The 57,422-nt window shown below is 54.5% G+C and carries 57 protein-coding genes and 1 riboswitch (2 of these 58 running past the window's edge); of the genes, 30 read left to right on the forward strand and 27 right to left on the reverse strand.

The window, feature by feature from the left end:
- Positions 1-719 carry the 5' portion of an MFS transporter gene (locus ACE38U_RS00810; RefSeq protein ID WP_375528972.1) on the reverse strand. Its footprint begins 703 nt before the window's first position, so the window shows 719 of its 1,422 coding nt (coding positions 1-719); its start codon is at positions 717-719; its stop codon lies off the left edge, out of view.
- Between the two features lie 111 nt (positions 720-830).
- Here ACE38U_RS00810 and ACE38U_RS00815 point away from each other — a divergent pair, with 111 nt between their 5' ends.
- The 9 genes from ACE38U_RS00815 (at position 831) to ACE38U_RS00855 (ending at position 13,581) form a co-directional block, all read left to right on the forward strand.
- The gene (locus ACE38U_RS00815; RefSeq protein WP_052049048.1) at positions 831-1,706 is read left to right on the forward strand and encodes a helix-turn-helix transcriptional regulator; all 876 of its coding nucleotides are present in this window, start codon (positions 831-833) and stop codon (positions 1,704-1,706) included.
- A gap of 486 nt (positions 1,707-2,192) precedes the next feature.
- Positions 2,193-2,687: an SH3 domain-containing protein gene (locus ACE38U_RS00820; RefSeq protein WP_038482192.1), complete on the forward strand. Its 495-nt coding sequence runs from the start codon at positions 2,193-2,195 to the stop codon at positions 2,685-2,687.
- A 116-nt stretch (positions 2,688-2,803) separates the two neighbouring features.
- Positions 2,804-3,763 carry a hypothetical protein gene (locus tag ACE38U_RS00825; protein WP_038482189.1) on the forward strand — a complete coding sequence of 320 codons (960 nt, stop codon included), beginning with the start codon at positions 2,804-2,806 and terminating at the stop codon, positions 3,761-3,763.
- A gap of 38 nt (positions 3,764-3,801) precedes the next feature.
- On the forward strand, positions 3,802-5,184 hold the full coding sequence (locus ACE38U_RS00830) for a serine/threonine protein kinase (RefSeq protein ID WP_375528973.1): 1,383 nt from the start codon (positions 3,802-3,804) through the stop codon (positions 5,182-5,184).
- A 64-nt stretch (positions 5,185-5,248) separates the two neighbouring features.
- Positions 5,249-6,409 (forward strand): RLV_5639 family protein, encoded by a 1,161-nt coding sequence (locus ACE38U_RS00835; RefSeq protein WP_235212896.1) that lies wholly within the window; start codon positions 5,249-5,251, stop codon positions 6,407-6,409.
- Between the two features lie 54 nt (positions 6,410-6,463).
- Complete coding sequence (locus tag ACE38U_RS00840; protein ID WP_375528974.1) at positions 6,464-7,843, forward strand: coiled-coil domain-containing protein; 1,380 nt, start codon at positions 6,464-6,466, stop codon at positions 7,841-7,843.
- Positions 7,843-9,243 (forward strand): DUF6384 family protein, encoded by a 1,401-nt coding sequence (locus ACE38U_RS00845; RefSeq protein ID WP_375528975.1) that lies wholly within the window; start codon positions 7,843-7,845, stop codon positions 9,241-9,243. Before ACE38U_RS00840 ends, ACE38U_RS00845 begins: the two co-directional genes overlap by 1 nt.
- Positions 9,244-9,409: 166 nt before the next feature.
- Positions 9,410-11,161 carry an alpha,alpha-trehalase TreA gene (treA, locus tag ACE38U_RS00850; RefSeq protein ID WP_375529127.1) on the forward strand — a complete coding sequence of 584 codons (1,752 nt, stop codon included), beginning with the start codon at positions 9,410-9,412 and terminating at the stop codon, positions 11,159-11,161.
- Between the two features lie 242 nt (positions 11,162-11,403).
- Positions 11,404-13,581 (forward strand): TonB-dependent siderophore receptor, encoded by a 2,178-nt coding sequence (locus ACE38U_RS00855; protein ID WP_375528976.1) that lies wholly within the window; start codon positions 11,404-11,406, stop codon positions 13,579-13,581.
- A 66-nt stretch (positions 13,582-13,647) separates the two neighbouring features.
- On the opposite strand, the gene ACE38U_RS00860 is transcribed toward ACE38U_RS00855, so the two are convergent.
- Positions 13,648-13,899, reverse strand: coding sequence for a GlsB/YeaQ/YmgE family stress response membrane protein (locus ACE38U_RS00860; RefSeq protein ID WP_375528977.1), 252 nt, complete (start codon positions 13,897-13,899; stop codon positions 13,648-13,650).
- A 236-nt stretch (positions 13,900-14,135) separates the two neighbouring features.
- On the opposite strand from ACE38U_RS00860, the gene ycgR reads away from it, so the two are divergent.
- On the forward strand, positions 14,136-14,867 hold the full coding sequence (gene ycgR, locus ACE38U_RS00865; protein ID WP_375528978.1) for a flagellar brake protein YcgR: 732 nt from the start codon (positions 14,136-14,138) through the stop codon (positions 14,865-14,867).
- Here the strand turns inward: ycgR and emtA are convergent, their stop codons facing one another.
- Entirely contained in the window at positions 14,868-15,479 is a 612-nt protein-coding gene (emtA, locus tag ACE38U_RS00870) for a membrane-bound lytic murein transglycosylase EmtA (RefSeq protein ID WP_038482168.1), read from the reverse strand.
- 94 nt (positions 15,480-15,573) lie between these two features.
- Here emtA and ldcA point away from each other — a divergent pair, with 94 nt between their 5' ends.
- A complete protein-coding gene (gene ldcA / locus ACE38U_RS00875) occupies positions 15,574-16,500 on the forward strand; it encodes a muramoyltetrapeptide carboxypeptidase (RefSeq protein ID WP_038482166.1) in 927 nt (308 codons plus the stop codon).
- 74 nt (positions 16,501-16,574) lie between these two features.
- A complete protein-coding gene (locus tag ACE38U_RS00880) occupies positions 16,575-18,305 on the forward strand; it encodes a potassium/proton antiporter (RefSeq protein ID WP_038483486.1) in 1,731 nt (576 codons plus the stop codon).
- 714 nt (positions 18,306-19,019) lie between these two features.
- Here the strand turns inward: ACE38U_RS00880 and dadX are convergent.
- Positions 19,020-20,090, reverse strand: coding sequence for a catabolic alanine racemase DadX (gene dadX, locus ACE38U_RS00885; protein ID WP_375528979.1), 1,071 nt, complete (start codon positions 20,088-20,090; stop codon positions 19,020-19,022).
- Between the two features lie 11 nt (positions 20,091-20,101).
- Positions 20,102-21,400, reverse strand: a complete 1,299-nt coding sequence (locus tag ACE38U_RS00890) for a D-amino acid dehydrogenase (protein ID WP_375528980.1) — start codon at positions 21,398-21,400, stop codon at positions 20,102-20,104.
- 325 nt (positions 21,401-21,725) lie between these two features.
- Between ACE38U_RS00890 and ACE38U_RS00895 the strand changes: the two genes are divergently transcribed.
- The gene (locus ACE38U_RS00895) at positions 21,726-23,258 is read left to right on the forward strand and encodes a SpoVR family protein (RefSeq protein WP_375528981.1); all 1,533 of its coding nucleotides are present in this window, start codon (positions 21,726-21,728) and stop codon (positions 23,256-23,258) included.
- 54 nt (positions 23,259-23,312) lie between these two features.
- Here the strand turns inward: ACE38U_RS00895 and fadR are convergent, their stop codons facing one another.
- Complete coding sequence (gene fadR, locus ACE38U_RS00900; RefSeq protein ID WP_038482156.1) at positions 23,313-24,032, reverse strand: fatty acid metabolism transcriptional regulator FadR; 720 nt, start codon at positions 24,030-24,032, stop codon at positions 23,313-23,315.
- Positions 24,033-24,260: 228 nt separating this feature from the next.
- Between fadR and nhaB the strand changes: the two genes are divergently transcribed.
- Together nhaB and dsbB are read left to right on the forward strand one after the other, a co-directional pair.
- A complete protein-coding gene (gene nhaB / locus ACE38U_RS00905; protein WP_176981428.1) occupies positions 24,261-25,826 on the forward strand; it encodes a sodium/proton antiporter NhaB in 1,566 nt (521 codons plus the stop codon).
- Between the two features lie 145 nt (positions 25,827-25,971).
- Positions 25,972-26,502 carry a disulfide bond formation protein DsbB gene (gene dsbB / locus ACE38U_RS00910; protein ID WP_038482151.1) on the forward strand — a complete coding sequence of 177 codons (531 nt, stop codon included), beginning with the start codon at positions 25,972-25,974 and terminating at the stop codon, positions 26,500-26,502.
- Positions 26,503-26,550: 48 nt separating this feature from the next.
- Here dsbB and ACE38U_RS00915 read toward each other — a convergent pair whose 3' ends face one another.
- From ACE38U_RS00915 to ACE38U_RS00935, 6 genes are all read right to left on the reverse strand, one after another.
- Positions 26,551-26,790: a putative hemolysin gene (locus ACE38U_RS00915; protein ID WP_176981427.1), complete on the reverse strand. Its 240-nt coding sequence runs from the start codon at positions 26,788-26,790 to the stop codon at positions 26,551-26,553.
- A gap of 24 nt (positions 26,791-26,814) precedes the next feature.
- A complete protein-coding gene (gene ymcF / locus ACE38U_RS22415) occupies positions 26,815-27,069 on the reverse strand; it encodes a cold shock small protein YmcF (protein WP_071843000.1) in 255 nt (84 codons plus the stop codon).
- Between the two features lie 53 nt (positions 27,070-27,122).
- The gene (ycgN, locus tag ACE38U_RS00920; RefSeq protein WP_375528982.1) at positions 27,123-27,569 is read right to left on the reverse strand and encodes a cysteine cluster protein YcgN; all 447 of its coding nucleotides are present in this window, start codon (positions 27,567-27,569) and stop codon (positions 27,123-27,125) included.
- 88 nt (positions 27,570-27,657) lie between these two features.
- Complete coding sequence (locus ACE38U_RS00925; RefSeq protein ID WP_038482143.1) at positions 27,658-28,317, reverse strand: fumarylacetoacetate hydrolase family protein; 660 nt, start codon at positions 28,315-28,317, stop codon at positions 27,658-27,660.
- A 90-nt stretch (positions 28,318-28,407) separates the two neighbouring features.
- Positions 28,408-29,469 (reverse strand): lytic murein transglycosylase, encoded by a 1,062-nt coding sequence (locus ACE38U_RS00930; RefSeq protein WP_375528983.1) that lies wholly within the window; start codon positions 29,467-29,469, stop codon positions 28,408-28,410.
- Between the two features lie 75 nt (positions 29,470-29,544).
- Positions 29,545-29,820: a YcgL domain-containing protein gene (locus ACE38U_RS00935; protein WP_375528984.1), complete on the reverse strand. Its 276-nt coding sequence runs from the start codon at positions 29,818-29,820 to the stop codon at positions 29,545-29,547.
- Between the two features lie 126 nt (positions 29,821-29,946).
- On the opposite strand from ACE38U_RS00935, the gene minC reads away from it, so the two are divergent.
- Genes minC through minE form a run of 3 tightly spaced genes read left to right on the forward strand, consistent with a single transcriptional unit; the run spans position 29,947 to position 31,773 of the window.
- The gene (gene minC / locus ACE38U_RS00940; RefSeq protein ID WP_038482134.1) at positions 29,947-30,657 is read left to right on the forward strand and encodes a septum site-determining protein MinC; all 711 of its coding nucleotides are present in this window, start codon (positions 29,947-29,949) and stop codon (positions 30,655-30,657) included.
- 24 nt (positions 30,658-30,681) lie between these two features.
- Complete coding sequence (gene minD / locus ACE38U_RS00945) at positions 30,682-31,494, forward strand: septum site-determining protein MinD (protein ID WP_375528985.1); 813 nt, start codon at positions 30,682-30,684, stop codon at positions 31,492-31,494.
- A 3-nt stretch (positions 31,495-31,497) separates the two neighbouring features.
- The gene (gene minE / locus ACE38U_RS00950) at positions 31,498-31,773 is read left to right on the forward strand and encodes a cell division topological specificity factor MinE (protein ID WP_008454068.1); all 276 of its coding nucleotides are present in this window, start codon (positions 31,498-31,500) and stop codon (positions 31,771-31,773) included.
- Between the two features lie 141 nt (positions 31,774-31,914).
- On the opposite strand, the gene rnd is transcribed toward minE, so the two are convergent.
- From rnd to yoaA, 5 genes are all read right to left on the reverse strand, one after another.
- Positions 31,915-33,036, reverse strand: a complete 1,122-nt coding sequence (rnd, locus tag ACE38U_RS00955; protein ID WP_375528986.1) for a ribonuclease D — start codon at positions 33,034-33,036, stop codon at positions 31,915-31,917.
- Positions 33,037-33,105: 69 nt separating this feature from the next.
- A complete protein-coding gene (fadD, locus tag ACE38U_RS00960) occupies positions 33,106-34,791 on the reverse strand; it encodes a long-chain-fatty-acid--CoA ligase FadD (protein WP_144244073.1) in 1,686 nt (561 codons plus the stop codon).
- 200 nt (positions 34,792-34,991) lie between these two features.
- Entirely contained in the window at positions 34,992-35,582 is a 591-nt protein-coding gene (locus ACE38U_RS00965; RefSeq protein WP_038482119.1) for a Slp family lipoprotein, read from the reverse strand.
- Between the two features lie 42 nt (positions 35,583-35,624).
- Entirely contained in the window at positions 35,625-36,320 is a 696-nt protein-coding gene (gene tsaB, locus ACE38U_RS00970) for a tRNA (adenosine(37)-N6)-threonylcarbamoyltransferase complex dimerization subunit type 1 TsaB (RefSeq protein ID WP_038482116.1), read from the reverse strand.
- A gap of 68 nt (positions 36,321-36,388) precedes the next feature.
- Positions 36,389-38,299, reverse strand: coding sequence for a DNA repair helicase YoaA (gene yoaA, locus ACE38U_RS00975; RefSeq protein WP_038482113.1), 1,911 nt, complete (start codon positions 38,297-38,299; stop codon positions 36,389-36,391).
- Positions 38,300-38,427: 128 nt separating this feature from the next.
- On the opposite strand from yoaA, the gene ACE38U_RS00980 reads away from it, so the two are divergent.
- Entirely contained in the window at positions 38,428-38,772 is a 345-nt protein-coding gene (locus ACE38U_RS00980) for a RidA family protein (RefSeq protein ID WP_375528987.1), read from the forward strand.
- Positions 38,773-38,793: 21 nt separating this feature from the next.
- Here ACE38U_RS00980 and ACE38U_RS00985 read toward each other — a convergent pair whose 3' ends face one another.
- On the reverse strand, positions 38,794-38,994 hold the full coding sequence (locus ACE38U_RS00985) for a YoaH family protein (RefSeq protein WP_038482107.1): 201 nt from the start codon (positions 38,992-38,994) through the stop codon (positions 38,794-38,796).
- A 62-nt stretch (positions 38,995-39,056) separates the two neighbouring features.
- Between ACE38U_RS00985 and pabB the strand changes: the two genes are divergently transcribed.
- From pabB to pdeD, 4 genes are all read left to right on the forward strand, one after another.
- On the forward strand, positions 39,057-40,424 hold the full coding sequence (gene pabB / locus ACE38U_RS00990) for an aminodeoxychorismate synthase component 1 (RefSeq protein ID WP_375528988.1): 1,368 nt from the start codon (positions 39,057-39,059) through the stop codon (positions 40,422-40,424).
- Positions 40,425-40,427: 3 nt separating this feature from the next.
- Positions 40,428-41,024 carry a CoA pyrophosphatase gene (locus tag ACE38U_RS00995; protein ID WP_038482101.1) on the forward strand — a complete coding sequence of 199 codons (597 nt, stop codon included), beginning with the start codon at positions 40,428-40,430 and terminating at the stop codon, positions 41,022-41,024.
- 183 nt (positions 41,025-41,207) lie between these two features.
- Positions 41,208-42,572: an L-serine ammonia-lyase gene (sdaA, locus tag ACE38U_RS01000; protein ID WP_038482098.1), complete on the forward strand. Its 1,365-nt coding sequence runs from the start codon at positions 41,208-41,210 to the stop codon at positions 42,570-42,572.
- A gap of 207 nt (positions 42,573-42,779) precedes the next feature.
- A complete protein-coding gene (gene pdeD, locus ACE38U_RS01005) occupies positions 42,780-44,378 on the forward strand; it encodes a cyclic di-3',5'-guanosine monophosphate phosphodiesterase PdeD (RefSeq protein WP_176981419.1) in 1,599 nt (532 codons plus the stop codon).
- A gap of 1 nt (position 44,379) precedes the next feature.
- On the opposite strand, the gene yoaE is transcribed toward pdeD, so the two are convergent.
- The gene (gene yoaE, locus ACE38U_RS01010; RefSeq protein WP_038482092.1) at positions 44,380-45,942 is read right to left on the reverse strand and encodes a CNNM family cation transport protein YoaE; all 1,563 of its coding nucleotides are present in this window, start codon (positions 45,940-45,942) and stop codon (positions 44,380-44,382) included.
- 475 nt (positions 45,943-46,417) lie between these two features.
- Between yoaE and manX the strand changes: the two genes are divergently transcribed.
- The 5 genes from manX (at position 46,418) to mntP (ending at position 50,593) form a co-directional block, all read left to right on the forward strand.
- Positions 46,418-47,380, forward strand: coding sequence for a PTS mannose transporter subunit IIAB (gene manX / locus ACE38U_RS01015; RefSeq protein WP_375528989.1), 963 nt, complete (start codon positions 46,418-46,420; stop codon positions 47,378-47,380).
- 63 nt (positions 47,381-47,443) lie between these two features.
- Positions 47,444-48,244, forward strand: coding sequence for a PTS mannose/fructose/sorbose transporter subunit IIC (locus ACE38U_RS01020; protein WP_038482086.1), 801 nt, complete (start codon positions 47,444-47,446; stop codon positions 48,242-48,244).
- Between the two features lie 12 nt (positions 48,245-48,256).
- Positions 48,257-49,108 (forward strand): PTS mannose transporter subunit IID, encoded by an 852-nt coding sequence (locus ACE38U_RS01025; RefSeq protein ID WP_038482083.1) that lies wholly within the window; start codon positions 48,257-48,259, stop codon positions 49,106-49,108.
- Positions 49,109-49,168: 60 nt separating this feature from the next.
- Positions 49,169-49,627: a DUF986 family protein gene (locus ACE38U_RS01030; RefSeq protein ID WP_176981417.1), complete on the forward strand. Its 459-nt coding sequence runs from the start codon at positions 49,169-49,171 to the stop codon at positions 49,625-49,627.
- A 198-nt stretch (positions 49,628-49,825) separates the two neighbouring features.
- Positions 49,826-50,014: riboswitch (yybP-ykoY riboswitch) on the forward strand.
- Positions 50,015-50,020: 6 nt separating this feature from the next.
- A complete protein-coding gene (mntP, locus tag ACE38U_RS01035; protein WP_038482077.1) occupies positions 50,021-50,593 on the forward strand; it encodes a manganese efflux pump MntP in 573 nt (190 codons plus the stop codon).
- Here the strand turns inward: mntP and rlmA are convergent, their stop codons facing one another.
- From rlmA to mgrB, 7 genes are all read right to left on the reverse strand, one after another.
- A complete protein-coding gene (gene rlmA / locus ACE38U_RS01040) occupies positions 50,594-51,397 on the reverse strand; it encodes a 23S rRNA (guanine(745)-N(1))-methyltransferase (protein WP_038482074.1) in 804 nt (267 codons plus the stop codon).
- 62 nt (positions 51,398-51,459) lie between these two features.
- Positions 51,460-53,205 carry a peptidoglycan DD-transpeptidase FtsI2/PBP3(PARA) gene (gene ftsI2, locus ACE38U_RS01045; RefSeq protein WP_038482071.1) on the reverse strand — a complete coding sequence of 582 codons (1,746 nt, stop codon included), beginning with the start codon at positions 53,203-53,205 and terminating at the stop codon, positions 51,460-51,462.
- Between the two features lie 232 nt (positions 53,206-53,437).
- The gene (gene cspE, locus ACE38U_RS01050) at positions 53,438-53,647 is read right to left on the reverse strand and encodes a transcription antiterminator/RNA stability regulator CspE (protein ID WP_001062678.1); all 210 of its coding nucleotides are present in this window, start codon (positions 53,645-53,647) and stop codon (positions 53,438-53,440) included.
- 12 nt (positions 53,648-53,659) lie between these two features.
- Positions 53,660-53,803 (reverse strand): DUF2627 domain-containing protein, encoded by a 144-nt coding sequence (locus ACE38U_RS01055; protein WP_008454022.1) that lies wholly within the window; start codon positions 53,801-53,803, stop codon positions 53,660-53,662.
- Between the two features lie 551 nt (positions 53,804-54,354).
- A complete protein-coding gene (locus ACE38U_RS01060; protein ID WP_375528990.1) occupies positions 54,355-55,350 on the reverse strand; it encodes an MBL fold metallo-hydrolase in 996 nt (331 codons plus the stop codon).
- Between the two features lie 16 nt (positions 55,351-55,366).
- Positions 55,367-55,648: a YebO family protein gene (locus ACE38U_RS01065; RefSeq protein WP_176981414.1), complete on the reverse strand. Its 282-nt coding sequence runs from the start codon at positions 55,646-55,648 to the stop codon at positions 55,367-55,369.
- A gap of 54 nt (positions 55,649-55,702) precedes the next feature.
- Complete coding sequence (gene mgrB, locus ACE38U_RS01070; RefSeq protein ID WP_008454016.1) at positions 55,703-55,846, reverse strand: PhoP/PhoQ regulatory lipoprotein MgrB; 144 nt, start codon at positions 55,844-55,846, stop codon at positions 55,703-55,705.
- Between the two features lie 159 nt (positions 55,847-56,005).
- Between mgrB and ACE38U_RS01075 the strand changes: the two genes are divergently transcribed.
- Positions 56,006-56,245 (forward strand): YobH family protein, encoded by a 240-nt coding sequence (locus ACE38U_RS01075; protein WP_038483480.1) that lies wholly within the window; start codon positions 56,006-56,008, stop codon positions 56,243-56,245.
- Positions 56,246-56,285: 40 nt separating this feature from the next.
- Here the strand turns inward: ACE38U_RS01075 and kdgR are convergent, their stop codons facing one another.
- Complete coding sequence (kdgR, locus tag ACE38U_RS01080; RefSeq protein WP_176981413.1) at positions 56,286-57,077, reverse strand: DNA-binding transcriptional regulator KdgR; 792 nt, start codon at positions 57,075-57,077, stop codon at positions 56,286-56,288.
- Between the two features lie 175 nt (positions 57,078-57,252).
- Between kdgR and ACE38U_RS01085 the strand changes: the two genes are divergently transcribed.
- Positions 57,253-57,422, forward strand: the 5' portion of a protein-coding gene (locus tag ACE38U_RS01085; RefSeq protein WP_038482050.1) for an MFS transporter. The gene runs 1,204 nt beyond the window's last position; 170 of the gene's 1,374 nt are visible here — the first part of the coding sequence; it begins with the start codon at positions 57,253-57,255; the stop codon falls past the right edge of the window.

Consider the following 57,422-nt stretch of genomic DNA (forward strand, 5'->3'; position numbering starts at 1 on the left):
AGCGTGGCCACCAGCATCAGCTGCATCGGCCACGGCCAGTGCAGATCGGGGCCAAGCGCCATCGGGAACAGCAGGCAGCACAGCATCAGCGCAAGCGTGACGGTCCCCTGCCAGTCGATGCGTGAATGGCTTTCGCTGCGAGTTTCAGGAATATAAAACCGGCTCAACACCAGCACTAACAGGCAAATAGGCACGTTGATAAAGAACGCATTACGCCAGCCCAGGCCGGCAATATCCGCCGATACCAGCCAGCCGCCGCCCATTTGACCGATAATAAAAGCAATCCCGCCAATGCCGCCGTACAGGCTGATGGCGCGGGCGTGAGCGGTGCCCTTAAGCGTGACGTGCAGCGTAGCCAGGATTTGCGGCACAATCAGCGCAGCCCCAACGCCTTGCAGGGTTCGTGCGGCCAGAAGCTCGGTGACCGAGCCGGAAATCCCGCACAGGAATGAAGCAATGCCGAACAGCGCCACGCCCCACAGCAGAGTTCTGCGGCGGCCGTGGTTATCACCCAGCTTGCTGCCCACCGCCAGGCTTACGGCAAAGGCAACGCCGTAAAGCGCAACGATAAGCTCCAGTTGAGTTGGCGTGGTGCCGAGGGACTGGGTGATTGAGTCCAGCGCCACGTTGGTAATAGAGGTGTCAATCAACGGCAACATCTGGCCCGTCAACAGCAGCACCAGGCCAGCACGACCGGGTGAAACAGGCGAATTATTCATCAGGGACTCCATTGCATAGTTCAGGATACCGACGTAGCATTCCTGATAATTTAACCGGGTACCAGTTCCTGCTTATACTGGTACTGGCACTACTATTCTGGAGTATTTGTGATGCTCATCACTCAGCCCGAGCTACGCCCCGGCCCGCTGGACGACAGCCGTAAAATGCTGGCGCTGTTTTTGCGTACCCGGCGCGAAAGCCTGGACCCACAGCGTCTTGGCCTGCCGCGCAGCGGACGGCGCCGCACGCCAGGCCTTCGCCGTGAAGAGGTGGCGCTGCTCGCCGACATCGGCGTGACCTGGTATACCTGGCTTGAACAGGGGCGAGAAGTGAATCCTTCCTCCAGCGCTATGGCGGCAATTGCCACCGCGCTGCAGTGTTCCCCGGCGGAAACCCGCCACCTGTTTATCCTGGCCGGCCTTCCCCCTTCCGAAGCACCCGCTGCCGCTCAGTGTGAGGGGCTAAGCCCCGCCGCGCGCCGCATGCTTGATGCGTTAATGCCTAATCCGGCCAGTATTCAGAAGCCCAACTTCGATATCCTTGGCTACAACTCGCATTTTTGTCAGCTGATGGGCGTTAATCTCGACAACGAACCGCCCGAACATCGCAACTGCATCTATCAGTATCTGACGAATGAAACCTGGCGCAGCCGGGTAGACTGTAACGAGGACGTATTACCCAAGTTTGTTGGCTGGTTCCGCGCGGGGATCACCGAGCATCGCGGTGACCCGCGCTGGGAAGCTCTTCTGGAATCGTTTTTCGTCGCCTCTCCGGCTTTTAAAACGCTCTGGGAGCAGCGCTACGAAATCCGTAATATCGAGAACCATATTAAGCAGTATACCCACCCGCAAATTGGTACCTTCGGCATGCAGCAGGTCAACTGGTACTCCGCGCCTCGGGATGGTTCAAGGCTGCTGGTCTATCTGCCGATAGATGAACCAGGCGAGCGGGCTTTACGTCTCTTTTCACAGTCCAGCGGAGCCTGATTTCAGGTTGACGAGTGGGCAGCCCATAGACAGGCTGCCCGTTTTTTTCTTTGTTTTAAGAATAACCTCAGGGAAACCTGAGATACCCTTCTGAATTGACCACAAAATAAAAATAAGACTTCGCCGAAAACATTACATTTATCAAATAAATTCAAAAAATTAGCAGCATTTTCATGCTTCTTGCCCGCATTAATTGAACATCAGATTATTTTTACATCAGGCAAATTTTCTTCTGCGCCAGGGCATCATGAAACCTCCGTGTACGTAATAGGTTATTCCGGTGTTATATCGCCATTGAATTGTTAACCAGGCTATGTAAAATCACGCTACTATGCTGAAACCACGCGAATTCCTTGTCGCGGCGATGCAACTTAGCCGCCGCACCGTTTTGCGTGGGCGTATCTCACGTCGTGGAAAATTTTCCTGTGCGGCGCTCCTTGCTCCCGCGGCGGTTGGGTTTTAACCTTTTTCTCAGGGAACGTCTCAATGAAATTGCGAAGCCTGTTAGTCCTCCTTGTTGTCACCACGGTTGTCGGCTGTAAAGCGCCACCGCCAAAGATGACCGACGACACCATTGTGACCAGCACGGTAAACGGCGTCACCCTTACTCACCGCTATATTGTTGAAGTTCCGAAAGAATTCACGCCGGTGAATGCCGACTATCGGGCGCTTTATCCTGGCTCCATCATGAGCAAGCCTGATTTTGGCGGCAAAGTGATAGCCCAGCTTGAAAACGGCCAAAGCTACACCGTGCTGGGCGAGGTAGAGAACCACTGGTTTGCTATCGCCGAACAGGATCAACCAGAACTTCTGGGCTATGTGCCGCTTAGAGCGCTGGTGAAAAGTGAACTTTATAACCAAACGTTAAAAAAAGACCGCCCACGCCCTCGTCGCGCGGCTAAAAAATCCACCTGCGTTGCGGTAGATAATAAAAGCAAAGCTTGCCAGAACGCCGATAACGGAACGTGGATCATTAACTAAACTTCCCCTTCGGGGGCTTTATCATTGACTACCGCAAGAGCGAGGCAGCCGCCGGCCGGGCAATCCGGACTGGCTTAATGTTGCCGCTCTTTACACACAGGCTAACAAGGATTTTTATGAAACTCTGGCTTTCGGGTATGGCGTTGCTGCTGGCATCAACTACCGTCTGGGCAGGGAACTATCGCATCGTTCAGTCGCCTTCCCAGAAGCTGGACGTGTGGATAGACAATATTAAAAGCAATGCCCCGCAAAGCTGGTGTGGAAGCGAACTGCCGGTGCGCATTGTGGCAAACGGTGATAAGAATCCGCTCATCCTCAAGACGTTTATGCCCCGCCTCGGCGCGCTGCTGGAAAACCAGTGCAGCGAAATTGAGCGCGTAAGCTGGCAACTGGAGGATACCGAAGGCGCTTCTCTTGCCCGCGGCTCTGCCTCAAAAGCCAGCGACTGGGAGGTCGCTATTGAATCTCCGCTGTCTTCCGTTGCCACCCGTAACGAACGCCCGGAAGATCTTTCCACCCCACTAGACCGCACCCCATGGCTGGAATTTACCCTGCAGGACGGCTGCCATTTACGAACCTTCTGGCAGGGTGACGCCGGCAGCAGCGCGCTGTTTATTCCCGGCAAAGAAAACGGCAAGTGTGAAAAAGGCGGCTGGCTGAACGGCAGCAGCGAGGTCATTCAGCGCGGCAACGGCGGTGAAAAACGCATCGTAATGACCTTCGTACACGGTTTCCCGGTTAGCGGGCTTAACCCGGCGGCCGATGCCGACAGCCTGCTGATTACCAGCGTTAACAATGAACGCATGGTCGTCAGCAGCGAGCAGGCGCCGCAAAGCTGGTTAATTTTGCCTTATCACCCGGAAATTAACGGCTGGAAAGCCAGCGGCACCGTCGCCGTGGAAGTGCCTCGGGACATGGCGCTTGACGAGCAGCGTCTTCAAACACGGCTGAACGAGGTGCGTAAAGTCTGGTCCGGCTGGCTGGCACCTAATGCGGCGATTACGCTGCTGCTGGTCGAGTCGCTGCACCCGCAGCTGCGCGACCCTGCCGCCGGTGCCTGGCGCGCCCAAAAATAAACTTGTCGCATGTTGCACGACCTCGCGCAGAGAACATCATGATAGATAACGATTTTATACCAAGAGTGCCCAACGCTTTGCCGCCTGGCTACCGCTTTGATGAATTCGAAATTCAGGAAGCTATCGACGCCAGCATGACCAGCATTCTTTACCGGGCCTGGGATCACCAGCTCGAAAGAGTGGTGGCAGTACGCGAATATATGCCGAAAGCCTATGTCATGCGCAATGACGTGCAGGAGCTGGTGCTGCACAGCGAACGCGACCACCTGGTTTACACCACCGGCCTGAACAGCTTTATGCAGGAAGCGCGCCAGCTGGCCCACTTTAATCACCCTAATCTGCCCCAGGTATTACGCATCTGGAGCGATAACAATACCGCCTATGTGGTCACGCTGTTCTACAACGGTATTACGCTTGATGAACTTCAAAAACAGCAGCCGGGACTGATTGATGAAGCGTGGATCCGCCGCATGCTGCCGATGTTGTGTGGCGCGCTGGCCACGCTGCACTCGGCTGAACATCTTCACCGTAATCTGTCCCTCAAAAGCATCCAGATTCAGGATAACGGCCTGCCTATTTTGCTCAATACCGGCGCGCCGCGTGGCGGTCAGGCGTCACTGGATGAAGGCAACACCCTGCTCCACCCTGGCTTCGCGCCGCTGGAGCAGTACACCGGGGACCTGGCCAGCCAGCTTGGCCCATGGACGGACATCTACGCCGTCGGCGCCGTGCTGTATACGCTCATCACCGGCAGCGCGCCACCTGCAAGCGTGGCCCGCAGCATCCAGGACAGCTGTATTACGCTCGCGGAAAGCCAGCCCGAAGGCTATTCCCTGAACCTGTTGAAGGCGGTTGATAAAGCGCTGTCGCTGAAGCCGGAGGATCGCCCTCAGTCGATTGATGCCTTCGCCGCCCTGCTGGACATCCCCGTCGGCGACGTCAGGGAGTTGGTCAGCAACAAGAAAACCGGTACCGCCCTGGTGCCGGTAGAAGAGCCTGAAGACACCGCGACTCTCCCGCTCTGGAAGCGCTATCAATCGGCCCTGCAAATTGGCGCTGGCGCCGTCGCTGGCCTGATTGTCGGCGCGGTGCTGTTTGGCGGCGGTGGCACTTCGGCTCCTGCCCCCGAGACCATCGCCGAGCCGGTTGTTGCCAGCCAAAGCACGCCGCAGGTGGGTGGCGCACCCGCCGCAACCGCTGCAGAGAGTGCCCTTGCTCGCGTCTATGTCCGTATGAACGAAGGCGAACAGCTGGCTGTTAATGGCAAAGCGCAAAAGGTCACGCCTGCCGCCAACGGCTTTGCCTCGCTGCAGCTTCCAGCTGGAAAATATCTGCTCACTCTTAGCGGCGGCGAGCAATCCCGCAAGCAAACCATTGTGGTGGCGAACCCAGGCACGTGGCTGGTAAATCCACAGGGGTAATTACAGGGGCAAAACACCAGGGTATAGTGCTGGCTGAAATATTTTGACATCAACAAAGGAAGCGATGATGACATCTGCCGTAGCCAGCTATACCACCCGTGCCATACAGAAGTTACAGAAACTGGGCATCATGCCCGCGCCAGAGGCCGAGACGCCGGTGCTTGTATTGCTGGATGCTATTGTGGACCTGGACGCCGACCGTGTGACCACTATCGGCAGGACGCTGCAGCAGCAAAGCGCTTTTAACGCCGTCGTTCGCGACAATATTTCAAGCATGGACGTCGCCAACCGGCAGACCAAAATCGTCGCCGCTTTCGACTCTATCCGCCAGGACGCCACGCAAATGGTGGACTGGCTGGACGACGGCAAACTGGATTTGGTGGAGCGAATTAAGTCCGGCTGGATGACCCTCCGCCGCGGCTCCATTCCAGATCGTTTTAACGCCATTAAAAAGACCTGGCTCGAAGTCGCCAAAGCGTCTGATGAGCAAATCTCCCGCGAAAAAGTTATTCTCGACGCCTACCAGGACTTCCGTTTTGGGCTGAAAGAAGCCCACGTGGATGCTATGGCGCTGATGACGCTGGCAGAGCAACGCGTAGAGCACTGCCGCCAGACGCTGCAGAGCGCGCAGGCAGCCGCAGACAGTACGGAGAACCTTGAAGGCTCAGAACGTTCACGCCGTGAATTAGTCAGGGATGAAGCCCTGCGCGCCATGCAAAAAGAAGACGAGCGCTATCAAATCGTCAAAGATCTCTCCGATAACCTGCTTATCGCCTACAACGCGGCGGAGGCAGTGTTCGCCCGATTACAGCAAACTAACGCGATTAAAGAACGGGTATACCGCCAGGGGGTGACTTTCTTTGCGACCAACGAAATCGTCTTTACCGCGCTCTCTGCCTCGATGACCTCACTTCAGGGCCTCGATGAAAGTACCAAAACACTGGAAGCCATGAAGGCCGGCATCAACGAGGGCCTTAACACTATTGCTTCAAACGGGACAAAACAGCTCGAAGCCGGGCTGCAGGCCGGCTACGGCTCAACCATAAAAGCCGAGTCCGTGCGTTCACTGGTTAACGCTATCGTCAGTTTCCAGGAGTCCAGCTATAACATGATTGAAGAGCTGCGCGGCGAAGCCACCAGGAACGCTGAAGAACTTGCTGCGGTTGTTGAGGACGGTAAGCGCCGCTTCACCAGCATCGTCACTAAAGCAGAATTGACGCGCTGATACCCAGAGTTTCAACGCCGATATGCCGGACCGATTTACGGAGAACCCGAGTTAATGGAAGCCTATAAACTGGCAAGGACGTTAGCGCAAAATACCGCGACCCAGCGTCTGCTGCTCTCATCGGTAGAAGCCTCAGTGGCCGAGCTGCGCGGCCAGCAGCTCTCTCTACAGCAGCAAATTGCCTCTCTTTATCAAAAAATGGCGACATTGCTTTTGCAGGAATCTTCATCCGTTGATGTCGATGAGCAAAACATTCAGCCTCTGCTGCAGCAGTTGAACGACGAAATTGCCCTTACCCGCCAGCAGTTGGTTGCCGAAGAACAACGCTTTCAGCAGCATCAAAGCGCGCTGGCCACGCTGGATGAGCAAATAGACCAGCACGAAGCCGAGCGAGACGCTCAGCTTGCCGCAGACTCGCAAGCAGAGCAGGCGCGGCTGGACAAGGAAAACTTCTCGGCCGGGTTAGAGAAACAAACGGCACTTCACGTCGAACTCAAGGCCGAAGTCGCAGAAAAAACGGCTGTTTACGGTCAGCAGAAATTGTTCAGTTACCTGCTGAACAAAGGTTATGCTACCGAGCAATATCGCGCATGGCGTCTTCGCCGCAGCCTGGACGGTTGGATTGCAGGCCTGTGCCGCTTTAACGATAACGTGGCCAATTACCGAATGCTCTTTGCCCTGCAAAAAGCCTCCGAAACTAAGCTACAAACCCTTGAGCAGCAGGCTATAGCGCGTAACGATCGTTTCACTGCTTTTGTCAGCCGCATTGAAAGGAATATCGGCCTGCCCGATCTTTATCAGCGCCTTGAGGCGCTGGAAGCTAATTTGAGCGTAAGCCAGCAAAAGGTCAGCCAGCTGCAGCTTAAAATGCAGGAGTATGCCAGCGGAGAAGGTGAGAATTTTCAGCGAATTATGCGACGCCTGTCGGAACAAATGTCTCGGCTGCCGCAGCAAAAGCTCAGCGAACTGGTGACGCAAACCGCTTCGCCCGAAGACGATATTATGCTCGAAAGAATACGCACGCTTATCCCTCAGGAGACGAGTACCGGTGGCCGTATTGCAGCGGCTCAAACCGACCTTGAGGCGGCACGCAACGATCTTAATCGGGCCGAATCCCTGGAGAGTTCTTTCCATCAGCATGGCTTCAATAATGCCGACCTTGAGTTTAAATGGGGCCTGCTTGATAGCGAAGATAAACAGATCAAGCGCTATATGCACGGCGAGCAAAGCCTGGGCGATATTATGAATAAAATCTCCGCCGCCTCCCGCAAGCGTCCTAAACCGGCAACAACAGGCGGCTATAGCAGCAGTCGTCGAGCTACCTCCAGCACGACATGGTCATCCGGCTCGTCTTCCAGCAGGCGCTCAGGCGGAGGCTTTAGCTCTTCTTCTTCAACCGGTGGCGGCAGTTACCGGACAACGGACAGTTTCTGATGGATAAGGTAAAACTCAGCGATCAGCTTGGGGCGATGGCTATCATCGACGCGCTGCACGCCCGGCAAATTGCCGTTGAAGAGCATTTAGACTTACCGCTTTTACGGCAGAAAATCAGCCAGCGCATACGTGATTACTACCAGAAGTCGGGTACGTCCGTTAACGACGAGCTTATTGAAGAAGGCGTGAAAAACTGGTTCACGCACCGTTTGAGCTACCAGTCACCGCCGTTAACCCTCGGCCAGCGGTTGGGCTCAAGCCTTTATTTGACCAGTTCCAAATGGCTAAAAGGACTGGGCGTTCTGGTGCTGTGTAGCGCACTGTTTATGGGTTACCGGATTTATGATGCCCGTAGCCAGCTGGAAGCGTTGAACAACAGCATTTCGCTACAGATAAAAAGAAACCACGACCTGACGGGCATTGCCCGGTATCTAAAAGGGACGCTGGATGTTGCCAATAAGGCGACACTTGTCTGGGCCATGAAGCCTTTAGCTGAGGTCGAAGATAAGGTAAACGGTATGCTGGAACAGTTTATCCACCAGCAGCCACAAAATCTGGCAATGGAGAATGCCCGTGCGCAGCGCGAGGAGCAGTTCCAGTCGCTGACGGCGCTGAATGACAAACAAAGAGATCTCCTGCAAAACGCCAATAATCTTATCGTCGACGTTACCCGCCTGCTGCGTGCTGACGGCTCGCTGCAGGAGATTACCGCCGATCCACAGTTCTCGACATTCCTCAGCCAGTCTTCTGACGTTGCGGCCAAATTCGACGCAGCAAAACAGGCTATATTGCAAAATAGCACGACGGTAGAGGCTACCGTGGCAGAGGTCAGCACCGCCGTAGAACAGCAAAAAACGCGTGCCGAGCGGATAAAGATTTTTGCAGAAAAGAAAAATAAGCTTCTCGGGCTTCCTCTTTCCAGTCAAGACAGAAAAACGCTTAGCGATTTTATCGGCGGGCTGGAGCGTAGCTTAGCCGAACGCGGCTATACCGAGATAATCCCGCCTCCGGAATGGATTGAAGCAATTAATCGTATGAATGAAATGTACGAGTATGTCGTTGAACCTCTAACTTTCATCGTCGTAGATCGTATCGGGGAAAAATCCGGCGTGGAGCGAACTTACGATGAATCAGGAGGCCGCAGCTGGTACCTGATTACCGAGGCGATAAACAGTCGGGGCGTGCCGCAGTCCGTCTGGGTAAAAGACAGTGAAACCGGACGGGAACGCAAGACGACCACCTTCGGCATTCGAATCTCGCAGGCCGAATTCGAGAAGCTGAAAAAAGACAAGCAGGAGGACGGCCACATCGATAACTACATCGTGGGCAATAAACCAGCCAATCAGCTTACGGTGCGCTACAAACGCCCGGTAATGGACGGTCGAATTCTGAGCTGGTAATGCCATCCCATCACGCCTCGCTATGCGGGGCTTTTTTACGCCGGTAAATTGTCTGGTTTTTGCATTTTTATCGTCAATGACACCCGAAATTCGGAAAATTCAACTAAGGTTTTCAGGGAGTTGATCGCAACGTAGCGTGTTGCGTCCCGTCGAAGGAGAAGGAATGATGATAAAACCCGTTTTGCACCGGCCTCATGCGCTATGTCTTGCGGCCCAGATGGCCGTTGCCGGTGCCGTATTTGGCCTCACGCCGCTTGCTTCATTTGCAGCCCAGGAAACCGAACGCCCTCCCCAGCCTCAAACGCCCGACGAGCTTTTTGGGCCTTTGTTTATTGATGTCCAGACAGCGAAGCTATTCCCCGACCAGAAAACTTTTGCTGATGCGGTGCCTAAAGGCGATCCGCTGATGATCCTTGCCGATTACCGCATGCAGCGCAGGCTATCCGGGTTTGATTTGCGCCACTTTGTTGACGTGAACTTTATCCTGCCGAAGAACGAGGATAACTATAAGCCGCAGGAAGGAGAAAGCCTGCGGGAGCACATTAACGGGCTGTGGCCGGTGCTGACCCGCTCCGCCGACAGCACCAACAAATGGAACCCGCTGCTCCCGCTGCCAAAACCTTACGTTGTGCCAGGCGGCCGCTTCCAGGAGCTCTACTATTGGGATAGCTATTTCACCCTGCTGGGCCTGGCCGAGAGCGGCCGCTGGGACGATGTGCAGAACATGGTGGACAACTTCGCGCACGAAATCGATACCAGGGGTTATGTACCCAACGGCAACCGCAGCTATTATCTGGGCCGTTCGCAGCCGCCTTTCTTCGCCATGATGGTTGAACTGCTCGCGCAGAATAAAGGCGACAGCGTGTATACAACCTATTTGCCGCAGCTGAAGCAAGAATATAGCTGGTGGATGGAGGGCAGCGACGGCCTGAAGCCAGGCGATGCTCATGAGCGCGTTGTTAAGCTTAAAAATGGCGCCCTGCTCAACCGCTACTGGGATGATAAAGACACGCCGCGCACCGAGGCTTATCTCGACGACGTTACCACGGCGAAGAGTACGCCAGCACGTGCGGCAACCGATATCTATCGCGACCTGCGAGCCGCCGCGGCATCCGGCTGGGACTTTAGCTCACGCTGGATGGACAATCCGACGCAGCTCGGTACGGTCAGAACCACAAGCATCGTGCCCGTTGACCTTAATGCGCTACTTTATCAACTCGAGAAAACGCTCTCTCACGCCAGCGAACTGGCAAAAGATAGTGCGGTAGCAGAGCGCTATAAACAGGCCGCCGATGACCGTCAAAAAGCCATTGAGCAAAACCTGTGGAACGCCAAAGAAGGCTGGTATGCGGACTACGACCTTAAGAGCAATACGGTTCGCAATCAGCTAACCGCCGCCGCGCTGTTCCCTCTTTATGTGCATGTCGCCTCGCAGGACAGAGCGGATAAAATGGCGAAGGCTACGCGCCAGCATCTGCTCAACGCGGGCGGGCTGGCCGCCACCAGCGTCAAAACCAGCCAGCAATGGGATGCGCCAAACGGCTGGGCGCCGCTGCAATGGGTGGCAACCGAAGGCCTGCAAAACTACGGGCACAAAGATTTGGCGCTGGAGGTGAGCTTCCGGTTCCTGAGCAACGTGCAGAACGTCTACAACAAAGAGCAGAAGCTGGTTGAGAAATACGATGTCACCACCAGCGGAACAGGCGGCGGCGGTGGCGAATACCCACTGCAGGACGGCTTCGGCTGGACTAACGGCGTCGCGCTGAAAATGCTCGACCTGCTCTGCGATAAAGAAAAGCCCTGCGACAATGCCCCGGACAAGCTGCCTTCGGCAACCCCCGGCCCGGTAACCAATCCGGTTAAACCGGCGGCAGAGAAAACAGCCACACCGCCCGCGGCAGACAAGCCAAAGCAGTAAAATAACGGCGGCTACGGCTGCCGTTACCTCAACTTAATCATTTCATTTAAAACAATAAGCCCATGAAATCATCAGTAATTTCATGGGCTTTCACGCATAAAAAAGCGCAGTATCGCTTGTATCAGCTAATAATAACGATAATAATTCGCATTCGAAATCGCATGTAGAAACCGCGTTTTCCCGTCGCAGGCCGACGGAGGAATTCCATCAGGATGATGACCTCAATACTTCCGGACAAAAAAATGATAAAGGCTTTTACCGTAAAGCGCTCCGCTTTACTCTGCGCGCTTGCTCTCATCGCCCCTTTTTCTTCATCGGCTGAAGACACGCTGGTTGTCACCGCCAAACCTGCCGATACCGCAACCTCTCCAACGATGGGTTACACCGCCACCACAACCCGCGGTGCAACCAAAACCGACGAGCCGCTGATAACCACCGGGCAAAGCATTTCCGTGGTGACTCGCCAGCAAATGGAAGACCAGGGCGCGCAGACCATTAACAGCGCGCTGAACTACACGCCCGGCGTCTTTACCGGTTTTGCCGGCGGCGCAACTCGCTACGACACCGTTGCGCTACGCGGTTTCCACGGTGGTGACGTAAATAACATTTTCCTTGATGGTCTGCGCCTGATGAGCGACGCGGGCAGCTTTAACGTCGTGCAGGTCGATCCGTGGTTCCTGGAACGCCTTGATGTCATTAAAGGCCCCTCTTCCGCACTTTACGGCCAGACCGTACCGGGCGGCCTGGTGATGGAAACCTCGAAACGCCCGCAGTTTGTTGAAGAAGGCCACGTGCGGGCGATGTACGGCAATCACAATACCAACGGCACGGCGTTTGATTACACCAACGCGATTAACGACCAGTGGGCCTTCCGCATCACCGGCCTGACCAAAAATAGCGATACGCAGTATGAAAACACGCGCGACGAGCGCTACGCCATTTCGCCTTCTCTGCTGTGGCAACCTGACGACGCTACGTCTCTGGTGCTGAGAGCTTACCTGGAAAAAGATCCGTCCGGCGGCTTCCACGGTTCCGTTCCGGGCGACGGCAGCCTCTATACCACAACGGGACGCAAGCTGGATACCGGGTTCTCTGATGTGCAACCGGGCGATGACGCCTTCAAGCGCCACCAGCAGATCTACAGCTACGAGTTTGCTCACGCCTTCGACGATGTCTGGTCGTTCCGCTCGAACGCCAGCTATACCCACTCTAACGTGGCGCTACGCCAGGCCTATCAGATTGGCTGGGCGGACACCGCTCACAATGAACTTTCGCGCTATTACAGCAGCGAAAACTCCTCGCTGGACGCCTGGGCCATCGACAATCAGCTGGAAGCCGACTTCGCGACCGGCGAACTGCAGCATAAAGTGGTGCTTGGCGGTGAATATCACCGGTTCACCAACGACCTGACGGACGGGACTGGCTACACCACCAAACTGAACCCGTGGACCGGCGTGTCCGGCGGCATTGGCGGTTACTATTATTACGATCCACGTGACCCAAGCTACGCGACGATCAATCAGGGACTGCTGGTCAAAGCCGGCCGCCGCCAGTACGAGCAAACCGGGGCGTACCTGCAGGATGAAATGAAGTGGGACCGCTGGCATATGACGCTGTCTGGCCGCTACGATCATCTGGTCACCAAAAGTCACCTGGTGGCGACGGCGATCGATAGCGACGTGACGGACAACCGCAACGACAACCACTTTAGCGGCCGCGCTTCCCTGCTGTACGCTTTTGATAACGGTATTTCTCCGTATGTGAGCTACAGCCAGGCCGTTACGCCGCAGGTGCTTTCCGATGCCGAAGGCAAGCTGCTGAAACCTACGACCGCCGAACAGTACGAAGCCGGGGTTAAATACCAGCCGGCTGGCACCAGCGATCTGTACAGCGCCGCCGTTTACGATCTGACCCAGAAAGACGTGGGCAACCGTAACGTTCAGGGCGGATATTTTGAACCCGCGGGCAAAGTACATTCGCAGGGGCTGGAGCTGGAAGCACGTACTCAGCTAACGCCACGCCTGTCGACAATCGCCAGCTATACGCTCAACCGCGTACGCTACAAAGACGCCATTGATGGCAACGACGGCAACACGCCATACGTCACGCCAAATCAGATGGCTAGCCTGTGGAGCACGTTCAAAGCCGATTACGGTATCAGCCTGGGCGCGGGGATTCGCTACATCGGCAAACAGTGGGCCGACAACGAAAATACCCTGCGGGTCCCTTCTGCAACGCTGCTGGATGCCATGGTTCGGGCAGATATGGGGGCATGGACACCGTCGCTGAAAGGCGCGTTTGTACAGCTTAATGCGACCAACCTGACGGGCCGTGACTATGTGGCGGGCTGCTACGGGACGGGCTATTGCTATTGGGGTGCGGAACGTTCGGTTATTGCGACCGTGGGTTATGATTTCTAATCTCGTCATAAAAAGCTAAACGTAAAAACGGCCCCGAAGGGCCGTTTTTTTGTAATGAATGACTTTCTACCGTCGTACCATCCTGAAAATAGCCAGCACAATAATGGCGCCAATCACCGCCACAAAGAAACTCGGCCAGTTAAAACCGGTTACCGGTCCGCCAAGGTGCAATGCCGTCGCTACCCAGCCGCCGACTACCGCGCCCACGATCCCCAGAATACAGGTGAGGATAATGCCGCCGCCGTCTTTGCCAGGCATAATAAACTTAGCAATCACTCCCGCGATGAGACCAAAAATAATCCAGGCCAGGATACCCATTTTAGAACGTCCTCTTCTACATTGTGAGCTTTAGCAGGCTCGCCTGGCGCTCTCTGCGCCCCTGCCAGCGGCCTACTGTCAAAAAGAGTATAGTTCGGTTGCAGAAAAATGTGATGAATCTCACCTGGTTATGTTCATTTTCAGGCAAAAAAATTCAAAAATTTGTATTAAGTTTTGCCCGATTTTGCCGATAAGCTTCGATACCACAACCTGAAAACACAACAAGGACTTGAGCCTTGAGTCACTATAACGAGCAGTTCCTGAAGCAGTCTCCTCTGGCAGTATTAGGTGTGCTACGCGACTTACACAAACAGCAGGTTCCCGTCAGGCTGGAATGGTCTAACGGGCAGTTCATCAGCAAGATTCTCGAGGTCTCAGCGGACCGCCTGGTGCTGGACTTTGGTAGCCAGTCGCAGGAAAACCTTTCCGTGCAAAAGGCCACCCACATTGAGTTCATCGCTGAAACGCAGGGGGCAAAAGTTGAATTTAGTTTGCCCGGCCTGAAGGCGACGGATTATCAAAATCTGCCGGCGTTCACTACGCCGCTGCCGCCGTCGCTGTGGTTCGTGCAGCGCCGGGAATACTTCCGCATTACCGCCCCAATGCAGCCGCAGTATTACTGTCGCACCGAACTGGCCGATGGCTCTGAGTTTGCCTTCCGGCTTTGCGACCTGTCGCTCGGCGGCATGGGCGCGTTGGTTGACGGCTCATTGCCCCCAGGCCTCGCACCCGGCCTGCGTTTTGGCCGCGTAGAGATGGATCTCGTGGAATGGGGTAAGTTTTACTTCGATATGCAGCTGGTGATGGTTTCGGAGCGCAAGGTGGTGGACAGCAAAAATGAAACCATTTCAACGCCGCGCTTAAGCTTCCGTTTTTTAAACGTCAACCCGGCGGTAGAACGTGAACTGCAAAAGATTATTTTCTCGCTGGAGCGGTCGGCCCGGGAAAAGGCCAACCGCGTGAAGTAATTAAATAGCGTTCATGGCCCGCGTCACCTTGTACAGGTAGCGCGGTGCCTGCGGCGCAGGATGATTGGTGGCGATATGCTGATAGAACTCGTCCGGGCTCAGGCGATTTATCTTGTCTATCGCATCCTGCCTGTCGGAATCAAAGGTTCTTAATAGCGCCCCCGCCCCGTTCACGTAAGAGACAATCAGCGCGTACTGCATCACCTGCGGGTCGTTGATCCCACGCAAAATTCCGTGTTCAAGAATACTCAGGTAGGCCGTGCCGATATCAATGTTGCGCGCAGGATCCCGCAGTTCACTGTTCGATGGCTGCCCGCTGAAGCCCTGATTGCGGTATACTTCTCTTCCCGCCGTAGAGGCCTTGATTTGCATCAGCCCGATGGCGTTCGAAGCGCTGACCAGCTGCGGATTGCCGCCGGACTCCACCGCGATAATCGCGGTTATCAATCTAGGGCTTACGCCCCATTGCTGCCCGGACTGCTCGGTGATGGGCATCCAGTTCAACGCCCGCTGGGTGGGAATAGTCGGATCCCACGGGGCCTGCTGCTGCGGTGAATGGCTGGAACAGCCGGCCAGAAACAGCACCAGAACGATAAACCATCTTAATTTCACGCATCTATCCTTATTGATGTGCTCGCCATAACGGCGATGACAAGCGCTCTCGATAGCGGCATGATAACCAATTCATATTCAGCAAGGAAATGCCATGTCTCTGATTCATTTAATCGCCCCATCCGGTTACTGCATTAATCAGCAGGCCGCGGCCAGGGGCATCCGCCGGCTGGAAGAGAACGGGCATCAGGTGGTTAATCAGCAGGCGGTCACAAGGCGTTTTCAGCGTTTTGCGGGAACGGATAGCGAACGACTGGCGGAGATTAATCAACTGGCAACGCTGCCGCCGGAAACCGATATCGTGCTCGCGGTGCGCGGCGGCTATGGCGCCAGCCGCCTACTGGAAAACATCGACTTCTCACGCCTGGGCGCAGCGCTGCGAGCCAGGCCGCAAATCATCTGCGGCCACAGCGACTTTACCGCTATCCAGCTAGGCCTGCTGGCGCAGTGCGGTACAATCACCTTCAGCGGCCCCATGCTCGCCGGGAATTTCGGCGCCGAGGAGATGGACGAGTTTACCTGGCGTCACTTCTGGCAGGCGCTCAGCGAACCTGAATTTACCGTCAGTTGGGCAAGCGATGCCCCTGCCGTGCAGGCAAGCGGGACGGTGTGGGGCGGTAATCTGGCGATGCTGATTTCGCTGACAGGTACGCCGTGGCTGCCAACGATTGAGGGCGGCATTTTGGTTGTCGAAGACATCAACGAACACCCTTTCCGCGTCGAGCGCATGCTGCTGCAGCTTCACCATGCGGGCATTCTCTCTCGCCAAAAAGCGATTGTTTTAGGCAGTTTTAACGGCGCGACGGCAACCGACTATGACGCAGGGTATAATTTTGAAGAGATGCGCCAGACCCTGCAGAAGCGTTTACAGGTTCCTGTTTTACACGGCCTGCCGTTTGGTCACGAACCCCAAACCGTCACCCTGCCTCTCGGGGCGTTTGGCGAGCTTATTCATGACGGCGAAACGGCGCGTCTGACGTTAAGCGGCCACCCGGTTCTCGGCAAAAGAAACCCACTTTAAGCGCCTTTTTTGGGCGTTTAATCCACAGATTACATGTTAAAATTCCGCGACATAGATTAAGGAGATGAATGATTTTGGACGCAGGGGCGATAGTCAGTCTGTTTATTTTGGGTTCCGTTCTGGTAACTTGCAGTATCTTATTAAGTTCATTCTCCTCTCGTCTGGGCATTCCCATTCTGGTTATCTTTTTGGCTATCGGCATGCTGGCCGGTATCGACGGACTGGGCGGTATCCCGTTTGATAATTATCCCTTCGCCTATCTGATCAGTAACCTGGCGCTGGCGGTTATCCTGCTTGACGGCGGCATGCGAACGCAGGCGAGTTCATTTCGCGTTGCGCTCGGCCCCGCGCTTTCACTGGCAACCGTTGGCGTATTAATTACCTCCGGCTTGACCGGTGTTGCAGCCGCCTGGCTGTTCAACCTGAACCTTATTGACGGCCTGCTTATCGGGGCCATCGTCGGTTCGACCGATGCTGCGGCGGTCTTTTCGCTGCTCGGCGGTAAAGGCCTCAACGAGCGCGTGGGCGCAACGCTTGAGATTGAGTCGGGCAGTAATGACCCGATGGCGGTGTTTCTCACCATTACGCTGATTGAGATGATTCAGCAGCACCAGACAGGCCTGAGCTGGATGTTCCTGGTGCATATCATTCAGCAGTTCGGGCTGGGGATAGTGCTTGGCCTTGGCGGCGGCTACCTGCTGCTGCAAATGATTAACCGCATCACCCTGCCTCAGGGGCTGTATCCGATGCTGGCGCTGAGCGGCGGCATTATGGTGTTTGGCGTGACGACGGCGCTGGACGGCAGCGGCATTCTGGCGGTTTACCTGTGCGGCTTTGTGATGGGCAATCGGCCTATTCGCAGCCGCTTTGGTATTCTGCAAACCTTTGACGGGCTGGCCTGGATGGCGCAAATCGGTATGTTCCTGGTGCTTGGCCTGCTGGTGAACCCCTCTGACCTGCTGCCGATTGCGGTGCCTGCGCTGCTGCTGTCAGCGTGGATGATCTTCTTTGCCCGGCCGCTGTCCATTTTTGCCGGCCTGCTGCCCTTCCGGGGCTTTAACCTGCGTGAGCGTGTGTTTATCAGCTGGGTTGGGCTACGCGGCGCCGTGCCTATCATTCTGGCGGTCTTTCCGATGATGGCCGGGCTGGATAACGCCCGCCTGTTCTTCAACGTCGCCTTCTTCGTGGTGCTGGTTTCACTGCTGCTGCAGGGAACCTCCCTCGGCTGGGCGGCGAAAAAAGCAAAAGTCGTGGTACCGCCGGTCGGCTGGCCGGTTTCCCGCGTAGGGCTGGATATCCATCCTGATAACCCGTGGGAGCAGTTTGTCTACCAGTTGAGCGAAGAGAAATGGTGCGTGGGTGCCGCCCTGCGTGACCTGCATATGCCTGAAGAGACGCGTATTGCCGCGCTGTTCCGCGATAACGAGCTGCTGCACCCGACGGGCAGCACCCGGCTTCGCGAGGGCGATGTGCTCTGCGTCATCGGTCGCGAACGTGACCTTCCCGCACTCGGAAAGCTGTTTAGCCAGTCGCCGCCCGTGGATTTGGATCAGCGCTTCTTTGGTGACTTTATTCTGGAGGCCAGCGCCCAGTTCTCCGACGTGGCGACCATTTACGGCCTGACGCTGGATGAAGAGGTCAATACCCAGCAGTCGCTCGGTGATTTTGTGCTGGGGATGCTCGGCGGCGCGCCGGTTGTCGGTGACCAGGTTGAGTTCGCCGGTATGATTTGGACGGTGGCGGAGAAAGAGGACAACCTGGTACGTAAGATTGGTGTCCGCGTTGCCGGGGAAGAAGAGGAGTAGCCTCTTCTCGCCTCAACGGGCGCTTTATCTTAGTCACAAATACCCATAATTATGCAGTGCTGGCTAAGGTTCCGTTCACTTCCTGTCCTGCTTCACATGTCACCACCAAACCGGTGAACGACTCGGGGAAGTCACCGTCACTTCCCCGAGACCCCGGACTCCCGGCCAAATAAATCGACCGCTAAAGCGGCAGACCTCCGTTTTATCTCCCAGTCCTGGGTCGGCTGAGATGCGTTCCCGACGCTCTCAGCCTCCGGCCGTTCCCGACGTCCGGACCCTGGCCAGTCGGAGAGAAAACGGAGGCGATTTAAGCCGGAACCGAGCCTCGCTTCAAGCTTATAGCCACGCTGAACATAAAAGTCGCTGCAAGTTCCACAGCTACGACCTTGTTCCCGGCTCTCATCGCCCCCGGTTATGACCCAACTCAGGCGGGGTTGAGCTGCCGGGAGCAGCGAAAGAGAGCGATCGTCGGGAACGAATCGCGAACGACCCCGAATGTTTGGGTGATAGCCGGTGGGTTTACCGCTTCAGCGGCGATGAGCTCGCCGGGCGCCGGGGCTGTTCGGGGGATGGCGTTATCCCCCGGACACGTTCACCGTGATCTGAATGTGCTGGGGAAACCAATTTACGGGTGAACGTAACAAATACTGGGCTATACAGCTCTCCCGGGATATTTGGAAAGAGAAACAGGTAGAAGAAATAGCCCCTGGAACATTAACTCACCACCACCGGCACTCGCGGCGCTAACGCGCACATCAGCTCATAACCGACCGTACCAGCGGCGCTGGCAACGTCATCAATTTTGACGTTTTTGCCCCACATCTCGACCGGGCTGCCGATGCCAGCCTGCGGGCATGGCGTCAGGTCCACGGTAATCATGTCCATCGACACTTTTCCTACCACTCTGGTCATCACGCCGTCCACCATCACCGGCGTGCCGTCCGGGGCTATGCGTGGATAACCGTCCGCGTAGCCACCCGCGACGATACCGATACGCTGTTCACCGCTTGCCGTATAGCGGCTGCCGTAGCCTACGGTATCGCCCGCTTTCAGGGTCTGGATGCCGATAATTTCGCTGCTTAGCGTCATCACCGGCTGGATTCCGCTGGTCGCCACATCCTGCCACTGGCCGCTCGGGGACGCACCATAAAGGATGATGCCCGGACGAACCCAGTCAAAATGCGCTTCCGGGTGCCACAGCGTCGCCGCAGAGTTTGACAGCGAACGAGGAGCATCAATGCCTTCCGCCGCCTGCTCGATGCGCTTCATCGGCTCAATGATGCCTTCGGGCTGTTCTGCATCGGCAAAATGCGCCATCAGAGTCAGCTGACCCACGTTTGAGATCGAACGGAGTTTTTGCCAGATGATGTGCACGCGATCGGGCGTAAAGCCCAGCCGGTTCATGCCGCTGTTAATTTTAAGATAAACGTCCAGCGGCGCGCTGAGTTTGGCATTCGCCAGCGCCTTAACCTGCCAGTTGCTGTGCAGGCTGGTGGTCAGCCGGTATTTATCAAACAGAGCCAGTTCATCGGCATGGAAGAAGCCTTCCAGCATCAGGATCGGACCTTTCCAGCCACGCTCTCGCAGCAAAATGGCCTCTTCGAGGTTCAACATCGCAAAACCATCCGTCGCGCCGAGCGCCGACCAGACACGATCGAGGCCGTGCCCGTAAGCATTGGCCTTGACGACCGACCACACGCGAGACTGTGGCGCGGCTCTGCGCACCACATCAAGATTATTGCGCAGCGCGCTGAGATCCAGCGTCGCTACCACAGGACGGGACATGACGGCTCCTTTTAGTTATGTGCGCCATGAAGATGGCGAGCGCTCAGGGGCGTAAAGCCTGGCGTGTAGCGGGCAATACCTAAATCCTCGCTCGGTATCGCCGGAGTGCGCCCGGAGATCAGGTCGCTCAGCATCTGGCCTGAGCCACACGCCATCGTCCAGCCCAGCGTGCCGTGCCCCGTATTCAGCCAGAGATTCTTGAACGGCGTGCGCCCTACAATAGGCGTTCCGTCCGGGGTCATTGGGCGCAGGCCGGTCCAGAAAGTCGCCTGTTCCACGTGCCCACCGCGTGGATAGAGATCTCTGACGACCATCTCAAGCGTCTCGCGACGCGGCTGTAACAGGTCGGTATTGAAGCCAACGATTTCCGCCATTCCACCGACGCGAATACGGTTGTCAAAGCGGGTAATAGCAATTTTGTAGGTCTCGTCGAGAATGGTCGAGACCGGCGCGCCCTGCTCATCGGCAATCGGGATAGTCAGCGAGTAGCCTTTTAAAGGATAGACAGGAATATCGGCAATGCCCTTGAGCAGGCCGGTGGAGTACGAGCCAAAAGCCACCACGTAAGCATCACCCTTCACTACTTCCTGGCCGCACTGCACGCCGCTAATTTGCTGATTTTCGTACAGCAGGCGATCGACAGGCGTATTGAAACGAAACTCAACGCCCGCTTCCGCCGCCATGCGCGCCAGGTTTTGGGTAAACAGCTGGCAGTCACCGGTTTCGTCGTTAGGTAAACGTAGCCCACCGGTCAGCTTATGGGCAACGTCCGCCAGCGCTGGCTCTACGCGATTGAGCTGGCTGGCTTCCAGAAGCTCATACGGCACTCCGGCATCTTTCAACACCGCGATATCTTTTGCCGCGCTTTCATACTGCTGCTCGGTACGGAACAGTTGTAGAGTCCCGCCCTGCCGGCCTTCATACTGAATCCCGGTCGCGTGGCGCAGCTCTTTCAGGCAATCGCGGCTGTATTCGGCCAGGCGCACCATGCGGCCTTTGTTTTCCACGTAGTGGCGGGTATCGCAGTTGCGCAGCATCTGCCACATCCACTTCAGCTGGAACTGGGTGCCGTCAAGGCTGATAGCCAAAGGCGCATGACGCTGGAACATCCATTTGATGGCTTTTAAAGGGACGCCAGGTGCCGCCCAGGGTGCAGCGTAACCCGGTGAAATTTGACCGGCGTTGGCGGCACTGGTTTCCTGCGCCGGCCCTGATTCGCGATCGATGACGGTGACTTCATGCCCGGCCTGACGTAAATACCAGGCGCTTGCCACGCCAACGACACCACTTCCCAGCACCACAACACGCATATCTGCTCCGCATTTAGCTAAAAGAATAATCTTCTGATTACATATTGATAACTCAGTTGAATATGTTATTCAACATATGGCTTTATTATGGTGACTAACCTCACAGGTTTGCCCGCCAGCACTGGCCCGGGATAATTAGCATCTCCTGCACGGGAAAACATTTTAGCCAAAATAAAATGCTACAGGGTGAGTAAAAAGCCGGGTATCGGAATCAATAAATCGCGAATAAAAAATTTTACTTGTCGGCGCTATCTTTCAGGAGTTGTCTATTCTTGAGAGTGAGGCTTTCCATTCAGAGAGAGCCGAAAACAATGAGGGCGCGCTGATGGCTACCGTAACTGATTTCGCCACAAAGGATCCCAACCGTCTGAGCGACGGACCCGACTGGACGTTTGAGCTACTGGACATCTACCTGGCTGAGATTGACCGGGTAGCAAAGCTCTACAGGCTGGACACCTATCCCCACCAGATTGAGGTCATCACCTCAGAGCAGATGATGGATGCCTACTCGAGCGTCGGGATGCCGATTAATTATCCGCACTGGTCTTTTGGCAAAAAATTCATCGAGACCGAGCGCCTGTATAAACACGGGCAGCAAGGGCTGGCGTATGAGATTGTCATCAACTCGAATCCCTGCATTGCCTATTTGATGGAGGAGAACACCATCACCATGCAGGCGCTGGTGATTGCTCATGCCTGTTACGGTCATAACTCCTTCTTTAAAAACAACTATTTATTCCGAAGCTGGACGGATGCCAGCTCGATAATCGACTATCTGATCTTCGCTAAGAACTACATTACCCAGTGCGAAGAGCGCTACGGGGTGGATGAGGTGGAGCGCCTGCTGGATTCGTGTCATGCGCTGATGAACTATGGCGTGGACCGCTATAAACGCCCGCAAAAAATCTCGCTGCAGGAGGAGAAAGCGCGTCAGAAAAGCCGCGAGGAGTACCTGCAAAGCCAGGTGAACACGCTTTGGCGTACGCTGCCGCGTAAGGAAGAGGAAAAAACCGCGGAGTCCGCCCATCGCTTCCCTTCCGAACCGCAGGAGAATCTGCTGTATTTCATGGAGAAGAACGCTCCGCTGCTGGAGCCGTGGCAGCGTGAGATCCTGCGCATTGTGCGCAAGGTCAGCCAGTATTTTTATCCGCAAAAGCAAACCCAGGTGATGAACGAAGGCTGGGCGACATTCTGGCATTACACCATTCTGAATCATCTGTATGACGAGGGAAAAGTCAGCGACCGCTTTATGTTAGAGTTTCTTCATAGCCACACCAACGTGGTGTTCCAGCCACCGTATAACAGCCCCTGGTATAACGGTATTAACCCGTACGCGCTTGGGTTTGCGATGTTCCAGGACATCAAACGTATCTGCCAGTCACCGACGGAAGAAGACCGCTACTGGTTCCCGGATATTGCCGGTAAAGACTGGCTGGAAACGCTGCACTTTGCCATGCGCGACTTCAAGGACGAGAGTTTTATCAGCCAGTTTCTGTCGCCTAAGCTGATGCGAGACTTCCGCCTGTTCACCGTGCTGGATGACGACCATAATAATTTCCTGGAGATTTCGGCCATCCATAACGAAGAAGGTTATCGGGAGATTCGCTCTCAGCTCTCGGCGCAGTACAACCTCAGCAACCTGGAGCCAAATATTCAGGTCTGGGATGTGGATCTGCGTGGCGATCGTTCTTTGACGCTGCGCTATATTCCGCACAACCGGGCGCCGCTGGATAAAGGCCGCCGCGAGGTGCTTAAGCACGTGCACCGCCTGTGGGGATTTGACGTGATTATGGAACAGCAAAATGCGGACGGTAGCGTCGAGTTACTGGAACGGTGCCCGCAAAAAAATCCTTTATAAACCAGATGCAAGCGAAAAAAAAACGCTTCCGGAAGGAAGCGTTTTTTATTCTGCTTAGCGACTGTGCATCGCTAAATCACCCGGCAAGTTTTTCTGCATACGGTGCCAAATCTCGCCGCTCTCGCGGCCATAATTACGCACGGTATCAAAGACCTGATCGTGAAGCCCCTGCTGGCAGATTTCCGCCAGGCGGTGGTAGAAGCCCAGCGCCAGGCTGCGAGCTTCTGGGTTTGAAAAGTAGTGACGCCCGATACGGGTGTACAGCCCTTTCATACCGTTAAGGATCAGACCATAAATCGGGTTACCGGACGCAAACGCCAGGCCACGGAAAATGTTGTAATCCAGCTCGGCAAACGCGTCGGCGTGATCTTCAACCTTGTTGGCGGTGGCCAGCACTTCCTGCGATTTATCCGGATACTGACGAAGGGCAGTACGGATAAATATCGTTGAAATATTGGTCCGCACGGACAGCAGATTATCAATCAGCTGCGGCACGCTGTCGTGATCCAGACGAGCCAGCGTTTCCAGGATATTTAAGCCTGACGTTTCCCAGAAATTGTTAACACGAGTCGGTTTTCCGTGCTGGATAGTCAACCAGCCGTCGCGAGCAAGACGCTGAAGCACTTCACGTAATGTGGTTCGCGTCACGCCAATAAGTTCTGATAATTCACGCTCTGCCGGAAGGATAGACCCCGGCGGAAAACGGCTGTTCCAGATACTTTCTATAATATACTCTTCCGCGAAACCCGCTGGGCTCTGCGCCTTAATGACCATAGTAAGATTTCCATTACTCAGGTTTTGCAAATTGGACTCATCATACCAGATGCCATGCACGCCAGATAGCGGGGGCGACGTGCAAATGCGGGATCGGCGTTGAATTTTGACGATTAATGCCTTAACTCAGGATTTCCTGCGGCTTGATCGCGTGAGCCTTATACGAGTACCCTGAAGGGCTATATTATTAAACATCAACATAATACAACGGATAACGGTAATTTTACGATGGAAATGTCCTCCGGGCGGGCGCTGTACCGCAATTTTCTGGGTCAATCACCTGACTGGTACAAGCTTACGCTGATTATCTTTTTAGTGATTAATCCGCTGGTTTTCTGGTTTGTCAGCCCGTTTGTCGCGGGTTGGATGCTGGTGATTGAGTTTATCTTCACCCTGGCGATGGCGCTGAAGTGCTATCCGCTGCTGCCCGGCGGCCTGCTTGCCATTGAAGCCGTGTTGGTCGGCATGACCAGCCCCGAACACGTTCGCGGGGAAGTTGCGGCTAATCTGGAAGTCCTGCTGCTGCTGATGTTCATGGTGGCCGGGATCTACTTCATGAAACAGCTGTTACTGCTGTTATTTACCCGACTGCTGCTGGGCATTCGCTCAAAAATTGCGCTGTCGCTGGCCTTTTGCGTCGCCGCCGCGTTTCTCTCCGCATTTCTCGATGCCTTAACCGTGGTCGCAGTGGTTATCAGCGTGGCCGTTGGCTTCTACAGCATCTATCACCGCGTGGCGTCTGAGGCGCAGGATGACGGCAACGTCCAGGACGATAGCCATATTCAGACCGACAGCCGGGAGATCCTTGAGCAGTTCCGCGCTTTCCTGCGTAGCCTGATGATGCACGCCGGCGTGGGGACCGCGCTCGGCGGCGTGATGACCATGGTCGGCGAGCCGCAGAACCTGATTATTGCTAAAAATGCCGGCTGGCATTTCGGTGATTTCTTCCTGCGAATGATGCCGGTAACGGTGCCGGTGCTGATTTGTGGCCTGCTGACCTGTGTCCTTCTTGAGCGCTTTAAGGTGCTTGGTTACGGGCAAACGTTGCCGGAAAAAGTACGCGGCATCCTGCATGACTTCGATGCCGAAAGCGCGAAGAAACGGACGAAGCAGGACAAAATGAAGCTGCTTATTCAGGCGCTGATCGGCGTTTGGCTGATCGTCGCCCTGGCTTTGCATCTGGCAGAAGTCGGCCTTATCGGGCTGTCGGTGATTATTCTGGCGACCTCGCTGTGCGGCGTGACCGATGAGCACGCGATTGGCAAGGCCTTTACCGAAGCGCTGCCGTTTACCGCCCTGCTGACCGTTTTCTTCACTATTGTGGCGGTGATCATCGATCAGCATTTGTTTAGCCCGATAATTCAGTACGTGCTGGATGCCTCCCCGCATGCCCAGCTGTCGCTGTTTTACATCTTTAACGGCCTGCTCTCTTCCATCTCTGACAACGTCTTTGTTGGCACCGTTTATATCAGCGAAGCGAAAACCGCGCTGCAACATGGCGCGATTGATATGAAACAGTTCGAGCTGTTGGCGGTAGCCATTAATACCGGGACTAACCTGCCGTCGGTGGCGACGCCTAACGGCCAGGCGGCTTTCCTGTTCCTGCTGACCTCTGCGCTGGCGCCGTTGATTCGCCTCTCTTACGGACGGATGGTTATTATGGCGCTCCCGTACACCCTCGTTCTGACGCTTGTGGGCCTGCTTTGCGTTGAGTACACGCTGGTGCCCGCCACCGAATGGATGCTTGCCAGCGGCTGGTTAACCACGCCTGACACACTGGTTGTACCACACTAAGGTAATTTGACGGGAAGTCCGCTTCCCGTTACAAATTTTTTCCTTATAAACATCCGATTAGTACGTTATTTTCATCTGTGCTACTGGCGCAAAAAGGGAATTGGTTTACACTGCCGATTCTACGCATGCTGCAGGGAAACTGATTATGTTGCGATATTTAAACCAATGCTCTCTTGGGCGCACCGCATGGCTGCTTCTGGCCTTTACGGCCTTTGCGCTTGAGATGGTGGCATTGTGGTTCCAGCACGTTATGGGGCTGAAACCTTGTGTGATGTGTATTTATGAACGTTGCGCGCTGTTTGGCGTGATGGGTGCGGGCCTGGTGGGTGCGATTGCTCCCAAAAGCCCTCTGCGCTACGGCGCGCTGGCTATCTGGCTGTACAGCGCAGGGAAAGGCGTTCAGCTGGCATGGGATCACACCATGCTGCAGCTTCACCCGTCACCGTTCGTGACCTGTGATTTCTTCGCCCGTTTCCCAGGCTGGCTGCCGCTGGACAAATGGCTGCCTCAGGTCTTCGTCGCTAGCGGTGACTGCTCCGTTCGTCAGTGGGAATTCCTGTCGCTGGATATGGTGCAGTGGCTGCTCGGGATCTTCGCCGTGTTGCTGGTCATTGCGGTGCTGGTGCTGATTGCCCAGTTCTTAAAACCAAAACGCCGTGACCTGTTCGGCCGCTAATTTAGCGCATTACGGAAAGCAATAACCCACCTCTCGGTGGGTTATTTTTTATGAATGATCGCGGCGGTAAAGCGCCCATTCGTCGATTCGTTCTCCGCCCGGCAGCAGGCAGTCAGCCCTTTCGCCTTCAGGCGTTTTCACGCTAACTGATTTACCACCTTTCTCCAGGCAGTAAACCGATGCCGGGTTTGCCATGCCCACGCTATGCGGTGGCTTCGGCGCTTCGCGCTCTGCGGTCGCACAGCCACTGAGCAGCAGTATGCCTATAATAGTCGTTAGTTTTTGCATTTTTCCTCCTTTAAAGAAGGAATATTAGCAGCGCGGCTGAGCAGAAGCCAAAGACTGTTGCGCCAGTGGGCTAAAACCGGAGAAGGTCGCATTTAACGGACGATGAGCGGAAACCTGCATTGCGGATTTGCAAAAGATACAGACTGCGCCATGGGGATTTGATTCTCGGACATCGTAGGAGGAAGTGCGATACTGCGATCCGCCACATGACGGACACTGGAATATTAAATTCAGGATAAAAACTCTCTTATTTTGGTTATTGAAAATCCATCCTATCACAAAATGAGTTATAAGAAGGATTTATTTTCATCCCCAGGCATTACCGAAAAGCGCTAGTCCGCCCACTCGGGTTTGTTAAGGATATGGTCCTGCCAGTCGCGAACTTCCGACTCTTTCACCGCGATATGACGCACGGAAATACGTTCGCCGTGCATTGCCGCTTTTGAGCCGGTCATCAGCGGGTGCCATTCCGGCAGCGGTTTGCCTTCGGCAAGCAGACGGTAAGCACAGGTGTGCGGTAGCCACTCGAAGGTAGGCAGGTTATCACGGGTCAGCTTGATGCAGTCCGGCTCATATTCAAAGCGGCGGACGTAGTTCTTACACTGGCAGGTTTTGATATTGAGCTGCTTACACGCGACGTTGGTGAAGTAGATCTCGTCGGTATCTTCGTCCATCAGCTTGTGCAGACAGCACTGACCGCAGCCGTCGCATAATGACTCCCACTCGGCGTCGCTCATTTCGTCGAGAGTTTTACTTTGCCAAAAAGGAGTGGGTGTCATAACGGTTCCTGCATTTAAAAATTAAGCGCACCTTATAAACAGTCTGACACCCGGATGCAAGTTTTGCCGCCCTGAAGCGGCAAATTGTTTACAAAACGCGCGTGTTCAGGCTGTGGCCGGCAAAGCTCACTTCCAGCTCATCGCCACCGTGCAGCGGGCCCACGCCTTCCGGCGTTCCGGTCAGGATCACATCTCCCGCGCGCAGAGTGAAGAATTTGCTCATGTAGGCAATCAGCGGCACGATCTTGTGGATCATATCTTCGGTATTGCCCTGCTGGCGAACTTCCCCGTTGATTTTCAGCTCAAGAGGCGTGTTTTGCGGATCGTGCGTAAACTGCGCCGCAGGGATAAAACCGGAGATTGGGCATGAGTTATCAAAGCCCTTCGCTTTTTCCCACGGCTGGCCTGCTTTTTTCAGCTTAGCCTGCAGGTCACGCAGCGTCAGATCCAGCGCGACGCCATAACCGGCAATCGCCTTAAGGACGTGCTCTTCGCTTGCCTGCTTAAGGGTGGCGCCGATCAGGATTGCCAGCTCCACTTCATGATGTACAGAGCCAAACTCCTGCGGCAGCGCCAGCGGCTGGCGAATGTCACACAATGCGCTCTCGGGCTTGATAAACACCACCGGTTCGTCCGGCGTCGCGCTGCCCATCTCTTTAATATGTTTGGCATAGTTGCTGCCAACACAGACTACCTTGTTTACCGGAAAATCCAGCAGTGCACCCTGCCAGTTATGATGTTGATACATGCCTTTCCTCTGTGTCGTTTGTGTTAACTGCCTTTGATACTAGATAAAAAAATAGCTGCTGAATACCGGGGAAGTGTTTCTAAGCGTGCCTTATTTATTCGCGATAGCGTCCGCCATCTTGCCGATGCTAATGGCGAAATAATAAGAGCGGTTCCAGTGCATCAGGGTGCGGAAATTGTTATAGACCAGGAACGAACGTCCCAGGCCATCGTCTGGCTTCACCAGCCAGCCTTTTTGTGCCGATGCCGGGAGATGTAAACCGTTGGGCAGGGTAACGCCCAATTTTTTCCATTGAGCAACGCGCTTGCCTTGCCCTGGCTTTGTGCCCAGAAGCGAAGGATTAAAACCGTTTGGCAGTTTCACTTCCAGGCCCCAGCCGCCGCCGTGCTGCCAGCCTTCCATCGCCAGATAGTTGGCCGTGGAAGCAAAAACATCGCGGGTGTTATTCCAGATATCAATTTTACCGTCGCCATCACCGTCTTTGCCGTAGCGCAGCAGCGAACTCGGCATAAACTGATTTTGCCCCATCGCGCCCGCCCATGAACCTTTCATCTGTGAGGCGCTAACGTCACCCCGCTGGATGATTTTCAGCGCCGCCATCAGCTCGTTGGTGAAAAAGGCTTCACGGCGTCCCTCAAAGGCCAACGTCGCCAGAGCAGAAATCACATCTTCTTTGCCCTGAAGTTTGCCGAAATTGCTCTCCATCGCCCACAGGGCGACAATGTAACGGCTTTGGACACCCCTTTTTGCACTAACCCTTTCCAGTTCGGCCTGGTGCTGTTTAGCCAGGCTGCGGGCCTGTTTAATTTTGGCCGGCGTGATGACACGCTTTAAATAGTCATCAAGCGTAATTTTCTTTTCCAGCTGATTACGGTCAGATTTAATGACCCGATCGACAAAATGAATATTGGCAAAGGCCTTCTCCAGCGTGGCATGGCTGATGCCTTTAGCTCTGGCTTCTTTCTTTAATTGTTCAACATAGGCAGGAAATTCAGCGGGATCGCGCCCCTGCTCTGCAAGCGTGGTCGCTTCAGAGAGTTTGGTCTGAGATGCAGCGACGGCCGCAGGAGCCGCCTCTGCATGAGAAATGTAACCGGTAATACTGGCGAGTATTAAGGCGCTGAGGGTCAACCTGGATGCTGAATATTTCATCGTCTTTCCCTCAATAATGTGTTTTGCACATCTTCAGGCTTAATGCCCGGAAAAGATTTACCGTCAGTCCTAAAGTTATTTTTTAGGACTCTTTTCCAGGTGCACGGTCAGCAAACTTTCTATCGGAGGTGGGATCTGCAAATAATACCCCTCATTTTCCAATGCCTGTTTAACTTTATCCAAATCGGCATTGGCCAGTTTTTTGCTGCCATCCAGCGGCAGAAGCATCGACAGCACCGGTTTACCAAAGCCTTTCATCAGTTCTTCCGGCACTTTGGAGAAATCGTCTTTTTTTTCGACATAAAGATAAGTCCGATCGCGTTTGGTACTTCTGTAGATCACACAAAACATTTTTTTTACTCTATTTTCGCCAGCGAGTGGCTTGCCTGAATATAAGCTGGACTATAACATGCCTGGTGTACTTCGGAATATCGTCCCACAATTGTGGGGATTGAAACTGAATTGAGTAAGGCCAGGATGTCAAACACGCCAATCGAGTTAAAGGGCAGCAGTTTTACCTTATCTGTGGTTCATTTGCATGATGCACAACCTGAGGTTATTCGCCAGGCACTGGAAGATAAAATCGCCCAGGCTCCCGCATTCTTAAAGAATGCCCCGGTGGTCGTTAACGTCGCCAGTCTCGATGGTTCCGTCAACTGGAAGAAAGTACAACAGGCCGTCACCGCAACCGGCCTGCGCGTGGTGGGTATCAGCGGCTGTAAAGATGAAGCGTTAAAAGCTGACATTGAGCGTGCTGGCCTGCCCTTGCTGACCGAAGGGAAAGAAAAGATTGCCAGAGCGCCGAAAGCCGCGCCCGTTGAGCCCGTGGTCGTTGCCGCGCCGGATGTTAGCCCGGTCACAAAAACGCGTTTAATTGATACCCCGGTCCGTTCCGGCCAGCGCATTTATGCGCCAAACTGTGACTTGATTGTGACCAATCACGTCAGCGCCGGTGCAGAACTGATAGCAGATGGTAATATTCATATTTACGGCATGATGCGTGGCCGTGCGCTGGCTGGTGCAAACGGCGATCGTGATGCACAAATATTTTGTACTAACCTGGTAGCAGAGCTTGTCTCTATAGCGGGCGAGTACTGGCTGAGTGAGCAGATCCCAGCCGATTATTATGGAAAAGCGGCTCGCCTTAATCTGGCGGGTGGTGCGCTCTCCGTTCAATCTTTGTATTAAGCCCTTTTAACAAGGAAATCCTTTATGGCACGCATTATTGTTGTTACATCGGGTAAAGGGGGCGTCGGTAAGACCACGTCCAGCGCGGCCATCGCCACGGGTCTGGCCCAAAAGGGAAGAAAAACCGTCGTTATTGATTTCGATATTGGCCTGCGTAACCTTGACCTGATCATGGGCTGCGAACGCCGCGTCGTGTACGATTTCGTCAACGTTATTCAGGGCGATGCCACGCTGAACCAGGCGCTTATCCGCGATAAACGCACCGAACAGCTCTATATCCTGCCCGCTTCACAAACCCGCGATAAAGACGCCCTGACCCGCGAAGGCGTGGCCAAGGTGCTTGAAGACCTGAAAAACATGGACTTCGAATTTATCGTTTGTGACTCGCCCGCGGGCATCGAGACCGGCGCGCTCATGGCGCTGTACTTTGCTGACGAAGCGGTTATCACCACCAACCCGGAAGTTTCCTCGGTGCGTGACTCAGACCGTATTCTCGGCATTCTGTCGTCGAAATCACGCCGCGCTGAAAACGGCGAAGACCCGATTAAAGAGCATTTATTGCTCACCCGCTACAACCCTGGCCGCGTCAACCGGGGCGATATGCTGAGCATGGAAGACGTGCTCGACATTCTGCGCATTCCTCTGGTTGGGGTTATCCCGGAAGACCAGTCGGTGCTGCGCGCGTCCAACCAGGGCGAGCCGGTTATTCTTGACGGTGAATCTGACGCGGGCAAAGCCTACGCCGATACCGTGGAACGCCTGCTCGGTGAAGAACGCCCTTTCCGCTTCATTGAAGAAGAGAAGAAGGGTTTCCTGAAACGCCTGTTCGGAGGATAAGTTATGGCACTACTCGACTTTTTTCTGTCACGAAAAAAGAACACCGCCAACATCGCGAAAGAGCGTTTACAGATTATCGTTGCTGAGCGTCGCCGTAGCGATGCTGAACCGCATTACCTGCCTCAGCTGCGCAAAGACATTCTCGACGTGATTTGCAAGTACGTGCAAATCGATCCTGAAATGGTCAGCGTTCAGCTTGAGCAACGAGATGGGGATATTTCGATTCTGGAGCTGAACGTCACGCTCCCGGAAGCGGAAGAAGCCAGTAAATCTGCGTGAATAAAAACCCCCTGCTTATGTCAGGGGGTTTTATTTTTACTCGAAGCCTTAACGATTATTAAGATCTTTCTCGTTGACCTACCGCCAATATATTTCACCCTGTGAATAACACTGTAATTATTCCCAGGTATCGAAACACTATTAGTATTCTGCCAACAGTTTAGTTAACGCCTCTGCCATTAATTCGGCGCGCCAGCCGCTAATTAATTCCGGCTCAACGTGCTGAGGTTTCAATTTCCAGTGCCAGTTTAACAGCTGGTTTATTTGGCGACGCGATGCCAGTAATTCTGCACTCAGCCCTTTTGCCTCACTCACTTCCTGCACCAGCGCTTTAATCGCCTTAAAGACTTTGCGGTAGCCCGGCATATCCACCAGGTTCTGCAGCGGCTGCGGCAGCTCGCTCTCAGGCAATGCCTGCGCCTCCGCGACCAGCGCGATAAGCGCTTTACCGTGGAAACGAATTTCGCTGCCGCTCAGACCAAGAGCGTCCAGTTCCCCGAGCGATCCCGGCATATAGCGAGCCACCTGCCAGAGGTTCTCTTCGCGCACGACAAAATTTACCGCCATATCCCGCTCACGCGCTTTACGCAGGCGCCACGAGGCCAGCTTCTTGAGGCAGGCCAGCTGGCGGGTACGAAGCTGCCATGCATTGCCAATTTCGCGCCAGGCTTCTTCCGGGTCAAGCTGGTCACGGCGACGGGCACACATCAGCTGGCACTCGTCGAGAGCTGCGTTGATCCAGCCGGCCGCTTCGGTTTCGGACATGAGCTTCTCAGCGATGGGCAGCAGATAGAGCACGTCTGCAGCCGCATAATCGCACTGCCGCTCTGTTAACGGACGTGCCAGCCAGTCAGTGCGGGATTCGCTTTTATCCAGCGCGATGCCGGTATAGGACTCCACGATAGTCGCAAAGCCGCAGGAGAGCGGACGCCCGGTGAATGACGCAAGAATTTGGGTATCGATAAACGGGTCTGGCAGCATGCCAAAGGCGTTCAGGAAGACTTCGAGGTCTTCGCTGCCGGCATGCAGGTATTTAACCGTATCAGGGTCCTGCAGCAGCGCTTTAAACGGCGACCAGTCGCTAATAGCTAACGGGTCTATCAACGAGGCCTGCTGGCCATCATAAAGCTGGATCAGCCCCAGTTGCGGGTAATAGGTTCGCGTACGGACAAATTCGGTGTCCAGCGCCAGCGCGGGGAACTGACGAGCGGCCTGGCAAACTGCGGCCAGCCCTTCATCGGTAGTAATCATCTGGTAAGTCAAATTCAGTTCTCTTAGGTTGCGCCCATAAAAAATGCCGGCGAACCGGCATCAGGACGAGTGACTTGGAGCTCAGGCGTTATTGTTGCCTGTCTTGCCCGCTTCGTCACGCAGTTCTCGTCGTAAAATTTTCCCGACGTTGGATTTTGGCAATTCCGTGCGGAATTCTATCAGTTTCGGCACTTTATAGCCGGTTAACTGGCGGCGGCAGAAGGCAATAAGCGCTTCTTCCGTCAGGGCCGGGTCCTTCTTCACGACGAAGATTTTGACGTGCTCACCGCTTACGCCGGCAGGCACACCAACCGCCGCAACTTCCAGCACGCCTTCGTTCTGCATCACCACGTCTTCAATTTCGTTGGGATAAACGTTAAAACCGGAAACGAGGATCATGTCTTTTTTACGGTCAACGATGTTCATAAAGCCTTCGTCGTTCATCACCGCAATGTCGCCGGTGCGCAGCCAGCCGTCTTTCAGAATTTCATCGGTCTCTTTCGGGCGCTGCCAGTAGCCCAGCATCACCTGAGGCCCTTTAACGCAAAGCTCACCGGGCTCGCCAGGAGGAACCTCATTGCCTTCATCATCAATCAGCTTCACATCGGTAGACGGCACCGGCAGGCCAATAGAGCCGCTGTGGTAATCCATGTCATGCGGATTCGCGCTGACCAGCGGCGCGCACTCCGTCAGGCCGTAGCCTTCCAGCAGGAAGCGCCCGGTTAATTTTTCCCAACGTTCAGCCACGGCGTGCTGAACCGGCATGCCGCCGCCCGCGGAGAGGTGCAGGCTTGAGAAGTCCAGCTGCTGAAACTCTTTGTTGTTCAGCAAGGCGTTAAACAGCGTGTTCACGGCGGTCATGGCGGTGAAAGGATATTTCGCCAGTTCCTTTACCAGGCCCGGAATGTCGCGCGGGTTGGTAATCAGCAGGTTCTGACCGCCCATATCGATAAACAGCAGGCAGTTAATGGTCAGGGCAAAAATATGATAGAGCGGCAGCGGGGTGACCACCAGCTCCTTGCCTTCATGCAGCAGCGGGCTATAGGCCGCCCTCACCTGCTCAAGGTTGGCCAGCATGTTGCGGTGCGTCAGCATCGCGCCCTTCGCCACGCCGGTCGTGCCGCCGGTATACTGCAGGAAGGCCAAATCGTCGTTGATAATTTCAGGCTTGATATACTGCATGCGGTAGCCGCTTTGCAGCGCGCGGCGGAAGGAGATAGCGTTTGGCAAATGGTATTTAGGCACCAGCCGCTTGATGTATTTGACGACAAAGTTAACCAGCGTGCCTTTCGGGCCGGAGATCTGGTCTCCCAGGCGGGTCAGGATCACGTGCTTCACCTGGGTTTTATCGACCACTTTTTCCAGCGTGTGGGCAAAGTTCGACACGATGACAATCGCGCTGGCGCCGCTGTCGTTCAGCTGGTGCTCCAGCTCGCGTGGGGTATAAAGCGGGTTAACGTTAACCACCACCATTCCGGCACGCAGTATGCCAAAGAGCGCCACCGGGTACTGCAGCAGGTTGGGCATCATCAGCGCAACGCGGTCGCCTTTTTTCAGCCCCAGGCCCTGCTGGAGGTAAGCGGCGAATGCACGGCTGCGCTCTTCCAGCTTACGGAAGGTCATCACCTCCCCCATATTGATAAACGCAGGCTTGTCGGCATAGCGAGTGACGGCCTGTTCAAACATATCAACCAGGGATTGATAGCGATCGGGATTTATTTCAGCCGCAACGTCGGCCGGGTAGCGGTTAAGCCAAACCTTATTCAAGGATCCACCTCTGAAATTATTATTTGTCGTCATCACAACCCCAGGCTACACATTTCGTTAACATAATATTAACTCAGCGTACCAGTTTATTAATTAGCCTGATTAAAGGTTGCGAAGCGCATCACTAAATTTTTTCATCCGTCCTGGATAAAAACAAACAGCGGCCAGGCCGCTGTTTGAAAATATTTAAAAACAACAGATTATTCGGTTACGACGGTTTGTACCTGTGCGGGCCCCGGATTATACCAGCCGCCCCACATATCATAATGATGACGGTACGGGTATGGGCCGCCCCAGAACCACGGATCTATGGGCTGCGGTGGCATCACAACCTGCTGAACCACGTTCCAGCGCTTATACCCTGTCGCCTGCATGGTCATGAATTTATACGGCGTCTGGCCAATTTTACCTTCTGCGGTGCCGGTGATTGGCCCCACAACGGTGACCAGCTGATTACGAAAATCAACCGGGTCCAGGAAACCGTTCACGTCGGCATAAATACGCCCGTGAGAAGGTTCATTCAGCGCCGGGCGGGCACCTTCATCCAGGCTGACGGTGGCAATTTCCAGCCGGGTTTTCCCCTTCAGGTTATCCACGTTCACCACCCGGCCGCCAAAACGTGCTTCCTGCCCAACGTAAAGCTGGGGAGCATTCATGACGACCGTCAGATCCTGCTGCGGCGTCGCCGAGGTTCCTTTGATGGCGTCCGGCACGCTCACGCAGCCGCTCAGCACCAACGCCGCGGCGGCTGCAAGCAGCCAGCTGCATTTTTTGACATTACAAACAGCCATACCTCATCTCCTTAACCTCCACTCCGTTCGGAGCGGTGGGTATTACTCTCTGCCAGGAAGCTTTTTCCAGGTCACTTCATTGCGCAGGTAGACCGGTTCGGCGTGTTCCACGGCGACGGTTTTTCCGGCGTTAAAAGCCTGCAGCGCCAGCGGCAGCATGTCTTCTGCTTCGGGCAGCGTGGTTTCACCGTCCTGCAACAGAAGTCCGCTATCCTGCGCCATATCAGGCCAGGCCTGCCAGCCTGTACCGACTGTAGCCCAGCTGCCGCTAAGCTGTTTCAACCGACCGGCAACGTCTTCCGGCTTGAGGACGGCTTCGCTTTCTTCGCCGTGCCACACGCCCTGCTCGTCACGCTGATATTCGGCCCAGTAGACTTCGCCCATGCGAGCATCTATGGCGGCCAGAACCCGGGTTGCCCCGGTACGGCGCCATGCGCCCTGCGCCATCGTCGCAAGCGTTGAGATACCAATCATCGGCAGCTCAGCGCCCAGCGCCAGCCCTTGTGCAATGCCGATACCAATTCGCACGCCGGTAAAACTGCCCGGCCCACGCCCGTAGGCGAGTGCGTTCACATCAGACAAAGTAATTTCGCCCTGGTTCAGGATGTCCCTCACCATGGGCAAAATTCTTTGCGTATGCTCGCGCGGGCAGAGTTCGAAATGGGCGTAGGACGCCTCGTCGTTTTGCAGAGCAACAGAACAGGCTTCTGTTGCGGTATCGATGGCTAAAATTCGCATGGACTTGCCAACCTCTGGCGGAGATAAGGTCAAAAAACGGCGCGCATCATACCATAGCCTGGCACAAATTACTGCGCGCCAGAGGCGCTGAGGAACTCAACTGCCCGATTTATATCCCGGGTACGCGGCGTTGGCGGCAGGCTGTTCAGGAAAACAGCGCCATAAGGCCGCATCACCAGCCGGTTATCACAGATAACCAGCACGCCCCGGTCCTCCACGTCGCGAATGAGTCGGCCGACGCCCTGCTTGAGGGTGATGACCGCATCCGGCAGCTGGACATCGTCAAACGGATCGCCGCCACGAATGCGGCAATCTTCCATTCGAGCCTTCAGCAGCGGATCGTCCGGTGAGGTAAAGGGCAGCTTGTCGATGATGACCAGTGAGAGCGTATCGCCCCGAACGTCAACGCCTTCCCAGAAGCTGCTGGTCGCCACCAGCAGGGCATTACCGGCCTCAACAAACTGCTGCAACAGCTGGCCTTTGCTGGTTTCGCCCTGCAGCAGCACCGGGAGCGTCATGGTGGCGCGGAACTGCTCGGCCAGGTCGCGCATCATGGCGTGGGAGGTACAAAGCATAAAGCAGCGCCCGTTATTGGCTTCAATGAGAGGACGCAGCAGATTGGCCAGATGGCGGCCAGCGTGGGGTTGATTCGGCGTTGGCAGCCCTCGCGGCACGCAGAGCAGCGCCTGCTTAGCGTAGTCAAACGGGCTTGCCAGCAGCAGCGTTTCTGCCTCGTCGATGCCCAGCCGTTCGGTGAAATGGCTCATTTTGTCATTCACCGCGAGGGTCGCCGAGGTGAAGACCCAGCAGCCCGCTTTTTCACGGATAGCTTCCTTAAACTTGTCTGCCACGGACAGCGGCGTCAGGGCTAGTGTGAAATGGCGGGCGTTACATTCGTACCAGTAGCTGTACCCCGGCTGATTGATCTCTTTCAGCCGCTTGATGCGTCCACGGTAAATCACCGCCCGTTCAAAAGCAGCGTCCAAAAGCGCAGAGCGCCCAAGGGAAAGCTTCGCCACGTCGTAACACAGCTCCAGCGCGTCATCGAGCAGCAGCAAAGAACGCTGAATATTGGCGTCCGCGAGCAGCTCACGCAGGTTGCCACGGTAGCCCGGGTCGCCTATTTGCAGGCGAAAATCCTGCGTGCGCTGAGCGAGGCTGTCGGCGCTTTTTTGCAGCTGTTGCACATCCCGAACTTCTGTCCGGTAAGCAATAGAGATGTCTTTGGCGAGGTCGAGCAGTTGGCGGCTGGAGATAGACTGACCAAAATACTGGCTGGCGATATCGGGGATCTGATGAGCTTCATCGAAAATCGTCACTTCGGCCTCTGGGATCAGCTCCGCGAAGCCACTCTCTTTCACCACCATATCGGCCAGATAGAGATGATGGTTCACCACCACCACGTCAGCATCCATTGCCTTTTTACGCGCTTTCACCACGAAACAGTCCTGATACTGCGGGCAATCCTGGCCCAGACAGTTGTCGTTGGTGCTGGTAACCATCGGCCAGACGGTGGAGTCTTCGGCGACAGAAGCACAGGTGCTGATATCACCGTCGACGGTTTCGCTGGCCCAGCCGCGCAGATGTACCACGTCGCTTAGTGCCTGCACGGGCAAGTCGCCACCGGCCAGCGACTGCTGTTCAAGTCTTTCCAGGCAAAGGTAGTTAGAGCGTCCCTTCAGCAGCGCCACGCGGCCGGTAAATTTCAGCGCCCGGGAGATAGTCGGCAGATCGCGGGAAAACAGCTGATCCTGCAGCGCCTTTGAGCCGGTAGAGATAATCACTTTTTTGCCCGAACGCAGGGCGGGGGCAAGGTAGGCATACGTTTTCCCCGTACCGGTACCGGCTTCTACCACCAGCTCGCCGCCGGCTTTAATGGCCCTGGTGACCGCCTCTGCCATTTCACGCTGCGCCTCACGCGGCCTGAAACCGGGAATGACCTGAGCCAGTTGGCCGTCTGCTGCAAAATCGTCCGTCACGTTACCCCCTGGTTAAATTGCCAGTGATTATGTCAGCCCTGGCCAGGTTTATCCAGCAAGCCGGTGGAACCGGGCAGCGGATTATGGCAGTCTGTGCCGCACATATCGTTTGTTGTTAAGGAGTTGTCATGAGTATTGCGCGTATTAAACCCGAAGCTCGCTGGTCTGATGCTGTTATCCATAACCAGAGCGTGTACTACACCGGCGTGCCTGAAAACCTGGATGCCGACGCTTACCAGCAGACGGCAAATACCCTTGAGCAAATTGACACCCTGCTGGCCGAGCTTGGCAGCGATAAGACCCGCATTCTGGATGCGACTATTTTCCTGCCGGACGGCGAGGATTTTGCGGCAATGAATAAAGCGTGGGATGAGTGGGTTGTGGCGGGTAAAGCGCCGGTACGCTGCACCGTACAGGCTAAACTGATGAACCCGCGTTACAAAGTGGAAATCAAAATCATCGCCGCCGTGTAACGCAAAGCCGTTGAGGCCCGGCTAGTCCTGCGGGTCTTCTTCTTCGTCGTCTTCATCTTCAAAGCGTGCGACGATGTTACCGCCGGTGTGCGAGGCACGGATCTCACTGGCCACCAGGGCGATGGCTTCGCCGCTGCTCATGCCGTTTGCCATCAGTTCGTGAATACGCTCGACGGCCTGCTGCTGCTGCTCGTGGCTAAGCGCCGGTAATCCTGAAATCATATCGAACTCCTGTTACAGTGCTGGAGCCGCTACTTTACTCTGCTCCAGACGATGCTACCAAGATGAATGTTATAGCTACCCCCGATTTTTACGAACTCAGCTGGCAGCCCGATGCCGTTCAGCACTATTTTCGCCCTGTTTCGGGCCAGCCCTGGGCCATGCTGCTCCATTCCGGGTTTGCCGATCACCCTCATAACCGTTTCGACATTATGGTCGCCAATCCGCTGGCTACGCTGGTCACGCGCGGGCAGGAAACGATTATTGAGCGCGACGGCAATCTGTCGCATCACGAAGATTGCCCGCTTGAGCTGCTACAAAATACGCTGAACAGCTTTGGTTTTCTCGCACAGTCCCAATCTGATTTCCCCTTCTGCGGCGGCGCGCTGGGTTTATTTGGCTACGATTTGGGGCGACGTTTTGAAACATTACCCGTGACGACGGAGCAGGATTTAACCACCCCGGATATGGCCGTGGGTATTTATGACTGGGCGCTGATTGCAGACCATCAGCTTGAGCGCCTGACGCTGGTCTGCTGCGGAGACATCGAGTCTCGTCTGGCCTGGCTTGAGGCGTTGAAACCACGCCAGCCTGCCCAACCTTTCAGGCTCACCAGCGAATGGCATTCCAATATGTCGCGCGAAGCTTACGGTGAGAAATTCCGCCAGATTCAGGCTTATTTAAGCAGTGGAGACTGTTACCAGGTCAATCTTGCCCAGCGCTTCAGCGCCAGCTATGAAGGTGATGAATGGCAGGCATTCGAGCGGCTTAATCAGGCAAACCGCGCGCCGTTCAGCGCCTTCCTCAGACTGCCTGAAAGCTGCATTCTTAGCCTTTCCCCGGAACGCTTCGTGCTGCTTGAAGGCAAGCAAATCCAGACCCGCCCGATTAAGGGCACCCTGCCGCGTCTGGCAACGCCTGAAGCCGATGCCGCACAGGCAAACCGGCTGGCAAACTCAGCTAAAGACCGCGCCGAAAATCTGATGATTGTTGATTTGCTGCGCAACGATATTGGCCGCGTGGCGGTACCGGGCAGCGTCAAAGTGCCTGAGCTTTTCGTGGTCGAGCCGTTCCCTGCGGTTCATCATCTGGTGAGCACGATTACCGCTGAGCTTCCCGAAACCCTCAGCGCCTGCGATCTCCTGCAGGCTACCTTCCCCGGGGGGTCGATTACCGGCGCGCCCAAAGTGCGGGCAATGGAGATTATCGAAGAGCTGGAGCCACAGAGGCGCAACGCATGGTGCGGCAGTATCGGCTACATTAGCTTCTGCGGCAATATGGATACCAGCATCACCATCCGCACGCTGACCGCTGAAGGCGGAAAATTATACTGTTCTGCCGGCGGCGGGATCGTCGCCGACAGTAACGAAGCGGCGGAATATCAGGAAACTTTTGACAAAGTTAATCGTATTTTGCCCCTACTGGAGAGTTAATGCATGGTCGGTTCGTCCCTGACGCTGAATGATTTCCTCACCCGCTTTCAACTGCTGCGCCCTACTGAAAGCGGCCCTGTCAGCAACAAACGTCAGGCGGCGGTACTGGTACCGATAGTGCGTCGGCCTCAGCCGGGGCTTTTACTCACCCAGCGTTCCATCATGCTGCGTAAACACGCGGGCCAGGTGGCCTTCCCCGGCGGGGCGGTAGACGACACCGACAGTTCGCTGATTGCCGCCGCATTGCGCGAGGCTCAGGAAGAAGTCGCCATTCCGCCAGAGTGTGTCGACGTTATCGGCACCCTTCCCCCGGTGGACAGCGTGACCGGTTTCCAGGTAACGCCCATTGTCGGCATTATTCCACCCGATTTACCGTGGCGCGCCAGCGAAGATGAAGTGTCGGCGGTCTTTGAGATGCCGCTTGCCGAAGCGCTTCGCCTCGGACGCTACCATCCTTTAGACATCCATCGCCGCGGCAACGCGCACCGCGTGTGGCTATCCTGGTATCAACGTTATTTTGTCTGGGGTATGACGGCGGGCATCATTCGGGAACTTTCTTTACAGGTAGATAGCGATCCAGACGACAGTTTAAAACGCTGAAAATGGCTATATTTAATAACCATAAAGGCCATAAATCATCTGCTATTAGGTGGTTTATGGTTAAGCATTAGTTTAATTCATGTGAATAGTTTCCTGGTGGAACCAATAAATTTTTAAACTAGCGCTTAGCCATTTCAAAGCATCATGTTCCATGAAACAGGGTGCTATCAGAGGAGTTTTAGCGTGATTAGCATATTCGACATGTTCAAGGTCGGCATCGGGCCATCCAGCTCCCATACCGTCGGGCCAATGAAGGCCGGGAAACAGTTTGTCGACGCACTGATCGAACAAGGGCTGCTGGACAGCACCACCCGTATTGCGGTGGACGTCTACGGTTCCCTTTCCCTGACGGGGAAAGGCCACCACACCGATATCGCGATTATCATGGGTCTGGCGGGCAACCAGCCGGATAACGTTGATATCGATGCCATTCCAGCCTTTATCCGCGACGTAGAAACTCGTGGTCGTCTGCTTATCGCTCAGGGCCGCCATGAAGTCGATTTCCCGCAGGATAACGGCATGCGTTTTCGCAGCGATAACCTGCCGCTGCATGAAAACGGCATGCAGATCCACGCCTATAACGGCGACAAAGAGATCTACAGCAAAACCTACTACTCCATCGGCGGCGGTTTTATCGTTGACGAAGAGCATTTCGGGAAAGATTCGGTAAACGAAGTTTCCGTGCCTTATCCGTTCAACTCCGCCCAGGAAATGCTGCAGCACTGTAAGGATACCGGGCTGTCCGTGTCCGGCATGGTGATGCAGAACGAACTGGCGCTGCACAGCCGCCAGGAAATCGAAGATTACTTCGCCAACATCTGGCAGACCATGCGCGCCTGTATCGATCGGGGCGTAAACACCGAAGGCGTGCTGCCTGGCCCGCTGCGAGTGCCGCGTCGTGCATCTGCCCTGCGCCGTATGCTGGTGTCCAGCGACAAGCTCTCCAGCGACCCGATGAACGTGGTTGACTGGGTGAACATGTTTGCGCTGGCGGTGAACGAAGAGAACGCCGCCGGTGGGCGCGTCGTTACGGCCCCAACCAACGGCGCCTGCGGGATTGTTCCGGCAGTATTGGCCTACTACGACCACTTTATCGAGCCGGTCACGCCAGACACCTGGATTCGTTATTTCCTGGCTTCCGGTGCCATCGGCGTGCTCTACAAAATGAACGCCTCAATCTCCGGGGCGGAAGTCGGCTGCCAGGGCGAAGTTGGCGTTGCCTGTTCGATGGCGGCCGCGGGCCTTGCGGAAATTATGGGCGCGGCCCCTGAGCAGGTTTGCATCGCTGCGGAAATCGGCATGGAGCACAACCTTGGCCTGACCTGTGACCCGGTCGCCGGGCAGGTTCAGGTGCCTTGTATCGAACGTAATGCCATTGCCTCGGTTAAAGCAATCAACGCTACCCGCATGGCGATGCGCCGTACGAGCGCGCCACGCGTTTCGCTCGATAAAGTCATTGAAACGATGTATGAGACAGGCAAAGACATGAACGCCAAATACCGCGAAACATCGCGAGGCGGCCTGGCAATTAAGGTTCAGTGTGATTAAGAATAAGTTGCCAGAAAGTCGGGGGAGCAAGAGACCAGGACTCCCCCTCATCCAGCCTTAAATCAGAGATATAAGCCACATTCGGCGCCGCTTATGCGGCGCTTTTTTATCTTATCTTTTTTTATTTTTTTGCCATCCTGATATCCCACTACACTTTGATGATAACGTTACGCCTCACTTCTTGCGGCGAGAAACAGGGAAACAGGGATGCAAACGGCACAGCGGATTATTTCTGACTATCGCCGCAGGCGAGTTATTGTCTGCGCCGTACTCGCCATTTTAGTTTTAATCGTCACGCTTAGCGTCAGGTACACGACCGAACGCAACCTTAACGAACAACGCGTAGCTCAGTTTAATCAAAGAGTTATAAATACCCTTGATACCCTTCTCGCCCCGCTTAATACCGTCAGCGACGACATCATGCAGCTTATCGGCACTTCATGTGCCGATGCCCAATTAAAAATCCGCGAGCACGCGGCAAAAATGCAAACGGTGCGCGCCATTGGCTTAATCCAGGACGGCGTTCTTTATTGCTCCAGTATTTATGGCAGCCGCGATGTGGGAATACATCAGCTCCATACTCGCCTGCCGTCGCCCGACCCTTTGCTCTTTTTATCGCGTGACAGCTCGCTGTTAAAAGGCACTCCGGTACTGATTTTCTGGCGCCCGCAGCCAGGCGAAACGCGTGATGGCGTTATGCAGATTATTAATATCCAGATGCTGACCAGCCTGTTGCTAAAACCGGAGCACCCCTGGGTGACACGCGCGGTGCTTAACGTTGGCAACGATCATCTGGAATACGGCTCGGGCCTGCAGGCTAAGATCGTTCCGGATGAGGATCAGGTTTCTCAGCAAACGGCTTCAAAACTTTACCCCTATTCTATCACCGCAATCGGGCCTTCCGCCGACCAGCTGACGCTGCAAAACCTGCCGTCCCAGCTCCCGCTGGCCTTACTGCTCAGCATGCTGGTGGGCTACATTGCCTGGCTCGCCACCGCCAACCGCATGAGCTTCTCCTGGGAAATCAACCTCGGCCTTGCCGCCCGGGAATTTGAAGTCTTTTGCCAGCCGCTGGTCAGCGCCCGAAATTTAGAATGCGTTGGCGTGGAGCTGCTGCTGCGCTGGAATAACCCGAGACAGGGCTGGATTTCACCGGAAGTATTTATTCCCCTGGCGGAGCAGCAGCAGCAAATCGCCCCGCTCACGCGATTTGTGCTGGATGAAACCGTGCGTCACCTTGAGATATTCCCTAAAACGCCAGGGTTTCACATTGGCCTGAACGTTGCCGCCAGCCACTTCCACGACGGCGCGATTATTCGCGACCTGAAACGCTACTGGTTCCCGGCGACGCCGAAGCAAAAACTGACGCTTGAGCTCACCGAGCGTAACGCCCTGCCCGCGATGGATCACAGCGTGGTTCAGGAGCTGCACAGGCTCGGTATCGACCTGGCTATCGATGATTTCGGCACCGGCCACAGCTCGCTCGCCTATCTCGAGACGCTGAATCCCAATGTGCTGAAAATAGACAAATCCTTTACCGCCGCTATCGGTACCGATGCGGTTAACTCGACGGTGACGGATATTATTATTGCCCTTGGGCAAAGGCTGGATATCGATCTGGTGGCTGAAGGGGTGGAAACGCAGGAGCAGGCAGAGTATCTGAGGCGTAACGGTGTGGCGGTGTTGCAGGGCTTTTTATACGCAAAACCCATGCCGCTGAGGGATTTTGCTCACTGGCTCGAGGGCAACATGCCGCCGCCCCCTCGCCATGAAGACCGGGCTATCCCGGTCTTCCCTGCGCGCTGAATTACTCTTCTTCGTCCTCGTGTGGAGAGCGTTCTTTCTCCACGCGAACCAAATCGACCCGGTAATCATTCGCTTCAACTATCTGAATACGCAGCGGCGGCACTTCGATAACGTCTCCCACTTTAGGGATATGGCCGTTCACCGAAATCACCAGGCCCGCAATAGAGGCGATATCCTGTTCGTCGTGCATCAGGCGATGAATGTCCAGACGCTGCTGAAGCGCATGAAGATCGGTGGAACCTTTCACCAGCCAGCCTTCACCGTCACGCACTATCTCAGGGGTTTCGTCCGCATCCGGGAATTCACCGGCAATCGCTTCCAGCACGTCCAGCGGCGTGACCAGGCCCTGTACCACGCCAAATTCGTTGTTCACGATAACGAAGCTGCCGCGGGCCCGACGCAGCACGCCAAGCAGGTTGATCGGGTCCAGCGTTTCCGGCACCACAATGGCCGGAGACTGCGCGGCAATCGCCGCCACGTCAGCGCCTTCGTCCAGCGCCACCAGCAGCTCTTTCGCACGCACTACGCCGATGATTTCATCCAGTTCACCACGGCATACCGGGAACAGGCTGTGCGGGGACTCCAGCAGCTGCGCGCGGATCTCAGAGACGCTTTTCATGGCATCAACCCAGGAAATCTCCCCGCGTGGAGTCATGATGCTGCGCAGTGAACGTGACGCCAGGGTCAGCACGCCGTTAATCATGTAGCGCTCTTCTTCGGCGAAAGATTCGGCCTCAATAGGCCTCATCGCTTTGCTGTCTTCGCTGTGCTGCGTACGCTCCTGACGTTTGCCGCTCATCATGCGCAGAATCGCATCGGCGGTACGGGCGCGTAGCGGCTGGCGAGACTGATGACGAATAAAGTTACGACGGGCGATCTGGTTAAACAGCTCGATGATTATCGAGAAACCAATGGCCGCGTACAGGTAGCCTTTCGGAATGTGGAAGCCAAAACCTTCCGCGACCAGGCTCAAACCAATCATCAGCAGGAAGCTCAGACAGAGCACAACCACCGTCGGATGCTGGTTGACAAAATTGGTCAGCGGCTTGGAGGCCAGCAGCATAACGCCCATTGCAATGACGACCGCAGCCATCATGACAGGCAGATGGTTTACCATCCCCACGGCGGTAATTACCGCATCCAGCGAGAACACGGCGTCCAGCACTACAATCTGCAGTACCACCACCCAGAAGCTGGCATAGCCTTTACCGTGCCCGTCGTCGTGCTGGCGGTTTTCAAGGCGCTCGTGCAGCTCCGTTGTGGCTTTAAACAGCAGGAAGATACCCCCCAGCAGCATAATCAGGTCGCGGCCCGAGAACGTGAAGTCAGCAACGCTGAACAGCGGCGCCGTGAGCGTGACAAGCCATGAGATCAGCGACAGCAGCGCCAGTCGCATAATCAGCGCCAGCGACAGGCCGATCAGTCGAGCCTTATCGCGCTGTTTCGGCGGCAGTTTGTCCGCCAGAATGGCAATAAAGACCAGGTTATCAATACCCAGTACGATTTCCAGCACCACAAGCGTGAGTAAACCCGCCCAGATTTGCGGGTCCATTAACAGTTCCATGTCAGACTCCCGTCCTGGGCGCAGAAAATCTGCATTCCGTGAGTAACGGACGCAAAATAGCTAGTGAATCGTATTTGCGGGTGCGAAACGCCGCTGAGAAGGGGGGATTTAGGCATCCCGGCAGTGAAAAGACGTCGGTGACGGTCCATAGGGTGGGCTACTGCCCGCTACTCCTGAAAGTGAATCGGACGCTAACATTATCAAAGGAAACCGGGCTTTGGCAAAGATTTACCTGACTTTGCAATTTTTTTGCAACTTCCGATGACCATATTTTACAGCGTAATTGTTTGAATTAGTGACAAAGTTAAATTACGGATCTTCATCACATAAATTATTTTTTCACTGTCTAAAATAATTCCGGCAAATAGTTTGTTCTACTTTGAACGTGTTATCTGAATCGATTCGCTAAAACCGAGACCGATACACCACCGCACCCTTCGAGGGGTGTTGTAATGACAAAAACAGGAGGTAGCAAGTGACTATTGCTATTGTCATAGGCACACATGGCTGGGCAGCGGAACAATTGCTGAAAACCGCCGAAATGCTATTAGGCGAACAAGAAAACGTTGGCTGGATAGATTTCGTCCCGGGTGAAAATGCTGAAACCCTGATCGAGAAATATAACGCACAGTTGGAGAAACTGGACACCAGCAAAGGCGTGTTATTCCTCGTGGATACCTGGGGTGGCAGTCCATTCAATGCAGCAAGCCGTATCGTTGTAGATAAAGAACATTACGAAGTGGTCGCCGGGGTCAATATCCCGATGCTGGTCGAAACCCTGATGTCGCGTGACGACAACCCTACCTTCGACGATCTGGTCGCACACGCGGTAGAAACCGGCCGTGAAGGCGTGAAAGCGCTGAAGGCCAAACCGGTAGAAAAAGCAGCACCTGCTGTCGCCGCCGCGCCGAAAGCCGCAGCACCGGCCAAACCGATGGGGCCAAACGACTACATGAATATCGGTCTGGCACGTATCGACGACCGCTTAATTCATGGCCAGGTTGCTACCCGCTGGACGAAAGAAACCAACGTCACCCGCATCATCGTCGTTAGCGACGAAGTGGCGGCAGACACGGTCCGTAAAACTCTGCTGACTCAGGTCGCACCGCCGGGCGTTACCGCACACGTCGTGGATGTCGCGAAAATGATCCGCGTTTACAACAACCCTAAATATGCCGGCGACCGCGTGATGTTGCTGTTCACCAACCCAACCGACGTGGAGCGTATCGTCGAAGGCGGCGTAAAAATCACCTCCGTTAACATCGGCGGTATGGCGTTCCGCCAGGGCAAAACCCAGGTCAACAACGCTATTTCCGTAGATGAAAAAGATATCGAAGCTTTCAAAAAACTGAATGACCGCGGTATTGAGCTCGAAGCGCGGAAAGTGTCTACCGATCAAAAACTGAAAATGATGGATCTGATCGCTAAAGTTAAATGATTGTCATCACTAATAATATTGCTCAGATTTCACACATAAGTCATCGTCAATAGGAGAAGTACAATGGAGATTACCACTCTTCAGATTGTGCTGGTGTTTGTCGTAGCCTGTATCGCCGGTATGGAGTCGGTGCTCGATGAATTTCAGTTCCACCGTCCGCTTATCGCCTGTACTTTAATCGGCGCCGTACTCGGCGACATGAAAACCGGCATCATCATCGGCGGTACGCTGGAAATGATTGCCCTGGGCTGGATGAACATCGGTGCCGCCGTGGCGCCTGATGCCGCCCTCGCCTCAATTATCTCTACCATCCTGGTTATCGCCGGGCACCAAAGCATCGGGGCGGGTATCGCGCTGGCGATTCCACTTGCCGCCGCGGGCCAGGTACTGACCATTATCGTTCGTACCATTACCGTGGGCTTCCAGCACGCAGCGGATAAGGCCGCCAACAACGGCAACCTGACGGCGCTGTCCTGGATCCACGTTTCTTCCCTGTTCCTGCAGGCAATGCGTATCGCGATTCCAGCGGTTATCGTCGCCATCTCCGTAGGCACCAGTGAAGTTCAGAACATGCTGAACGCCATTCCTGAAGTGGTCACCAGCGGCCTGAACATCGCCGGCGGCATGATCGTGGTAGTGGGTTACGCAATGGTCATCAACATGATGCGTGCGGGCTACCTGATGCCGTTCTTCTACCTCGGTTTCGTTACCGCGGCGTTCACCAACTTCAACCTGGTGGCACTGGGCGTGATTGGCGCAGTTATGGCCATCCTCTACATCCAGCTGAGCCCTAAATATAACCGTAGCGCTGGCGCGCCGGCCCAGGCTTCTGCCGCTAACGATCTTGATAACGAACTGGACTAACAGGTGAGCGAAATGGTTGATTCCACTAAATTAGCGACTGAGAAGAAAATCACCCAGAGTGATATCCGTGGCGTATTCCTGCGTTCTAACCTGTTCCAGGGTTCATGGAACTTCGAGCGTATGCAGGCGTTAGGCTTCTGTTTCTGTATGGTGCCGGTTATCAAACGACTGTACCCGGAAAACAACGAAGAACGCCGTCAGGCCATCAAGCGTCACCTGGAGTTCTTTAACACCCACCCTTACGTTGCCGCCCCGGTGCTTGGCGTTACGCTGGCGATGGAAGAGCAGCGTGCTAACGGCGCAGCGATTGACGACGGTGCGATAAACGGCATCAAGGTTGGCCTGATGGGGCCGCTGGCAGGCGTGGGTGACCCTATTTTCTGGGGTACCGTACGTCCGGTCTTTGCTGCCCTGGGCGCGGGTATCGCGATGAGCGGTAGCCTGCTTGGGCCACTGCTGTTCTTCATCCTGTTCAACGCCGTGCGCCTGCTGACCCGCTACTATGGCGTGGCCTATGGCTATCGCAAAGGGGTCGATATCGTTAAGGATATGGGCGGCGGCTTCCTGCAGAAACTGACGGAAGGGGCGTCCATTCTCGGCCTCTTTGTCATGGGGGCACTGGTTAACAAGTGGACGCACGTTAACATCCCGCTGGTGGTGTCAAAAATCACCGACCAGACCGGGGCCGTTAAGGTTACTACCGTACAGACTATCCTTGACCAGCTAATGCCGGGCCTGGTCCCGCTGCTGCTGACCTTCGCCTGTATGTGGCTGCTGCGCAAAAAGGTCAACGCGCTGTGGATAATCATGGGCTTCTTCGTCATCGGTATTGTGGGTTACGCTATCGGCCTGCTGGGCCTGTAATTTGTTCTGATAACCGGGGGCACTTAGCCCCCGGTTTTTTTATCTTTAACGGGAGGTTTCATGACGCTGACGGATGTCGTGCTGGTTGTTTTCATCGCGCTGCTGCTGGCTTTTGCTGTTTACGATGAGTTCTTGATGGACAAGCTGAAGGGCAAAACCCTGCTAAAAATCCCCCTGCTTCGCCGCAACCGTGTCGACAGCGCCATCTTTGTCTTTCTCATCGGCATCCTCATCTACAACAACATCACCTCTCACGGTACCCCGCTGACCACATGGTTATTATCTGCTCTGGCATTGATGGCCATTTATCTGTCGTGGTTCAGGCAGCCTAAGATTTTGTTCAAAAGCCATGGTTTTTTCTTCGCCAATGTTTGGGTGGAATATAACCGTATTAAAGAGATGAATTTATCCGAGGACGGCGTGCTGGTGCTGCAATTAGAACAGCGGCGCTTATTGATTCGGGTAAAGAATATTGATGACCTTGAAAAAATCTACAAGCTAATGGTTGCAACTCAGTAACTTACAATTATAGCAATGTCTATATTTGTGGCTTATTTTTCGCCATTAAAAACATAGCCTTTGCTATTTCTTAAGATTTGTGCGGCTTTATTTTAACGTTTCCTTTGCATATGCAGTTAAATGCAAATCGTTATCAATAAATGACGATAAAAAATAGAATTCAAAGATTGTTTTAATTTAAAAAAATATGTTAAGGTTGCGCCCGTCGTTGGGGAGTAGCCGATTTCTGCCATAGGCAGAAATGTACATGTCAACATACTCGTTATATCCGTCCTTGAGATTAACGTGGCATGTACGCCTCAGAGTTATGAGTAGGCGAGACCATAGGCACGCGCCATCGTAAAGTTGGGGATGGTTTGCGTGTATATGGATATCCCCAACTGAGGCAATATGATGAATCTCTCCGCCACTATTCTTCTTGCTTTCGGCATGTCCATGGATGCTTTCGCCGCTTCCATCGGTAAAGGTGCCACGCTCCATAAACCTAAATTTTCCGAAGCCCTTCGTATCGGCCTTATTTTTGGCGTTATCGAAGCGATTACTCCGCTCATCGGCTGGGGACTTGGTCTGCTGGCAAGCCAGGTCGTGCTGGAATGGAACCACTGGGTCGCATTTATCCTGCTGGTGTTCCTCGGCGGGCGTATGGTGCTGGAAGGCTTCCGTGGCGCAGGGCAGGAAGAAGCGCCAAAAATTCATCGCCACGGCTTCTGGCTGCTGGTCACCACTGCGATTGCCACCAGCCTCGATGCGATGGCCGTGGGCGTCGGCCTTGCCTTCCTGCAGGTCAATATTATTCAGACGGCGTTAGCCATCGGCTGCGCGACGGCAATCATGTCAACGTTGGGTATTATGGTAGGCCGCTTTATCGGCCCGATACTGGGGAAACGCGCCGAGATCCTCGGCGGTATTGTCCTGATAGGCATTGGCTGCCAGATTATGTACAGCCATTTCACCGCGTTTAACTGATTAATCGCGCTGCCAGACCCGTACTACAAAATCTGTTTCACAGCTAAACGCCGTTTCTGCCTTCAACGCTTCCCATACTTCCGGGCGGGCGCGCCAGGCGAACGGCGTCATTTGCAGCAGGGCTGCGGCTTCATCGCCGCGCAGGCTCATTGTCCAGCCCGGCCGCAGCGTTTGCTGCAGGGTAAAGCCCGGCATAGCTTCCACTTCTTCGCTGTGTAATACGATATCCTGGTAAATCAGCCCTTTGAGCTGCATCAAATGGCGTGGTCCAGGCGTGGCGGTAATCACCACGCCGCCATGCTTCACCACTCTCGCCAACTCTTCGGCCTTGCAGGGAGCAAAAATGCGCACAATCGCATCCATGCTTTCATCGGCAAACGGCAGGCGGTGGCTGGATGCCACGCAGAATTTAACTTCACGGTAGCGTTTCGCCGCGTAGCGAATAGCGACTTTTGAAACATCCAGCCCCCAGGTCTCTCCGCCCTTCTCTGCCACCACGCCAGCAAATCCCGCCGTGTAATAGCCCTCACCACAGCCAATATCCAGTAATGCAGAAGGCGTTATCGTCTTTAAAATCTGGCAAATAGCATCCCGCAGAGGCTGGTAGTGCCCGGCGTCGAGAAAAGCCCGGCGAGCCTGCATCATTTCCGCGCTGTCACCCGGATCTTTCGAACGTTTATGCTGAACGGGCAGCAAATTAACATAGCCTTCTTTGGCTACATCAAATTGATGCCCCTGGGGGCAGCGATAACCGTTCGCGCCAGCGGCAAGCACGGTATGGCAGAGTGGGCAAAGCCAGGACATAGAGAACTCCGGAGGCAATAAAGGGCGCAAGTGTAACGCCAAACGCCCCTTTTGCGAAACCGCTACATGGCGGCGTGGTCATTCTCCATTTTGTTCAACACCATCATGCTGTTGTCTCCGGCCGGCAGCCCGTCGGGCTCAATATTTTCGAGGCGTAAAACATCTCCCATGATCTGGCTGAACACGGGGGCCGACACCGCACCGCCGTAGTATTTACCGTTTGAAGGATCGTTAATCACCACCACCAGCGCATAGCGAGGATTGCTGGCCGGGGCCACGCCTGCCGTATAGGCAATGTACTGATCGACATATTTACCATCCGGGCCGATTTTTTTCGCCGTCCCTGTTTTCACCGCCACGCGGTAGCCATGCACCGCAGCCTTAACGCCGCCGCCGCCGGGCAGCGCGACGCTTTCCATCATGTGTTCCACTTCATGAACAATCTCTTCCGGCATGACTCTCTGCCCTTCGACCGGCGGATCAACACGCGTGATGGAGAGCGGGCGGGAAATACCAAAGCTGCCGATAGTCGCATAGACGTGAGCAAGCTGGAGCGGCGTTACCATCAGGCCATAGCCAAATGCAAAAGTCGCTCTGTCCAGCTCGCCCCAGCGCTGACGTACCGGCAGCAGGCCACGACTTTCCCCCGTCAGCCCAATTGACGTGGGCACGCCGAAACCAAATTTATGGTAGGTATCCCATATATGCTGGACTGGCATCGCCAGCGAAAGGCGTGAAACCCCGGTATCGCTTGATTTTTGCAGCACCCCGGTCAGCGTCAGCTGCGGATAAAAACCAACGTCGCGGATATGGTGCCCGTCAAGCGTAAACGGATGGGTATCAATCACGCTGTCCGGCCGGACTATTCCCTGCTGCAGAGCCGTCATCACCACCATCGGTTTTACCGTAGAGCCGGGTTCGAAGGTGTCGCTTATTGCACGGTTACGGAAGTCATCAAGCGTGGCATCCTCACGATTGTTCGGGTTAAAGGTGGGATAGTTGGCCATCGCCAGCACTTCACCGGTTTGTACGTCGATAACCACCGCCGCACCGGATTCTGCTTTGTTCCACGACACGGCGTTGCTCAGCGCGTCTTCGGTGACGGTTTGCAGCCGTTCATCGATACTGAGTTGAATATTGTGCGCGGGACTGGCCGGGTTCTCGGTAATATTTTCTACCACATGACCATAGCGGTCTTTACGCACCAGACGTTCACCTTCTTTGCCGGTGAGCTGCTGGTTAAAGCTTTTCTCGATGCCCTCAATACCCTGATCGTCAATGTTGGTGAAGCCAATCAGGTTGGCACCCACCCGCCCGGCAGGATAAAAACGACGTGATTCATCGCGCAGCGCGATGCCGGGAATATTCAGTTTGTCGATGTACTGTGCCTGTTGGGGATCCAGCTGGCGAGCGAGATAGATAAAACGGCCGCGTTCGTTGCTGTGAATACGAGCGGCAATTTCGCTGAGTGGCACATGAAGCGCGGCAGCCAGCGCCTGCCAGCGGCTGTTAACCAGCACGCCGCCCTTTTCCATCACCGTTTTGGGGTCGGCCCACACCGCCTCAACGGGTACGCTGACCGCCAGCGGTTTGCCGTTACGGTCTTCAATCATTCCGCGAGGAACGTCAATCGGCTCTTCGCGCAGGGAGCGCATATCCTCCTGCTTAACCAGGTTATCCGGAGAGATGATTTGCAGCCAGGCAATGCGCCCAAGCAAAAAAACCAGGCTTCCGGTGATGGCCAGGCACAGCAGCGCAAAACGCCACTGGATAAAATTACCGGTTAATGCGGAAACACCCTTCTTCACAACCACTCCTTGCACGGCCTAAGCGATTGAAAGATTTAACCAGATTCGGCCATCCTTACCGGGAGTAACAGTGCTAAAACCTTCGCAGCTTTGCAACAAGAGGCAACAAATGATTCAGTCTGTTAATAATTTGAAAAACAGCAGGTTAGCAACAGACATGAAAAAGCCCCGTCGAAACGGGGCTTTTATCTCAATTCGGCGTTATTCGCGCCTGAGCTCTAATCCAGAAGAATTAGATGGCAGTCACGTTAACTGCAGCAGGGCCTTTCTGGCCGTCCTGGATTTCGAATTCAACGTTCTGGCCTTCAGCCAGAGTTTTGAAGCCGTTACCCTGGATTGCAGAGAAGTGTACGAATACATCTTTGCTGCCGTCAGCTGGAGTAATGAAACCAAAACCTTTAGACTCGTTGAACCACTTAACTTGACCTTTAATCTTTGCCATTTTGCAAATTCCTTAGATTGTATTCTTCGCCCGCAGGCATAACTTAGATAAAACAGAGACATTACTGCATGAGGCACTAATATAAGGCTCGGCAGAGAAGCGGTATTCAACGACAACGTGTTTACTCAGGTCTTCTTTACTGAAAATGCCACACATAAACAGAACTGTACCTCGTTTAACCCAACGTGTTATCACACACAACGTAAACAATGGCAAGCCATTTTTAAGCATGTGTCGATCTGCCGCACAGATTCAGAAAATTACACGATTACTTTAAGAAAGTAATCTGCGCTTATTGACGTAAATTTTCGCCACGTAAAGTTACCGCAAGAGATTGTGTTTCAACAACATTCCGGCAACTTTGGAACCTTAGCGTAAACCTTACTTTTCGTCCAGATATCCGTTTAATAAAATCCACTTTTGAGGATATATCTTTATGATTTTTTATGCATATCTATGCACAAATTAACCTAAGGCCAGTCAGGACGTCAGGATAACGGCTTTCGCCATTGCCTTTTAAATGCACTGCAGAATAAAGCTTGTACAGCAGACCGATTATAATGCACCAAAATAATGAAAGTTTAATGACAAATTGCCCCAGGATAAGGCAATAAAAACGTTTCGATGAATTAAAAGAGAGACTGACCGCTGATTTAATGGGCACAAATAGAAATAGAATCATCACAAGAAGTGATAATAATAAATTCTTATTTTTTCGTTAAGGGCAAACTTTGACCAATACGCAGCGGAGAAAACACATCATCGCTTTCCCCCTGCTCATCCAATGCCTCACGCAATTCCCGGGGCGGTTTATCGAGCGGCTCATCGGCAAGTTCAAATACTCCCCAGTGAATAGGAATCGTCGTGGGTTTGCCCATCTTTTGCCATAGCGCAACGGCCTGCTGAGGATCCATATGGTGATCCCCCATAAACCAGCGAGGTTCATAGGCGCCGATAGGCAATGCCGCCATATCAAACGGACCTAATCGCCGGAAGATCTCTGCCAGAGACTCGGTGTAACCGGAATCGCCGCTGAACCAAAAGCGCAGCGGGCCGTGCTCGACAACCCAGCCGCACCACAGCGAGCGATTACGATCCCAAAAAGTTCGCATACTCCAGTGGCGGGCCGGCACGGCGGTGAAAACCATGCCGCACCAGTTAAAGCTTTGCCACCAGTCCAGCTCCGTCACCTGCTCTATTCCACGCTTGCTGAACCACGCCTTCAGGCCAAGCGGCACGAAAAAATGCACGTCCGGGAAACGTTTGACCAACCTGCGTACGGTTTTGCTGTCCAGATGGTCGTAATGGTTATGTGAAATAAGTACCGCATCCAGCCGGGGGAGCTGTTTAAGATCGATTGGCACTTCGGTGCGCCGGGAGGGCCCAGCAAAAGAAACGGGGGATGCACGGCGAGAAAAAACGGGGTCGGTCAGTAAAAAGTAGCCATTGAGCCGCAGTAACAAACTGGCATGCCCCAGCCACCACACGCGGTCATCGCTGCCGCTCAGGTCTGCGCGCTGCCACCAGCGTTCAATAAACGTGGAATACCCTTCGACGGGAGGATGCGGGAGCTGCTGCGCTTTACGCTCCTGACGCCACCGTTTGACGTCGCCGGGCTGCCGTACAGCCGGTTCCGCATTGCGAAACCCGTCGGGCAGATGGTGGGATAATTGCGGGTTATACCAGGGGTTTTTCCAGCTCATCCCACCTCCAGCCTGTTTAGCGTTCAGCTACCAGACGCACAAAGTCGTCATCATTATCTTCTTGCGCAGCCACAGCCGGTTTTTGCTCCGACTCCGGTTCGTTTGCTTCACACAGACGGCGCAGCAAAGCGTTTTGACGCTTTTGTAAATCCACCAGCTCTTCAAGCAAGGCAATCTGATCGTTTGCACGGCTGCTGGAACGGTTCACAAAAAACCACAATACAAGGCCCACAATCAACGTCACCAGCGAGATAGCCAGCGGCATGATATTCAGAGCGCTAAAACCCATTTCGTTCATCTTACCACCTCAAAAAAAATGCATTCTACACCTGAGGCAGAGAGAGAAGCATCACTACCAGGGGATAAATTTATTAATGGTACAAATGCCGCTGAAAAATTGCACATCCTGGTCGCACATCACATTTATCATTTGAGTCCATAACAGCAGGCAGGTAACCACAATCACTAAAACAATCACCCATCTGTACTTTCTCACTACAACGCCACCTCTTGACCATAGAATTTCGATAATTTACCACTATCCAACTAAACCATAAGTAACGTTTCCTGCTTTTTCATTTCAGAATCATCAGATTGTGACATCTGTAATCCAGGATAAGCTTGCTACAAAGATTGATTGATGTTTGAGGTAAGTATGCGCGTGATTATTCGTACGGTAATTGTTATCGCCATCGTCTGGACAGGCTTATTGCTCTCCGGGTACGGCGTGTTGATTGGCAGCAAAGAAAATGCAGCCGGGCTAGGACTGCAGTGTAAGTACCTCACGGCACGTAATACCGTGACCGCACAGTTTATTCATACCGACAGCGGGATTATTGGCCTGACCGACTGCCCGCTGCTGCGTAAAGTCGATAAAACTATTGATAATGGGTAGACAGACCTGGCCGCGGCTTTACGCGGCCCGCTTTCACGAATCAGAAAGGATAGTGATGGTAGCCCATCTGCCGTGACAGCGTGCGGGCTGCCTCATGCAGAATCTTCACGTATTCAGCCAGCCCTTCCTCAGTGTAGCGTAACGTTGGGAATGAAATGCTCATTCCAGCAATGACCACACCAAAACGATCGAACACCGGCACCGCTACGCAGCGGATGCCCTCTTCCTGCTCTTCGTTATCTTCCCCGTAACCCTGTTTACGAACCTGCTCAAGCACCGGGAGAAGCGCTTCAGTGCTGACGATAGTGCGTTCCGTGCTGCGGACGTATTCAACGTCGCCGAGAATATCCAGAACCTCCCCGCGCTCCCGCCACGCCAGCAATACCTTGCCAATAGCCGTGCTGTAAAGCGGATTGCGACGCCCTACGCGGGAGTACATTCTCAGATTATAGAGCGAGTCAATTTTATGAATATAAACAATGCTGCTTTCGTCCAGCGCGCCGAGGTGAATGGCTTCTCTGGTCAGCCGGGACAGTTCGCGCATCTGTAAATCCGCGCTACGGATGAGGTCGACGTTTTGCAGCGCGCCGCTGCCCAGCTCAAAAAGCTTCAGCGTGAGCGCATATTTTTCCGACTCCTCTTCCTGAGAAACATAGCCTAAGGATTTCATGGTCTGCAAAAAGCGATACACGGTGCTTTTGGACATCATCACTCGCTGAGACAGTTCGGTTATTCCAATTTCTTTTTCCTCACCAAGCGCCTGCAAGATGCCGAAAACTTTCAGCACGGAAGAAACTGAATCGGGTTGTTTATCGGGATCTGAGAGTGCCATGTATCACCTCGGGCGTTGTTGTTTTATAAAAATCGGAACTGCTTTTTAGTATATGGATGCCCCGCGGGAGCCGCAATTAAAGCCTGCTGATTCGTTACAAATCTGCGGCATTCACGAGATTAATTGATGATAAAATCATTACCCTCCTAACGACTTCAGACAGCACATTTCAAGTATGGATAAATTCGTGTCCGACGGCTTACCTGCGCCTCAACGTTATGGTGCCATTCTCACCATCGCGCTCGGCATTATGATGGCCGTTCTGGACGGCGCTATCGCTAACGTCGCCCTGCCTACCATTGCTCATGATTTAAACGCCAGCCCGGCGGAGTCTATTTGGGTGGT

It is taken from the genome of Cedecea selenatireducens, assembly GCF_042138895.1.
GTDB lineage: Bacteria > Pseudomonadota > Gammaproteobacteria > Enterobacterales > Enterobacteriaceae > Cedecea > Cedecea selenatireducens.

Coding starts and splice junctions, on each gene's coding strand:
- ACE38U_RS01020 (WP_038482086.1), top strand. CDS start 47,444: ATGGAGATTACCACTCTTCAGATTGTGCTGGTGTTTGTCGTAGCCTGT.
- ACE38U_RS01065 (WP_176981414.1), bottom strand. CDS start 55,648: ATGAACGAAATGGGTTTTAGCGCTCTGAATATCATGCCGCTGGCTATC.
- ACE38U_RS00995 (WP_038482101.1), top strand. CDS start 40,428: ATGGTCGGTTCGTCCCTGACGCTGAATGATTTCCTCACCCGCTTTCAA.
- dsbB (WP_038482151.1), top strand. CDS start 25,972: ATGTTGCGATATTTAAACCAATGCTCTCTTGGGCGCACCGCATGGCTG.
- mntP (WP_038482077.1), top strand. CDS start 50,021: ATGAATCTCTCCGCCACTATTCTTCTTGCTTTCGGCATGTCCATGGAT.
- ACE38U_RS00985 (WP_038482107.1), bottom strand. CDS start 38,994: ATGATTTCAGGATTACCGGCGCTTAGCCACGAGCAGCAGCAGCAGGCC.
- ACE38U_RS01055 (WP_008454022.1), bottom strand. CDS start 53,803: ATGTGTGGCATTTTCAGTAAAGAAGACCTGAGTAAACACGTTGTCGTT.
- ACE38U_RS00965 (WP_038482119.1), bottom strand. CDS start 35,582: ATGGCTGTTTGTAATGTCAAAAAATGCAGCTGGCTGCTTGCAGCCGCC.
- nhaB (WP_176981428.1), top strand. CDS start 24,261: ATGGAAATGTCCTCCGGGCGGGCGCTGTACCGCAATTTTCTGGGTCAA.
- treA (WP_375529127.1), top strand. CDS start 9,410: ATGATAAAACCCGTTTTGCACCGGCCTCATGCGCTATGTCTTGCGGCC.
- ACE38U_RS00915 (WP_176981427.1), bottom strand. CDS start 26,790: ATGCAAAAACTAACGACTATTATAGGCATACTGCTGCTCAGTGGCTGT.
- ACE38U_RS00845 (WP_375528975.1), top strand. CDS start 7,843: ATGGATAAGGTAAAACTCAGCGATCAGCTTGGGGCGATGGCTATCATC.
- pdeD (WP_176981419.1), top strand. CDS start 42,780: ATGCAAACGGCACAGCGGATTATTTCTGACTATCGCCGCAGGCGAGTT.
- ACE38U_RS01030 (WP_176981417.1), top strand. CDS start 49,169: ATGACGCTGACGGATGTCGTGCTGGTTGTTTTCATCGCGCTGCTGCTG.
- ACE38U_RS01075 (WP_038483480.1), top strand. CDS start 56,006: ATGCGCGTGATTATTCGTACGGTAATTGTTATCGCCATCGTCTGGACA.
- ycgN (WP_375528982.1), bottom strand. CDS start 27,569: ATGACACCCACTCCTTTTTGGCAAAGTAAAACTCTCGACGAAATGAGC.
- minC (WP_038482134.1), top strand. CDS start 29,947: ATGTCAAACACGCCAATCGAGTTAAAGGGCAGCAGTTTTACCTTATCT.
- minE (WP_008454068.1), top strand. CDS start 31,498: ATGGCACTACTCGACTTTTTTCTGTCACGAAAAAAGAACACCGCCAAC.
- cspE (WP_001062678.1), bottom strand. CDS start 53,647: ATGGCAAAGATTAAAGGTCAAGTTAAGTGGTTCAACGAGTCTAAAGGT.
- pabB (WP_375528988.1), top strand. CDS start 39,057: ATGAATGTTATAGCTACCCCCGATTTTTACGAACTCAGCTGGCAGCCC.
- ACE38U_RS00860 (WP_375528977.1), bottom strand. CDS start 13,899: ATGGGTATCCTGGCCTGGATTATTTTTGGTCTCATCGCGGGAGTGATT.
- ACE38U_RS00895 (WP_375528981.1), top strand. CDS start 21,726: ATGGCTACCGTAACTGATTTCGCCACAAAGGATCCCAACCGTCTGAGC.
- ldcA (WP_038482166.1), top strand. CDS start 15,574: ATGTCTCTGATTCATTTAATCGCCCCATCCGGTTACTGCATTAATCAG.
- dadX (WP_375528979.1), bottom strand. CDS start 20,090: ATGTCCCGTCCTGTGGTAGCGACGCTGGATCTCAGCGCGCTGCGCAAT.
- ACE38U_RS00855 (WP_375528976.1), top strand. CDS start 11,404: ATGATAAAGGCTTTTACCGTAAAGCGCTCCGCTTTACTCTGCGCGCTT.
- tsaB (WP_038482116.1), bottom strand. CDS start 36,320: ATGCGAATTTTAGCCATCGATACCGCAACAGAAGCCTGTTCTGTTGCT.
- rlmA (WP_038482074.1), bottom strand. CDS start 51,397: ATGTCCTGGCTTTGCCCACTCTGCCATACCGTGCTTGCCGCTGGCGCG.
- ACE38U_RS00820 (WP_038482192.1), top strand. CDS start 2,193: ATGAAATTGCGAAGCCTGTTAGTCCTCCTTGTTGTCACCACGGTTGTC.
- ACE38U_RS01060 (WP_375528990.1), bottom strand. CDS start 55,350: ATGAGCTGGAAAAACCCCTGGTATAACCCGCAATTATCCCACCATCTG.
- fadR (WP_038482156.1), bottom strand. CDS start 24,032: ATGGTCATTAAGGCGCAGAGCCCAGCGGGTTTCGCGGAAGAGTATATT.
- ACE38U_RS01025 (WP_038482083.1), top strand. CDS start 48,257: ATGGTTGATTCCACTAAATTAGCGACTGAGAAGAAAATCACCCAGAGT.
- ACE38U_RS00930 (WP_375528983.1), bottom strand. CDS start 29,469: ATGAAATATTCAGCATCCAGGTTGACCCTCAGCGCCTTAATACTCGCC.
- ACE38U_RS00825 (WP_038482189.1), top strand. CDS start 2,804: ATGAAACTCTGGCTTTCGGGTATGGCGTTGCTGCTGGCATCAACTACC.
- ACE38U_RS00980 (WP_375528987.1), top strand. CDS start 38,428: ATGAGTATTGCGCGTATTAAACCCGAAGCTCGCTGGTCTGATGCTGTT.
- kdgR (WP_176981413.1), bottom strand. CDS start 57,077: ATGGCACTCTCAGATCCCGATAAACAACCCGATTCAGTTTCTTCCGTG.
- ACE38U_RS00830 (WP_375528973.1), top strand. CDS start 3,802: ATGATAGATAACGATTTTATACCAAGAGTGCCCAACGCTTTGCCGCCT.
- ACE38U_RS00835 (WP_235212896.1), top strand. CDS start 5,249: ATGATGACATCTGCCGTAGCCAGCTATACCACCCGTGCCATACAGAAG.
- yoaE (WP_038482092.1), bottom strand. CDS start 45,942: ATGGAACTGTTAATGGACCCGCAAATCTGGGCGGGTTTACTCACGCTT.
- ACE38U_RS00925 (WP_038482143.1), bottom strand. CDS start 28,317: ATGTATCAACATCATAACTGGCAGGGTGCACTGCTGGATTTTCCGGTA.
- ACE38U_RS00815 (WP_052049048.1), top strand. CDS start 831: ATGCTCATCACTCAGCCCGAGCTACGCCCCGGCCCGCTGGACGACAGC.
- ACE38U_RS00935 (WP_375528984.1), bottom strand. CDS start 29,820: ATGTTTTGTGTGATCTACAGAAGTACCAAACGCGATCGGACTTATCTT.
- minD (WP_375528985.1), top strand. CDS start 30,682: ATGGCACGCATTATTGTTGTTACATCGGGTAAAGGGGGCGTCGGTAAG.
- ACE38U_RS00840 (WP_375528974.1), top strand. CDS start 6,464: ATGGAAGCCTATAAACTGGCAAGGACGTTAGCGCAAAATACCGCGACC.
- ACE38U_RS00890 (WP_375528980.1), bottom strand. CDS start 21,400: ATGCGTGTTGTGGTGCTGGGAAGTGGTGTCGTTGGCGTGGCAAGCGCC.